At 45.7% G+C, this 57,671-nt stretch carries 53 protein-coding genes (1 of these 53 only partly in view); 20 read left to right on the top strand and 33 right to left on the bottom strand.

The window, feature by feature from the left end; all coding sequences use genetic code 11:
* The first annotated feature begins 144 nt into the window (after nt 1-144).
* The gene (locus ACRC53_RS07150; RefSeq protein ID WP_438642801.1) at nt 145-345 is read left to right on the top strand and encodes a YaeP family protein; all 201 of its coding nucleotides are present in this window, start codon (nt 145-147) and stop codon (nt 343-345) included.
* A gap of 164 nt (nt 346-509) precedes the next feature.
* Nucleotides 510-758 carry a Rho-binding antiterminator gene (locus tag ACRC53_RS07145; protein ID WP_438642800.1) on the top strand — a complete coding sequence of 83 codons (249 nt, stop codon included), beginning with the start codon at nt 510-512 and terminating at the stop codon, nt 756-758.
* 74 nt (nt 759-832) lie between these two features.
* Here ACRC53_RS07145 and ACRC53_RS07140 read toward each other — a convergent pair whose 3' ends face one another.
* The 23 genes from ACRC53_RS07140 to rpsB form a co-directional block, all read right to left on the bottom strand.
* Nucleotides 833-1,156 carry a c-type cytochrome gene (locus ACRC53_RS07140; RefSeq protein ID WP_438642799.1) on the bottom strand — a complete coding sequence of 108 codons (324 nt, stop codon included), beginning with the start codon at nt 1,154-1,156 and terminating at the stop codon, nt 833-835.
* A gap of 45 nt (nt 1,157-1,201) precedes the next feature.
* Entirely contained in the window at nt 1,202-2,521 is a 1,320-nt protein-coding gene (tilS, locus tag ACRC53_RS07135; RefSeq protein ID WP_438642798.1) for a tRNA lysidine(34) synthetase TilS, read from the bottom strand.
* A 163-nt stretch (nt 2,522-2,684) separates the two neighbouring features.
* A complete protein-coding gene (pdxY, locus tag ACRC53_RS07130) occupies nt 2,685-3,542 on the bottom strand; it encodes a pyridoxal kinase PdxY (RefSeq protein ID WP_438642797.1) in 858 nt (285 codons plus the stop codon).
* 140 nt (nt 3,543-3,682) lie between these two features.
* A complete protein-coding gene (gene cadA, locus ACRC53_RS07125; RefSeq protein ID WP_438642796.1) occupies nt 3,683-5,818 on the bottom strand; it encodes a lysine decarboxylase in 2,136 nt (711 codons plus the stop codon).
* A gap of 111 nt (nt 5,819-5,929) precedes the next feature.
* Complete coding sequence (gene cadB, locus ACRC53_RS07120; protein ID WP_438642795.1) at nt 5,930-7,243, bottom strand: cadaverine/lysine antiporter; 1,314 nt, start codon at nt 7,241-7,243, stop codon at nt 5,930-5,932.
* Between the two features lie 1,248 nt (nt 7,244-8,491).
* Complete coding sequence (gene cadC, locus ACRC53_RS07115) at nt 8,492-10,204, bottom strand: lysine decarboxylation/transport transcriptional activator CadC (RefSeq protein WP_438642794.1); 1,713 nt, start codon at nt 10,202-10,204, stop codon at nt 8,492-8,494.
* 265 nt (nt 10,205-10,469) lie between these two features.
* Nucleotides 10,470-11,429, bottom strand: a complete 960-nt coding sequence (gene accA / locus ACRC53_RS07110; RefSeq protein WP_438642793.1) for an acetyl-CoA carboxylase carboxyl transferase subunit alpha — start codon at nt 11,427-11,429, stop codon at nt 10,470-10,472.
* Between the two features lie 13 nt (nt 11,430-11,442).
* Complete coding sequence (gene dnaE / locus ACRC53_RS07105; RefSeq protein ID WP_438642792.1) at nt 11,443-14,922, bottom strand: DNA polymerase III subunit alpha; 3,480 nt, start codon at nt 14,920-14,922, stop codon at nt 11,443-11,445.
* A 148-nt stretch (nt 14,923-15,070) separates the two neighbouring features.
* A complete protein-coding gene (rnhB, locus tag ACRC53_RS07100; protein ID WP_438642791.1) occupies nt 15,071-15,664 on the bottom strand; it encodes a ribonuclease HII in 594 nt (197 codons plus the stop codon).
* A complete protein-coding gene (gene lpxB, locus ACRC53_RS07095) occupies nt 15,657-16,829 on the bottom strand; it encodes a lipid-A-disaccharide synthase (protein ID WP_438642790.1) in 1,173 nt (390 codons plus the stop codon). Before lpxB ends, rnhB begins: the two co-directional genes overlap by 8 nt.
* Before the next feature lie 6 nt (nt 16,830-16,835).
* Nucleotides 16,836-17,624 carry an acyl-ACP--UDP-N-acetylglucosamine O-acyltransferase gene (gene lpxA / locus ACRC53_RS07090; RefSeq protein ID WP_438642789.1) on the bottom strand — a complete coding sequence of 263 codons (789 nt, stop codon included), beginning with the start codon at nt 17,622-17,624 and terminating at the stop codon, nt 16,836-16,838.
* Between the two features lie 4 nt (nt 17,625-17,628).
* Nucleotides 17,629-18,081, bottom strand: coding sequence for a 3-hydroxyacyl-ACP dehydratase FabZ (gene fabZ, locus ACRC53_RS07085; protein ID WP_438642788.1), 453 nt, complete (start codon nt 18,079-18,081; stop codon nt 17,629-17,631).
* Nucleotides 18,082-18,244: 163 nt separating this feature from the next.
* Nucleotides 18,245-19,273 (bottom strand): UDP-3-O-(3-hydroxymyristoyl)glucosamine N-acyltransferase, encoded by a 1,029-nt coding sequence (lpxD, locus tag ACRC53_RS07080; RefSeq protein ID WP_438642787.1) that lies wholly within the window; start codon nt 19,271-19,273, stop codon nt 18,245-18,247.
* Entirely contained in the window at nt 19,273-19,782 is a 510-nt protein-coding gene (locus tag ACRC53_RS07075) for an OmpH family outer membrane protein (RefSeq protein ID WP_438642786.1), read from the bottom strand. The genes lpxD and ACRC53_RS07075 overlap by 1 nt, the downstream gene beginning before the upstream one ends.
* A gap of 37 nt (nt 19,783-19,819) precedes the next feature.
* The gene (bamA, locus tag ACRC53_RS07070; protein ID WP_438642785.1) at nt 19,820-22,252 is read right to left on the bottom strand and encodes an outer membrane protein assembly factor BamA; all 2,433 of its coding nucleotides are present in this window, start codon (nt 22,250-22,252) and stop codon (nt 19,820-19,822) included.
* A gap of 31 nt (nt 22,253-22,283) precedes the next feature.
* Nucleotides 22,284-23,639 carry a sigma E protease regulator RseP gene (gene rseP / locus ACRC53_RS07065; RefSeq protein WP_438642784.1) on the bottom strand — a complete coding sequence of 452 codons (1,356 nt, stop codon included), beginning with the start codon at nt 23,637-23,639 and terminating at the stop codon, nt 22,284-22,286.
* Between the two features lie 35 nt (nt 23,640-23,674).
* Nucleotides 23,675-24,529, bottom strand: a complete 855-nt coding sequence (cdsA, locus tag ACRC53_RS07060) for a phosphatidate cytidylyltransferase (protein ID WP_438642783.1) — start codon at nt 24,527-24,529, stop codon at nt 23,675-23,677.
* A 34-nt stretch (nt 24,530-24,563) separates the two neighbouring features.
* Nucleotides 24,564-25,310 carry a polyprenyl diphosphate synthase gene (uppS, locus tag ACRC53_RS07055; RefSeq protein WP_438642782.1) on the bottom strand — a complete coding sequence of 249 codons (747 nt, stop codon included), beginning with the start codon at nt 25,308-25,310 and terminating at the stop codon, nt 24,564-24,566.
* A 264-nt stretch (nt 25,311-25,574) separates the two neighbouring features.
* Nucleotides 25,575-26,768, bottom strand: a complete 1,194-nt coding sequence (gene ispC / locus ACRC53_RS07050) for a 1-deoxy-D-xylulose-5-phosphate reductoisomerase (protein ID WP_438642781.1) — start codon at nt 26,766-26,768, stop codon at nt 25,575-25,577.
* 131 nt (nt 26,769-26,899) lie between these two features.
* Nucleotides 26,900-27,457, bottom strand: coding sequence for a ribosome recycling factor (gene frr, locus ACRC53_RS07045; RefSeq protein WP_438622747.1), 558 nt, complete (start codon nt 27,455-27,457; stop codon nt 26,900-26,902).
* Between the two features lie 110 nt (nt 27,458-27,567).
* The gene (gene pyrH / locus ACRC53_RS07040) at nt 27,568-28,293 is read right to left on the bottom strand and encodes a UMP kinase (RefSeq protein ID WP_438622746.1); all 726 of its coding nucleotides are present in this window, start codon (nt 28,291-28,293) and stop codon (nt 27,568-27,570) included.
* 156 nt (nt 28,294-28,449) lie between these two features.
* Complete coding sequence (gene tsf, locus ACRC53_RS07035) at nt 28,450-29,307, bottom strand: translation elongation factor Ts (protein ID WP_438642780.1); 858 nt, start codon at nt 29,305-29,307, stop codon at nt 28,450-28,452.
* Nucleotides 29,308-29,436: 129 nt separating this feature from the next.
* The gene (gene rpsB, locus ACRC53_RS07030; protein WP_438642779.1) at nt 29,437-30,162 is read right to left on the bottom strand and encodes a 30S ribosomal protein S2; all 726 of its coding nucleotides are present in this window, start codon (nt 30,160-30,162) and stop codon (nt 29,437-29,439) included.
* Nucleotides 30,163-30,469: 307 nt separating this feature from the next.
* Here rpsB and map point away from each other — a divergent pair, with 307 nt between their 5' ends.
* From map to dapD, 3 genes are all read left to right on the top strand, one after another.
* A complete protein-coding gene (map, locus tag ACRC53_RS07025; protein ID WP_438642778.1) occupies nt 30,470-31,255 on the top strand; it encodes a type I methionyl aminopeptidase in 786 nt (261 codons plus the stop codon).
* A 117-nt stretch (nt 31,256-31,372) separates the two neighbouring features.
* Complete coding sequence (glnD, locus tag ACRC53_RS07020) at nt 31,373-33,991, top strand: bifunctional uridylyltransferase/uridylyl-removing protein GlnD (protein ID WP_438642777.1); 2,619 nt, start codon at nt 31,373-31,375, stop codon at nt 33,989-33,991.
* 60 nt (nt 33,992-34,051) lie between these two features.
* Nucleotides 34,052-34,879, top strand: coding sequence for a 2,3,4,5-tetrahydropyridine-2,6-dicarboxylate N-succinyltransferase (gene dapD / locus ACRC53_RS07015; protein ID WP_438642776.1), 828 nt, complete (start codon nt 34,052-34,054; stop codon nt 34,877-34,879).
* A gap of 243 nt (nt 34,880-35,122) precedes the next feature.
* On the opposite strand, the gene speB is transcribed toward dapD, so the two are convergent.
* Together speB and speA are read right to left on the bottom strand one after the other, a co-directional pair.
* Nucleotides 35,123-36,043, bottom strand: a complete 921-nt coding sequence (gene speB / locus ACRC53_RS07010; protein ID WP_438642832.1) for an agmatinase — start codon at nt 36,041-36,043, stop codon at nt 35,123-35,125.
* A 102-nt stretch (nt 36,044-36,145) separates the two neighbouring features.
* The gene (gene speA, locus ACRC53_RS07005) at nt 36,146-38,119 is read right to left on the bottom strand and encodes a biosynthetic arginine decarboxylase (protein WP_438642775.1); all 1,974 of its coding nucleotides are present in this window, start codon (nt 38,117-38,119) and stop codon (nt 36,146-36,148) included.
* An 853-nt stretch (nt 38,120-38,972) separates the two neighbouring features.
* Between speA and metK the strand changes: the two genes are divergently transcribed.
* The 3 genes from metK (at nt 38,973) to endA (ending at nt 41,593) form a co-directional block, all read left to right on the top strand.
* Complete coding sequence (gene metK, locus ACRC53_RS07000; protein ID WP_438642774.1) at nt 38,973-40,127, top strand: methionine adenosyltransferase; 1,155 nt, start codon at nt 38,973-38,975, stop codon at nt 40,125-40,127.
* A gap of 125 nt (nt 40,128-40,252) precedes the next feature.
* Nucleotides 40,253-40,810, top strand: coding sequence for a SprT family zinc-dependent metalloprotease (locus ACRC53_RS06995; protein ID WP_438642773.1), 558 nt, complete (start codon nt 40,253-40,255; stop codon nt 40,808-40,810).
* A 60-nt stretch (nt 40,811-40,870) separates the two neighbouring features.
* Nucleotides 40,871-41,593 (top strand): deoxyribonuclease I, encoded by a 723-nt coding sequence (gene endA / locus ACRC53_RS06990; protein WP_438642772.1) that lies wholly within the window; start codon nt 40,871-40,873, stop codon nt 41,591-41,593.
* 9 nt (nt 41,594-41,602) lie between these two features.
* Here the strand turns inward: endA and ACRC53_RS06985 are convergent, their stop codons facing one another.
* The 4 genes from ACRC53_RS06985 to ACRC53_RS06970 are packed head-to-tail and all read right to left on the bottom strand — an operon-like array spanning nt 41,603 to nt 45,046.
* Nucleotides 41,603-43,246 (bottom strand): FUSC family protein, encoded by a 1,644-nt coding sequence (locus ACRC53_RS06985; protein WP_438642771.1) that lies wholly within the window; start codon nt 43,244-43,246, stop codon nt 41,603-41,605.
* A gap of 6 nt (nt 43,247-43,252) precedes the next feature.
* Nucleotides 43,253-44,260 carry an HlyD family secretion protein gene (locus ACRC53_RS06980; RefSeq protein ID WP_438642770.1) on the bottom strand — a complete coding sequence of 336 codons (1,008 nt, stop codon included), beginning with the start codon at nt 44,258-44,260 and terminating at the stop codon, nt 43,253-43,255.
* Nucleotides 44,261-44,312: 52 nt separating this feature from the next.
* Nucleotides 44,313-44,537 (bottom strand): DUF1656 domain-containing protein, encoded by a 225-nt coding sequence (locus ACRC53_RS06975; RefSeq protein WP_438642769.1) that lies wholly within the window; start codon nt 44,535-44,537, stop codon nt 44,313-44,315.
* Nucleotides 44,534-45,046, bottom strand: a complete 513-nt coding sequence (locus ACRC53_RS06970; protein ID WP_438642768.1) for a MarR family winged helix-turn-helix transcriptional regulator — start codon at nt 45,044-45,046, stop codon at nt 44,534-44,536. The genes ACRC53_RS06975 and ACRC53_RS06970 overlap by 4 nt, the downstream gene beginning before the upstream one ends.
* Before the next feature lie 230 nt (nt 45,047-45,276).
* Here ACRC53_RS06970 and rsmE point away from each other — a divergent pair, with 230 nt between their 5' ends.
* The 4 genes from rsmE (at nt 45,277) to ruvX (ending at nt 48,141) form a co-directional block, all read left to right on the top strand.
* Entirely contained in the window at nt 45,277-46,011 is a 735-nt protein-coding gene (gene rsmE / locus ACRC53_RS06965) for a 16S rRNA (uracil(1498)-N(3))-methyltransferase (RefSeq protein WP_438642767.1), read from the top strand.
* A 15-nt stretch (nt 46,012-46,026) separates the two neighbouring features.
* Entirely contained in the window at nt 46,027-46,974 is a 948-nt protein-coding gene (gene gshB / locus ACRC53_RS06960; RefSeq protein ID WP_438642766.1) for a glutathione synthase, read from the top strand.
* A gap of 187 nt (nt 46,975-47,161) precedes the next feature.
* A complete protein-coding gene (locus ACRC53_RS06955) occupies nt 47,162-47,725 on the top strand; it encodes a YqgE/AlgH family protein (protein ID WP_438642765.1) in 564 nt (187 codons plus the stop codon).
* Nucleotides 47,722-48,141: a Holliday junction resolvase RuvX gene (gene ruvX, locus ACRC53_RS06950; RefSeq protein WP_438642764.1), complete on the top strand. Its 420-nt coding sequence runs from the start codon at nt 47,722-47,724 to the stop codon at nt 48,139-48,141. Before ACRC53_RS06955 ends, ruvX begins: the two co-directional genes overlap by 4 nt.
* 68 nt (nt 48,142-48,209) lie before the next feature.
* On the opposite strand, the gene ACRC53_RS06945 is transcribed toward ruvX, so the two are convergent.
* Nucleotides 48,210-49,319, bottom strand: coding sequence for a PilT/PilU family type 4a pilus ATPase (locus ACRC53_RS06945; protein ID WP_438630351.1), 1,110 nt, complete (start codon nt 49,317-49,319; stop codon nt 48,210-48,212).
* On the bottom strand, nt 49,303-50,406 hold the full coding sequence (locus ACRC53_RS06940; RefSeq protein ID WP_438642763.1) for a type IV pilus twitching motility protein PilT: 1,104 nt from the start codon (nt 50,404-50,406) through the stop codon (nt 49,303-49,305). The genes ACRC53_RS06945 and ACRC53_RS06940 overlap by 17 nt, the downstream gene beginning before the upstream one ends.
* 23 nt (nt 50,407-50,429) lie before the next feature.
* On the opposite strand from ACRC53_RS06940, the gene ACRC53_RS06935 reads away from it, so the two are divergent.
* The 7 genes from ACRC53_RS06935 (at nt 50,430) to hemW (ending at nt 55,419) form a co-directional block, all read left to right on the top strand.
* Nucleotides 50,430-51,134 (top strand): YggS family pyridoxal phosphate-dependent enzyme, encoded by a 705-nt coding sequence (locus tag ACRC53_RS06935; protein WP_438642762.1) that lies wholly within the window; start codon nt 50,430-50,432, stop codon nt 51,132-51,134.
* Nucleotides 51,135-51,247: 113 nt separating this feature from the next.
* Nucleotides 51,248-52,078: a pyrroline-5-carboxylate reductase gene (gene proC / locus ACRC53_RS06930; RefSeq protein ID WP_438642761.1), complete on the top strand. Its 831-nt coding sequence runs from the start codon at nt 51,248-51,250 to the stop codon at nt 52,076-52,078.
* A 24-nt stretch (nt 52,079-52,102) separates the two neighbouring features.
* On the top strand, nt 52,103-52,657 hold the full coding sequence (locus ACRC53_RS06925) for a YggT family protein (RefSeq protein ID WP_438622394.1): 555 nt from the start codon (nt 52,103-52,105) through the stop codon (nt 52,655-52,657).
* 32 nt (nt 52,658-52,689) lie between these two features.
* Nucleotides 52,690-52,971, top strand: coding sequence for a DUF167 family protein YggU (yggU, locus tag ACRC53_RS06920; RefSeq protein WP_438642831.1), 282 nt, complete (start codon nt 52,690-52,692; stop codon nt 52,969-52,971).
* Nucleotides 52,972-53,053: 82 nt separating this feature from the next.
* Nucleotides 53,054-53,596: a DUF4426 domain-containing protein gene (locus tag ACRC53_RS06915; RefSeq protein WP_438642760.1), complete on the top strand. Its 543-nt coding sequence runs from the start codon at nt 53,054-53,056 to the stop codon at nt 53,594-53,596.
* 91 nt (nt 53,597-53,687) lie between these two features.
* On the top strand, nt 53,688-54,281 hold the full coding sequence (locus ACRC53_RS06910; RefSeq protein ID WP_438642759.1) for an XTP/dITP diphosphatase: 594 nt from the start codon (nt 53,688-53,690) through the stop codon (nt 54,279-54,281).
* On the top strand, nt 54,274-55,419 hold the full coding sequence (gene hemW, locus ACRC53_RS06905; RefSeq protein WP_438642758.1) for a radical SAM family heme chaperone HemW: 1,146 nt from the start codon (nt 54,274-54,276) through the stop codon (nt 55,417-55,419). Before ACRC53_RS06910 ends, hemW begins: the two co-directional genes overlap by 8 nt.
* A 64-nt stretch (nt 55,420-55,483) precedes the next feature.
* On the opposite strand, the gene ACRC53_RS06900 is transcribed toward hemW, so the two are convergent.
* Both ACRC53_RS06900 and lpcA read right to left on the bottom strand, forming a co-directional pair.
* Nucleotides 55,484-56,287, bottom strand: coding sequence for a class II glutamine amidotransferase (locus ACRC53_RS06900; protein ID WP_438630973.1), 804 nt, complete (start codon nt 56,285-56,287; stop codon nt 55,484-55,486).
* Between the two features lie 27 nt (nt 56,288-56,314).
* Entirely contained in the window at nt 56,315-56,899 is a 585-nt protein-coding gene (gene lpcA / locus ACRC53_RS06895) for a D-sedoheptulose 7-phosphate isomerase (RefSeq protein ID WP_438642757.1), read from the bottom strand.
* Nucleotides 56,900-57,335: 436 nt separating this feature from the next.
* Between lpcA and fadE the strand changes: the two genes are divergently transcribed.
* Nucleotides 57,336-57,671, top strand: the start of a protein-coding gene (gene fadE / locus ACRC53_RS06890) for an acyl-CoA dehydrogenase FadE (RefSeq protein WP_438642756.1). Its footprint extends 2,109 nt past the window's final position; only the first 336 of its 2,445 coding nucleotides appear in the window; it begins with the start codon at nt 57,336-57,338; its stop codon lies beyond the right edge, outside the window.

Here is a 57,671-nt window from a genome sequence, read left to right as displayed (position 1 = left end):
AACACTGCACATAATGGCTAAACAACATACAATAACTGCAAAAAATGTCGCGATATGCGTTCAAAATCGTCTTTCTGTAATGGCTTGTAGTAAACTATAAAGAGATGTAATACACCTATTTTTATTTATTCCATGAGGTTTAAGATGTGGGAGTTCGGCGAACGTATCCGCCAAGTTTATGCACAAATTGGCAGTGGTGAGGTAGGCTATATTTCTGATGCTCTGCTTTGTGTATTAAAAACATTAGATAACATTGCACAAAACAGTGAGCTTCCTGAGAGTGTACGCCAAGAGGCAGCTTATGCAGCCGCTAATTTATTAATGAGTGATGTAGAACTAAAGTAGTATTACCTACAGTATAGCGTGCAAATACACGGTCTCTTTTATTTGCCAAGATATTTTTTAGATAATACTTATATTTCTATTGTTCTTATACTTCGCTCATACTCAGTCACTCTATTTTTGTATATCACTTTATCTATATATAAAGCGTACAAAGGAGCACGACAATGAAAGCGTATCAACCCATATCTTGCGCTATTTATGATCTGCTAGAACTCGCCTGCATGCACCATTATCGGCTACACATCACCCAAAAATCAGGGGATGTGATCGAAGGAAAAGCATTAGATATGCAGGTAAAAAATCAGCAAGAATTTATTGTGGTACAGCTTTCTGATGGGTATGAGATGACATTACGTTTGGACACCTTACACTCGGTTAGTCATGAGCGGTTTGGTGTCCAGTTTTTAGAGTAATGCCCCACAATATCAGGTTTACATGACGACACTACTCATGATGACATGAGTGTTATGTAGGCTATAGGTTGATATTACTTGCCCTTTAAACTGGCATAATAGGCAGCAAGATCAGCAAGTTGTTGATCAGTCATGCTCTCCATCAGTGGTGTCATCATGCTTGTCATTCCCCCTGTGCGATCGCCATCGCGATAAGCACGCATTGAAATATCCAGATATGCTTCATTTTGCCCTGCTAAACTTGGGTAAATAGGAATCGCTGCAATTCCCGCTTTTCCATGGCATGAGGCACAACTTGCCGAAAGTGTTTTACCTGCTTCAATATTTCCTTCCGCAGCCAATGCTGCTCCTGATGAGCTAACCGCCAGCAGCAGTGCAAAAAATACGCCTGATTTCATGTTTATCCCTTTTATTCTTCTGTATTGTTTTTATTGCAAATGCTATCAACAAAGCCATGGCCTTGCCCAATAAATTTGCCACTGTGGCTCTTTTTCAACAGCCTGCCCTTCATGGGTGACAAAGACACCTAATGCCGCAATTAAGGTTTCGCCATAAAACAGCAGTGGAATGCGATCACGCTGCCACGGTGGGATCTGGTTCTCTTGCCAAAGCTTTTTTAGCTGACGTGAGCCGTTACGCCCAACAATATGAAACTTCCCCTGAGCCCGAAAACGGATGCTGACAAACTCAGCCGGTAGCGGAGCGCGCACAGTAATTCCACCACTTTGCAGCCGCAATTCACCAAGATGATCTGGCAACGTTAATGCACTTAAACCGTTCCACATATATACAGTATCGTGCAGTGATTGCATTTGTGGTAGCAAGTATAAGCGTTGCTTAAAACGGCGAATTTGCCACTGCTGAATGCCTAAAATAGGGTCAGCATCAGCACGTGCCAACGCTACTTGCGCCCACAACCGTTGCAGTTGCTCGCGCGATGGCATTAATACCCCTAAGCAAGAGAACCAACGGCGCAGCACAGCTTGCCGTTTAAAGTCAGACATCGCTTTAAGGCCATCAATTTCAATGGATTCATCATCATCCAACAACGCTTGCAGTGATTCGAGTAGCAATTCATCGAGCAAAGCCTCTTGCTCACCACATAACGCAGCACTGCGAGCCATTGCATCGCCAATATGTGGCCAACGCTGGGTTAACGTGGGAAGAACGTGCAAACGCAGGAAATTACGGTCAAAACGCGGGTCGGCATTACTTTCATCCTCAATCCAGCGTAGTTGATTGTGCTGTGCATAGGCCTCTATTTCAGCACGGGTCACTTTCAACAACGGGCGTAATTGCTGCCCACGAGTAAATGGCATTCGATCGGTCATTGCGGCTAAACCGGCCGGGCCACTGCCGCGTTTTAGCGCCAACAGCACAGTCTCCATCTGGTCATCTAAATGTTGGGCGGTAACTACGCTCTCTCCGGCAACAAGTAAACTACTGATGGCCTGATAACGGGCATCACGAGCCGAGGCCTCTAGGCTAGTCTGCGTTTTTTGCACGTGTACGTGTACCACATCAAGCGGTACGCCCCACTGCGCACAAATTTGCGTACAGTGTTCAGCCCACAGATCTGCATTAGGGCTTAAGCCGTGATGAACATGCACTGCCCGCAATACCCGTGAAGGGTTAAGTGCGCGCAAACGCACCATAACATGCAGCAGAACTGTTGAGTCAACACCGCCACTGTACGCGACCAAGATACGAGTATCTTGCCCGAGGCACTCTGCAGCATGTGTCAGAATAAGATCGCTGTTCATAAGATTTTCAAGGTCATTAATCTGGATCAGCACAAAGAGGAGATAACAGCCTGTTATCGGTAAGCGCACCACAATAATTACACAGACTATTATAGCAATACGGGTAGCTAATATCTTAGCTACCCGTACGCACGTTATCGCTCAATAGGTTAGGATGCAAGGATCAAAGCACTTGTGCCCGATATTGACTGACAGGGTTCACAATATGCTCACGCGCAGCAACAATTTGGAGTTCATATTTTTGATTTTTTTGTGTACACGTCATCACATCATTAATGGCATTGGTAGTATGCTCAAAGGCATCTTGTTCGGTTTTACCATTGAGCAAATTGGCTAAAAACACGGCGCTAGTAAGATCACCAACCCCAACAGGTTGACGATCAAAATCATGCAGTGGCCGGCTAATATGCAGTATTTGCTGCTGGCTCACCAGTAGCATCTCAAATTGAGTTGAGTTTTTACCCGCGCGGCTAAGGTGTTTTACCAATACCATTTTAGGCCCACGCGTCAGTAAATGCTGTGCAGCAGCAACGGCTTGATCAAAATTATCAACCGCCATACCTGACAAAATTTGTAGCTCAATAAGGTTGGGAGCTAATACATCGGCACAAGGTACGGCATCACGAGCAAGGAACTCAGCTACGCCATCGGCTACAATACAGCCTTTTTCCGGATGCCCCATAACCGGATCACAAAAATAGAGTGCTTGAGGATTTTTTGCTTTTACCGCACGCACTGCTGCTAAAATAGATTGCCCCTGCTCTGCTGCACCGATATACCCAGATAACACAGCATCGCACTCATTGAGTACACCAATCTCATCCATTCCTTGGGTAAGCAAACCAATTTGCTCTTGTGGGAATACCATACCTTGCCATTTTTTATATTGGGTATGATTGGAAAATTGCACCGTATGCAATGGCCACACATCAACACCCAATAATTGCATCGGTAATACTGCGGCTTTATTCCCCGCATAGCCATAAACCACATGAGATTGGATAGACAGTACATTTTTCATCAATTACGTGCTCCGAACGCGCAGCAGGGCAATCAGCGTTTCATTGTAATAAGTAAAGTAGAATAGGTTAAGAATATAAGATTTTATGAACGTAAGGTAAAAAAAACGGCGCTTTATGCGCCGTTTTTTGTATATATAAATTACTGCTTGATGATTTTCACTGTGTAACGGCCATCATCTTGACGATATGCACCGTGGATATCAGTTTCAAAACCTGGGAAATGAGCCCCAATTTCGCACAGCATTTGCAAGAACTCTAGCACTGGGCGGCTCTCTTCGGTGATCATCTCACCTGGCATCACCAGTGGAACACCTGGTGGGTATGGAAGGATCATGTTGGCGTTGATCTTACCGACCATCTCTTCCAGATAGCACTCTTCTACGTGACCACGTAGCTCTTGTTGGAATGCTGCATGTGGTGTCATGATCTGCTTTGGCAGTACTTCAAATGCAGTATACATCAGCTCTGGCAGATTATGATGGCAAATCAGCTTGTGAATGCCTTGTGCCAATTCCTGAATACGCATTTCTGCATAGAACTCAGGATTAGAGGCATACACGCTTGGTAGAATGTTCTTCACCTTCATGTTCAGATCGTAGCAACGTTTGAACTCGGTTAGACCACGCAGCAGGCTCAGTGCCTTGGTCTTATCGATACCGATACTGAACAAGAATAACAAGTTATAAGGGCCTGTTTTCTCAACAATGATACCACGATCGTCTAGAAACTTAGCCACTAACGATGCTGGAATACCTTGCTCTTCGAGTGAACCGGTTTTGCTTAAACCTGGGGTCAGCAACGTCACTTTGATTGGGTCAAGGAACATATGATTTTCATCAATGTTCTTGAAGCCATGCCAGCTCTCTTTTGGATCTAAGTTCCAGCAAGCCACTTCATCAACACTTTCTGGCTGCCATACATCAAAGAACCAACCATCACACTCTGCGCGCAGTTGTTTGATCTCTTTACGGAAACGGATAGCACGATCGATAGAGCCTTGGATCAGGCGCTTACCGGCATTACCTTTCATCATTGCCGCTGCGGTTTCAGTGGAAGCCACAATACCGTAGTGCGGAGAAGTAGAGGTGTGCATCATGTACGCTTCGCTGAAGGTCTCTTCGTTGATATCACCTTTAACGTGAATCATCGAAGCCTGAGAGAACGCAGCCAGCAACTTGTGAGTAGACTGGGTTTCGTAGAATACTTTACCTGGTACACGATCACCGCTCATACCACACTTGCCCTGATAGATTGGGTGGAAGTTGGTATAAGGAACCCATGCAGAGTCAAAGTGGATAGACTTAACATCCAGAGTTTTCTTGATGGTATCAGTATTGTACAGCAAACCATCGTAAGTTGAGTTAGTTACTACGGCGTGAACTGGCCACTCTGCGTTAGGTGTTTCAGCAATTTTCTGCTCAATGGCTTTACGTGTAAATTCACTGTGTGGAATACCACCCAAAATACCGTAAGCGTTACGGGTTGGGCGGAAATACAACGGAGTCACATCACTCATCATCAACAGGTGCGTCAATGATTTATGGCAGTTACGGTCAATCATGATGGTGCTGCCCGCTGGCGCGGAGTACATACCAACAATTTTGTTTGCTGTTGATGTACCGTTAGTCACCATGTAGCTGCGTTCAGCGTTGAAAGTACGTGCAATATACTCTTCTGCTTCTTTGTGTGGACCTGAGTGGTCTAACAAAGAGCCAAGCTCACCGACAGAAATAGAGATGTCAGACTTCATGGTATTCTCACCAAAGAAGTCATAGAAAATGCTACCCACTGGAGATTTCTGGAACGCAGTACCACCCATGTGACCAGGAGTACAGAACGTGTACTTACCTTCATCTACATATTTGAACAGTGCTTTCGTTAGCGGAGGCAGAATATCATCAATATAAGCGGCAACAGCTTGCTCAATTTTCAGTGTAATGTCTGAAGCCATATCGAGTGCGTATTCAAAGAACGTTACATTTAGACGCAGATCACTTAGGCTAACATCCAAGCTAGAGTGAGTATTTGCAAACGCAAACAGAGGCAGTTTTTCGTTTAGCTCATTGATATCACGGCACAGATCTAGGCTATAGTTATCCCAGTCAAATACCACACCCGCAACGCGAGCATTGTTTTCCAGCAATTTTAAGAGATCTTCACGGTCATTTGGATAAACAACTTGAAAACCTTTATCTTCTAAAGATGCGTGCAGTTCACGGATTGGCTCTTCTTTAAAGAACGCACCCATGTGGTTCATGATAGCAATAATATTCATTATATAACCCTTACTTTATATCGTACTGCCACCTCTTCTGTCAGAGATAACATTGAGTGTGACAGTACGCTTTGAGGATATGGTTTAGCTATTTTTCAATCAGACTTATCATTACGCAGCTTTTGTTGCTGCGCTTTTACGACCAATTTTGTTGGCATAGAACATCAGAATAATCAGGCTGACAATGAAAGTGGCTGTCAACTGAACAGATGTTGCACCGGCCAAAGCAATGAAACAGAAGGCTGCGGCGATAATAGAAGCAACAATACTCAGTACACTGCGGGTTGTTGCGCCTTCAAAACGAATTAAGTTCACTGCTGAATAGAAATACGGCAGCATGGTCAGCAGTACTGCGATACCCGTTAGTTGACCAAACAGATCAGATGCATTTGCACCACTAGAGCTTGCGACTGTTAGCAAAACCATCAGCGCCGTCATTTTACAAGATGCTAAGATCAACCCTTTCTTTGGCACACCGTTCTTGTCCATTTCGCCGTATACCGCTGGGAAGTTACCATCTTGTGCTGCACGTGCACCGGCTTGACCAACTAGCATCATCCAAGAACCCAGAGAAGTCAGACAGGCAATAGCAGTAAATGCAGAGACCAGAGGTGCAGCCCAAGAGCCCACCATTTTAGATGTACTTACTGCAAACGGTGCACCAGAAGCAGCCATTTCAGCAGCAGGGAACATCCCTGACATCACTTGAGTTGCTAGGATGTAGATAATACCCGCCAGACCAGTACCCAGCATGGTAGCCATTGGTACGGTACGCTGTGGATTGTCTACCATACCGGTACTGACCGCAGCAGATTCCACACCCACAAACGCCCACAGGCATAGCAACACTGAACTGATAATCGCTTTTGTACTTGGCTCGCTAGTCGTATTCCAGTTAGCAACATATGTTGCAGAATCAAACCAAGCCCAACCAAAAATAGCGGTTGCAACAACAGGAATCAGTACCAAAATCAAACCGATACTGGTCAAACGGCTTACCCAAGAACCACCTAGCAGGTTAATAAAGGTAAAGAACCATACCGCTGCAATACACGCGATACCTGCCGCAACAGGTTGGTTTAAAATAGGGAAGAATGTAGATAAGTAAGCAACCGCCGTAATTGCGATAGCCAAATTACCAATCCAGTTAGCATGGTAATACAGAACACCGGTCTGAAAACCAAATACCGGAGCAATCTCACCGGCATAAGCAATAGGGCCACCTTCTTGCGGGTTTTTAGTTGCCAAGCGCGCATATACATAAGCTAATGACATTGCGCCAATCAGGGAAATAACCCAACCCCAAATAGAAATAGAACCAATACGTGCTAAGTTAGCAGGTAATAACGCAATACCGCTTCCCATCATATTACCGGCAACAACCCCCGTACAGGCAAGTAAACCGATTTTTTTCGTCGATGACATGGTGACTCCTGAACTTCATTTTTTTGAAATTTCACCATCACTGAACTGTATTTGATATATTTCCATCATATACAGAGTAATGACTACGTTACTGATATAGCATCATCGTGAACTACACCAGCCTGCTACATTCTTCTATAAAGTTAAATAAACGTAATATTTTACTGATTGGATTATTTATCAATGGCTCTACATATCGAGCAATAATACAATAACGTATTCACAGCAAAACTGACGCTTTAGCACCTTAACAAAACAGATCCCATCACCTGTTAGATAAACTCATACACCATGCTGATAAAACATACACACATGCATGTGTATTCTCAGGCTAACAAAAGATCCTTAGTGAAAATAAAATCACGCAATATCGTTTAATTACGACCAAGCTCTTTTGTGGGATAAATATAGCCATCGAAAAAATGAAAGTCCTAAACTAAAAATAAACTTCTTCGCCCATATCAAGAAATGACACAAATAGTACCTCTTTACCCTTGCGTCAAAATGTAACCATAAAACACAAAAAACACAAAAAACACAAAAAATACAAAAAATACAAACATAAACTAAATAAATCAATACGTTGATAGACATTTCATTATGTAAATAAACGCATGGTTTTCATGTTACATCACCCATAGTCAATATATTAAGATACAAACCGCACACCTGTTCTTTTCTTCTTATCAAGACCTAAAATAGGTATTTTGATAGCATTTATTTTATTTTAACCATTCTTGTTTAAAGATATTTAGCAAAGTAAAACATCGTATACAGAAAAAACATGAATTTCACACGCCATCTATAGCCACTTGAATGAATAATGCCAAACCCTCCATTTCTATTCACTTCTGCTCTGCTCTTTTTCCATATGAGAACAACATATTTACGGCCATTAAGTGCCTATTTATGAATATATTGTCTCGCGTCAACAATAGACCCCACACTCCCCCATCTTCTTTTACGCCTAAATTACGCTACACAGACATAACGGTATAAATACCGACTCAGACATGGCTCAATAAAAAAGGAGATATACAGCAAAGTGCCAATTTGAAAAGAATACAGAACATGCGATATAGCAAAGAAGAAAAAAGACGAGACGAGACGAGACGAGACGAGACGAGACGAGACGAGACGAGAATAATCTACACAAAGAACAACATTGCGTGGTCGAATAAAGTCGATTTAAAAGAAACTAAATAGCAAAAGAAAGTATGCAGTACAGTGATGCACTGTACTGCTTAATTACTCATACGACTCATTATTGAGATAAAACGCCACCGCATTTAAATCACTTTGGAAAATAGCGTATTTAATCCAATAATATGTGCCTGGGCCAGGTTGTTGACTATAAGCAGACAGATAAGCATCAGAGGCGTCACTAAACAACCCCTCTAACTCATACACTTTGCCTAAAATAACATAAGATAACCAGTTTTTTTCCAACCTCACTGCCTGTTCAGCATATGTCTGTGCCATGGCCAAATTACCGTTAATTAACTGAAATAGCGCCTGCAACTGCAATAAAATTGGATTCCCCTGTAGTGCAGGGTTATTGGTTAATGCCGTTAATTGCTGTTTAAAATCATGGCGAAGCTCAGTATAATTTTTCGCCGGTTGCAGCGTCATTAATACCATATTATTCAAGAGTAATTCTGCTTGGGCATATACAAAATTTGGATAACGTTTTAACAATGACTGCAATAACTCACGTGCGGATAAAAGCGAATTGATATCACCATTTTGCAACAACCGATGAGCATGGTAATACTGACGTAATGCCCCACCATCTTGTGGTGCAACTTGGCTTAAGCGGTCAAGTAATCCTACCGGAGGAGATAACCCTAAGACAGCAAAAACATGATTAATGACATCAATCTGCACCGTCAATAAATTTGTTTCGGTAATAATATACCGCTTGCTCATTAATGTTTTTTTAGTCGCATTATTGACTAACGAAATAGCTAAAAAGCACTGAGTTGCTGAATGATGCTGCAAATGCTCAAACTGTGCATAAATCGTTTTACCTGCAGTAGGTAAACCGTGGCCAATATAATTGGTCATATCATGTGCTGTATATACACTGTAGTTATTGAGTGCTTGCGATAGTAACCCATTGACACTCCCAATCGCCTCTTGGCTATCTGCACACGGAGTCTCTTTATTCGCAACCCATTGAATCTCAATATCATTTGGATTCATCAATAGCGGGGCATTTTGGCGAGTTGGCGATAAAAAATAGAGCGATATCCCTGCAAGAATAGCCAGAAATAGCGCAATAAATGCAGTTCGCCAACGAGTAGAAGAGTGAGCAGATGCAGTAACATCCTCTGTTTTTGTCAAGACAGCCATTGTTTGACTTTCTGACACACGATCTGCCCCATTTGTTGTCGCGAAGGTGGGCGCATAGTGCCCATGGGTAGCAAGTGTAGCATCGCCTGTTACAGACGGATTTTGTGTCTGCTCGGTATGCTCAGTTTTGTCATGCGGCAAACCGAACATCATCTCTGATGTCATGTTGACTGAAGAGAGTGGTATTGTCAGTAAATCACGGGTATCCAATATATTGGGAGCATGAGCTGCACTATTTGGCTCAACGCTGTGTTCAAAACGGCTATCAAGGCGATCATAAGGCATACACAGGGTGACAGGTGCAACAAGGCGATAACCACGCTTTGGCACCGTCATAATATATTCAGGTGCATCAGCTCGGCCATCTTTTAAACTTTTACGTAACTCTGAAATACACTGCGTAACCACATGTGGAGTAACGATATTACGCGTCCAGATATTATCAATTAGCTCATCACGGCTCAGTACTTCTCCCGGATGGGTAGAAAAATAACAAAGCATATCGACGAGTCGTGGTTCAACCACCAAAACCCGATCACCACGAACTAATTTATTATCGGCGGCAGAAACTAGCCACTCACCCACTCGGTAAGATTGATCTCGCATTATAAAGAATGTGGTTTCATGCTATCAGTGCAAAATTTTGAGGAGGCAAGGCTAACACGCTTTTGATATGAGAAAAACTTCCTATATCAAACAAAATTGATAAAAATGCACTTTCTTTGATATAAATATTTTTATTGTATGTTATCTGCACAATCTTAAGCGACAAACTTTACCTATAAAAATAGCGGCATATAGCCGCCATTTTTGTGATGACAAAATAGAATAAACATCATAGCCATCACTTGAATGTAAATTGCCTGCGTAATTAGCAATAACCGTAATTCATCAAACGATGATAACGGCGATCAAGCAACATATCTGTATCAAGCACATCAAGATCAGACAAATCTTGTGTCAACTGCGCACGCAGTGCATCTGCCATTGCTAACACATCACGGTGTGCAGCGCCAAGTGGTTCAGGGATCACACTGTCAACCAAACCCAGCTCGTGCAGACGCGGTGCAGTAATGCCCATCGCTTCTGCGGCCAAAGGAGCTTTATCGGCGCTTTTCCACAAAATTGAAGCACAGCCTTCCGGAGAGATCACAGAATAAGTACTGTATTGCAGCATATTCACTTTATCGCCAACGCCAATAGCCAGTGCACCACCCGAACCACCTTCGCCAATGACCGTACAGATAACCGGCACTTTCAGCGTCGACATCACTTTTAAATTGTGTGCAATCGCTTCTGACTGGCCACGCTCTTCTGCACCTACACCCGGATAAGCCCCTGGCGTATCAATAAAGGTGATAATCGGCAGATTAAAACGCTCGGCCATTTTCATTAAACGCAGAGCTTTTCGATACCCCTCAGGGGCTGGCATACCAAAATTTCGGCGAATTTTCTCTCGTGTTTCACGCCCTTTTTGGTGGCCAATAACCATCACAGGGCGATCATCTAAACGAGCGATTCCACCGACAATCGCTTTATCATCGGCAAAAGCACGATCTCCGGCTAATTCATCAAATTCAGTAAAAATATGCTCAATATAATCCAGCGTATAGGGGCGGCGAGGATGACGAGCCAGTTGCGCCACCTGCCATGCACCTAAATCAGCAAAAATCTTACGGGTTAGCTCAATGCTTTTTTCCTGTAAGCGGCGGATTTCATCATCAAGATCAAAATCCATTTTTTCATTTTGGCGATTTACCGAGCGAAGCGAATCAATTTTAGCTTCCAATTCGGCAATCGGCTGTTCGAAATCCAGAAAATTCAGACTCATAATTATGTTTGTCCTAGTCAAACTCTAGCTCGACCTGTTCAGACCCAACCAGCGTACGCAGGCTAAGTAACAGTTGATCGGATGGTGTTACACGCCATTCAGTGCCCAAACGTAAACGAACCTGTGCATCGTCTCGCTGGTAATAGATATTTACTAGCACACTTCCCGCACGATATGGCTCTAGTGCCTGTCGGAAACGGCTAAAAAACTGGTCATCAATTTGCCTGTCTGTTAACGAGATAGCAAGGCTACGAATGTATTTTTCCCGTGCCTCGCCAATGTCCAGTACTTCTCTGGCGGTCATTCTAAGTCCACCAGAGAAGTCATCAAAGCTGACCTGTCCGGTTACAATCAGAATTTTATCTTTTTCTATTAATTGTTGATACTTATCCAACGCATCAGAATAGAGCATTACCTCTAAGCGACCTGAACGATCATCTAGCGTTAATAGCCCTATCCGTGAACCCCGTTTAGTCGTCATCACGCGTGCTGCAACCACTAACCCTGCTGCAGAAGTTACCTGACCACGTGGTGAGGCGACCATGTCTTTTAAACGTGCGGGAACATATCGCTCAATCTCTTTCAAATATTGAGTAATAGGGTGTCCGGTTAAGTACAGCCCTAGTGTTTCACGCTCCCCCTCTAGCCAAACTTGATCTGGCCAGACAGGTACATTCGCATAGGCTTTTTCCACTTGTTCAGGCGCATCAGCCAACACGCCGAACATATCGGCCTGCCCTAGAGCCTCGGCTTTGGCATGTTGATCAGCCGCTTTTAACGCTTCAGCAAGCGTTGCCATTAACGCCGCACGGTGTGGGCCGAGTCTGTCCATTGCGCCAGATAAAATCAACTTTTCTAAAATGCGGCGGTTAATCCGTTTAACATCGACACGGGCACAAAAATCAAATAAATCTTTAAAATAACCACCTCGATTACGTGCCTCAATAATCGCCTCAATCGGGCCTTCACCTACCCCTTTTACCGCACCAATACCGTAAACAACCTCACCTTCTGGGTTAACATGAAAACGGTAATGTCCACTATTAACATCAGGTGATAAGATCTTCAGCCCCATCCGGCGGCACTCTTCGACTAAACCGACAATTTTATCGGTATTGTCCATATCGGCAGTCATTACCGCCGCCATAAACTCAGCCGGATAGTGCGTTTTTAACCACAATGTTTGGTACGATACCAGAGCATAAGCCGCAGAGTGTGATTTGTTAAATCCATAACCGGCAAACTTCTCTACCAGATCAAAGATCTTCATCGACAACTCGCCATCAACGTGATTATTCTCCGCTCCCTCTTTGAACGTGCCACGTTGCTTAGCCATCTCCTCTGGCTGTTTTTTACCCATCGCACGGCGCAACATATCTGCACCACCCAGTGTATAGCCAGAGAGGGTCTGCGCAATCTGCATCACTTGCTCTTGATACAGAATAATACCGTAAGTTGGGTCAAGAATCGGCTTGAGTGAAGCATGTTGCCACTCAACATCAGGGTAGGATATCGCTTCACGACCATGTTTACGGTCAATAAAGTTATCTACCATCCCCGACTGTAGCGGGCCTGGGCGGAACAGCGCCACCAGAGCAATCATATCCTCAAAACAGTCAGGCTTGAGGCGTTTAATCAGATCTTTCATCCCACGCGATTCAAGCTGGAATACGGCTGTGGTTTCTGAGCGTTGCAACAGGTCAAAAGAGGGCTGATCCGTTAACGGAATCGCCGTAATATCAACAGGGGGTAATCCCTCTTTTTCAAGGCGCGGATTAATCATCTCCAACGCCCAGTTAATAATGGTTAATGTGCGTAACCCCAGAAAGTCAAACTTAACTAAACCGGCATATTCCACATCATTTTTATCAAACTGAGTAACCGGATGATTTCCTTCCGAGTCACAATACAGTGGTGCAAAGTCAGTAATTTTAGTGGGTGCAATCACCACACCTCCGGCATGCTTACCGGCATTACGTGTTACCCCTTCGAGCTTACGCGCCATATCAATCAGCGCACGCACCTCTTCGTCGGCATCGTACACTTCTTGCAACTGTGGCTCTGCTTCAAAGGCTTTTTCCAGTGTCATACCCGGATCTGGCGGCACTAATTTTGAAATGCGATCAACAAAACCATACGGGTGGCCGAGTACTCGCCCTACATCACGAATAACCGCTTTAGCCGCCATCGTACCAAACGTAATGATTTGCGATACTGCTTCACGGCCATACATTTCAGCCACATGATCAATCACCTGATCACGCTTATCCATACAAAAATCGACATCAAAGTCGGGCATGGAAACACGCTCAGGGTTCAAAAAACGCTCGAACAGCAGATCAAATTCCAGCGGATCAAGATCAGTAATACTCAGTGCATACGCCACTAGTGAACCGGCTCCTGAACCTCGCCCTGGTCCAACCGGAATACCGTTATCTTTTGACCACTGGATAAACTCCATCACAATCAAAAAGTAACCCGGAAACCCCATCTGGTTGATAACATCTAGCTCAATTTGTAAACGCTCATCATACTCAGGCCGGCGCTCAGCGCGGATATGCGAGTCAGGGAATAAAAACGCTAATCGTTTCTCTAATCCTTCACGTGACTTTAGCACTAGAAAATCTTCTGTGCTCATGTCTCCCGTTGGAAATTGAGGCAAAAAATACTCACCTAAACGCACTGTTACATTACAGCGTTTAGCAATTTCCACTGTGTTTTCTAATGCTTGAGGAATATCAGCAAATAGAGCACACATCTCCTCTTCGCTGCGCAAATACTGTTGTGAACTGTATTTTTTAGGTCGTTTAGGATCATCAAGTGTATAGCCATCATGAATAGCAACACGGATTTCATGCGCATCAAAAAAATCAGGGCTAATGATCCGCACATCATTAGTTGCAACAACAGGCAACCCTCTGTTAGCTGCCAGCTCAACAGCAAAATGCAAGTAGCTCTCTTCATCAGGCCGACCAGTACGGATCAGCTCAAGATAATAACAGTCAGGGAAATAGGTTTGATAAAACGCAACACACTCATCAACCAATACCTGATTACCACGCAACAATGATTTCCCTACATCGCCTTGACGCGCACCTGATAATAAAATCAGCCCCTCATTTAAATCAGCTAACCACTCACGATCAATGACAGGGCTATTTTGTATATAACCGCGTTGATAGGCTCGTGAAATCAGTAATGTCAGGTTTTGATAACCTGTATTATTCGCAGCAAGTACCGTAATCTCACTAAGCTCATCCCCTAATAATGGGTTGAGCAGTAAAAAATCAGCACCAATAATTGGCTTTACACCTGCGCCATGCGCTGCACCATAAAATTTAACAAGGCCACACAGGTTGGTAAAGTCGGTAATACCCAGTGCTGGCATACCTAATGCAGCAGCTTTTTTCACTAATGGTACTGTTTTAGCCAGCCCATCAATCATGGAGTAATCACTGTGAACCCGTAAATGGACAAAGCGGGGTTGTGCCATCAGGAAACACTCCTTGCGGAAATATTGGAAAAAACAGAGGGGTCAACGCATACTGACGTGTACATATCATAGCCAGTTGTGCCTAGGCACTGCATTATTTTATGTATACCGGTTGGTGTATACAGCGTATACGGCTAAAAAGTAGAATTTACAGACTCAATACCCGCTTGACGGGTGCAAAACTGCGGCGATACTCATCAATTGCACCATATTCAGCCAATAAACGTAAATGCTCTGCGGTCGGATAGCCTTTATGTTTAGCAAAACCATACTGCGGATAACGAAGATCAAGAGCCTGCATTTCCCGATCACGAGTGACTTTAGCCAAAATAGAGGCCGCGCTAATCTCAGCAACCTTACTATCGCCTTTTACCACCGCATAAGCTGGCATTAGCAAATGCGGGCAACGATTACCATCAATCAGTACACAATCGGGCTGAAGTGGTAATCCGTCCACTGCGCGCTGCATTGCTAACATCGTCGCATGCAAAATGTTGAGCTCATCAATCTCATGCGGTTCAGCACGCCCTAAACTCCATGATAATGCTTTCTCAATAATTTCATCGTACAGCGCCAAGCGTTTTTTCTCAGAGAGCTTTTTTGAGTCAGCCAAACCTACAATCGGTTTTTGGGGATCAAGAATAACCGCGGCAGTCACTACCGCGCCCACTAAAGGGCCACGCCCAACTTCATCAACACCGGCAATAAAATCCGCATTGGGATACACAAAAATATCAGTCATGTTTATTCACTAACGCTAACACGGCATTGGCAGCCTGTTGATCAGCATCGCAACGGATAGTCTGATGAAACTCACGGAACATCCGCTTTAGACAGCGATTATCTTGCGATAACAACATACCCAACTTGGCAGTTAAACGCTCAACCGTACACTCTTCTTGAATCAGCTCAGGCACAATTTTTTTACCTGCCAATAAGTTTGGCAATGAGACAAACTCTGTTTTTACCATTTTTTTAGCTAACCAATATGTCAGTGGTTTTACTCGATAAGCCACGACCATCGGTGATTTTGCCAGCATACATTCGAGTGCAGCAGTGCCTGATGCTAATAATGTTGCATCTGCTGCAGTCATCGCATCCCGAGCTTGTCCGTCAAGCAGAGTCAGTATTAAATCAGGTGCTATTTCAGCTTTGAGTGCTAAAAATTGCTCACGCCTTTTATGATTCACCAGTGGAACAACAATCTGCAGATCAGGCCGTAACGTTTGTAAGCGTTGTGCTGTTTGTAAAAATGGCTCGGCTAGCATCTCAATTTCACTGCCCCGACTCCCCGGCAACACCGCTAAAACAGATGTAGCAGGATCAATACCTAATACCGCACGAGCAGCATTTTTATCGGGATCAAGCGGCATAGCATCGGCCATAGTATGGCCAATGAATTGACAAGGAACATGAAAGCGATCGTAAAAGGCCTTTTCAAACGGTAAAAATGCCAATACCAAATCAGTAGCTTTTGCAATTTTAAAGATCCGCTTTTGTCGCCATGCCCAGACCGATGGGCTCACATAATGCACAGTTTTAATACCATGCTGCTTGAGCTTTAACTCAAGACCAATATTAAAATCAGGTGCATCAATACCCACAAAAACATCAGGCTGTAACTGGGTAAATCGCTCAATTAAATGGTGACGAATTTTCAATAATCGTGGCAAATGTTTGAGCACTTCAACCAGCCCCATGATGGCCAGCTCTTCCATATCGAACCAGCTTTCACAGCCTTCAGCTTGCATACGTGGGCCAGCAATACCGACAAAACGCGCCTCAGGATATTGCGCACGCAATGCCCTGATTAATCCAGCACCCAAAATATCGCCTGAGGTCTCCCCCGCAACAATACCAATGACCAAAGGTTGGGCGCTTGAGAACGATCTCTGCTCTAAATCCATAACAACTTATCGGATAATTCCACGGGTAGAGTTGGCTAAAAAGGCCACAAAAATCTGTACTTCAGGATGAGTATCTGCCAATACCGCTAACTCCGGACGCACTTCATCCATTGTTTTACCGCTGCGGAACACCAGCTTATAAGCGTTGCGAATAGCGTGTAGCACCGGTTTTTCAAATCCGCGACGTTTTAGCCCTTCAATATTCACCCCAAACGGCGAGGCATGATTTCCCTGCGCCATCACAAATGGCGGAACATCTTGTACCACGATCGAACCACCGCCAAGCATCACATGCGGCCCAATACGGCAGAACTGATGTATCGCTGACATTCCCCCCACAATAGCAAAATCACCCACCTCAACATGGCCCGCTAAAGTGGCATTGTTCGCAAAAATACAGCTATTGCCTACAACACAATCGTGCGCAATATGTGCATTAATCATTAAGAGGTTATCATTACCAATACGTGTCACACCCGTATCTTGTACTGTGCCACGGTGAATTGTCACACTCTCTCGGATCACGTTACGATCACCAATTTCAGTGCGTGTTGGCTCACCGTGGTATTTTTTATCCTGATTAGCCTCGCCAATCGATGCAAACTGGTAAATCTGGTTATCACGCCCAATACGCGTATGTCCATTAACCACAACATGAGACTTGAGTACAGTCCCTTCGCCTATCTCAACGTTTGCCCCTACGCAGCAAAACGGGCCAATATGAACGCCCGCACCAATGATGGCACTAACATCAACAAGTGATGATGGGTGAATGAAGGCAGTTTCATGGATCATGTGTTTACACCTCGCGACGAGCACACATTAAATCAGCTTCACAAACGACATCGCCATCGACTTTGACAACACCTGTGAAACGTGCAATACCACGACGTTCTTTAATAAATTTAACCTCAAAGATCATCTGATCACCTGGCGACACAGGACGCTTAAAGCGCGCACGATCAATCGCGGCAAAATAGTACAACTCGTTTCCATTTGGCTTACCAAAGGTTTTAAATGCCAAAATGCCTGTTGCCTGCGCCATCGCTTCAAGGATAAGAACACCTGGAAATACTGGTTTTTGTGGGAAATGGCCCTGGAAAAAAGGCTCATTAAATGACACGTTTTTTAACGCATGCAGATAATCTCCCTCTTTATAGTCCAGCACACGATCTATCAATAAAAAAGGATAGCGGTGTGGCAATAGATCAATAATTTCTTCAATGGATAACGAGTTAGCTTGAGTCGTCAAGGTGTTGTTCCTGTTTCTTGTCAGTCTTGAGCGGGTATGTCTACACGCGGGAAAAATACGTGCTTGTCATATGAATAATACGGCCTGCAACAAGGCAGGCCGTCTATTAATGACGCAAAACCGCGAGTAAAAGCAGTTTTAGGGAAGTCACGAAATCAAATCGCTATTCGTTATCTTTTCCTAATTTCCGCTCTACTATTTTGAGACGTTTGTGCATCTCATCAATGTTCATCAATAAGGTTGCTGTTTTACGCCATGCCTTATTCGTTTGTAGAGGAACACCAGACGAGTACATACCTGGTTCACTGATGGGGCGCATCACCATACCCATACCGGTAACGGTGACTTTATCGCAAATCTCCATGTGACCATTAATCACGCTGGCACCACCAATCATACAATGACGGCCAATTTTTAAACTGCCCGCCATAATAACACCCCCGGCAACGGCAGTGTTTTCACCAATTACTACATTATGAGCAATTTGGCATAAATTATCTATAATCGCACCGTCTTCAATAATGGTATCTTCTAGTGCACCACGATCGATACATGTACATGCACCAATCTCAACACGATTACCAATACAAACTCGACCAAGTTGTGGAATTTTAATCCAACGGCCACAATCATTAGCATAACCAAACCCGTCAGCTCCAATCACAGTTCCTGACTGGATAAGACAATGTTCACCAATTGTCACACTATGGTAAACCGAGACGTTAGCCCACAACCGGCTACCGGCTCCAATCTGTGTCTCTTCACCAATAAAGCAACCTGCACCAATCACGACACCGTCACCGAGCACCACGCCAGACTCTATCACGGCATTCGCACCAACAGAGACATTTTTCCCTAACTGTACATTCGCCGCAATCACCGCACTTGGCGCAATATCTTGTGCAGGCAGTGGAGTGGTATCCATATATTGTGCTAACAGTGCATAAGCCAAATACGGATTTGCCACAATGAGCGCGTTAGTGTTGCAAAATGGTACATCGTCTGCGGTTAAAACAACAGCACTCGCCGCGCACTGCTCTAAGCGTGGGCGGAATTTACTGTTTGATAGAAACGTGATTTGACCTGATTGAGCACGCTCAAGACTGGCAATACTGGAGATGACAGTATTGCCATCTCCATGTACTGTTGCACCTACGTGTTCAGCCAGCTCCGTAAGACGGTATCCTGACATTACTTCTTGCCTACGATTTTGACAACTTGAGAAGAGATATCCATGTCTGGACGTGCAAAGACAACCGCATTGGTATCAATCACTGCACTATAACCTTCTCTATTTGCAATAGTTTTTACTGCATCTTGTACTTGACGCAGAATCTTATTGCGCTCTTCAGCCTGACGACGACGGCTATCTTCTTCTAAAGCACGGCCTTTCAAATTGAAATCAGCTTGCATCTGCGCTAAATCGCGCTCTGCTTTCGTGCGATCACTGTTTGACATGGTGCTGCCATCACGCTGGAGTTTTTCCATACGATCACGGATACGCTTTTCCAGTGATTGCAGTTCAGAAGCACGCCCTTTGAACTCAGACTCAAGTTGGCGAGCTACTTTTTCGCGCTGTGGTAATTGCTGAAAAACACCCGCAACGTCAACAACCGCGATTTTCTGTTCTGCTGCATTTACAGCGGTACTTGATGCAATCAGTGCCAGACCTACGCCAGCTGCTTTTAACCACTTTTTCAACGTTGTCCCCTTACTTCTTTATTTTGATAATATGCTATCAGAATGTTCTACCGATATTGAACTGGAATTGCTCAATTCGGTCACCTTCATATTTCTTATACGGTTGTGCGTATGAGAATACAAGCGGGCCTAGCGGTGACATCCATTGAAGCGCGATGCCCGCTGACATGCGAATACGGCTTGGATCACCATAGTCGCCAAGATATTCAGAATCGACCACGTCTTGACCATTCAAAATAGCTGAACTGTCTTTCCAGTGGGTATCCCAAACCGTACCCGCATCCATAAAGACAGAGGTACGAATTGAGTTTCGATATTTATCACTGATAAACGGTGTTGGTACAATCAACTCAACGCTGGCTGTTGCCATCGCGTTACCGCCCACGGAGTTATCTGAACCAGTAAACTGACACTTTTCGGTACGAGGATCGCAACGCTCTTCCGTTCCAGGTTTATATAAGTACACCGCTTTTGGACCAATTGAGTTGGTACGGAAACCACGTACTGAGGTAAAACCACCACTGTAGAAGTTTTCGTAAAATGGCAATGATTTATCACCATACCCATCAGCAAAGCCTAAACGTGAACGGCCAAGCAAGACCCAGTTACGATCTTGATCGAGCGGATAGTAACCGGCAATATCAAAGTTCAATTTATAGAACTGGTTATCTGATCCTGGCGTGGTAACTTTACCGTTAAAATTGATTCGCATCCCTTTTGTTGGGAAGTAACCACGGTCTAAGCTGTTGTAGCTCCAGCCTGCTTTAAACTGAAAATCATTGGTTGAAAGCGTAGTACCTTCGAAATCATCCATTGAACTCAAATACGATTGCATGTTGACCGTACGAGTAATATTGGAGATATCGTTGTGTACAAAACCTATTCCTGTTTGTAGGCTGTTATATTCATTAATTGGAAAGCCTAATGACCCATCAACGCCATAACTACGATTGTTATACTGAGACAAGCTATAACTTTGGTTTGCTTTGAAATCATTATAGAAAATACGCCCACCTAAACTCACACCATCTTTGGTGAAGTAGGGGTTGGTATATTCAAATGCAGCATTCGTTTCGTAACCATTACGTACTGCGTTAATACCAACGCTATTACCTGTACCTAAGAAGTTATCTTGCTGAACACCAACTTGGAAGCTCACACCGCTCCCAGTACCGTAACCTACACCCAAGTTAAGGTTGCCGGTATTGCGTTCTTTAACTTTGTACACAATATCAACTTGGTCTGGGCTACCAGGTACGCGTACCGTTTCAGTATCAACCGTTTCAAAGTACCCTAAACGGTTAAGACGGTCCTTTCCGGTTTCAACTTGGTTACTGGCTAACCATGAACCTTCCATTTGGCGCATTTCACGGCGTAATACAGAATCTTTAGTGATATCATTACCTTCAAAGCGAATACGACGTACGTAAAAACGCTCACCTGGGTCAATATTCATCACCAGTTTGACTGTTTGGTTCTTATCATCTACCTCAGGCACGGTAATCACTTTAGGATACGCATAACCATAACGGCCCAGCAGAGCTTTGATATCCTCTTCCATACGAGTCACTTTAGTGCCGTTATACAGATCACCGGGCTCAATTTTGACTAACTGCTCTAGTGCTGCTGCATGGCCAGCCATATTCCCCATTAAACGCACGCTTTCTAGCTTGTATTGCTCGCCTTCATTCACGTTAATGGTGATATAGATACCTTTTTTATCCGGGCTTAAACTGACTTGTGTTGAGTCAATTTTAAATTTGGTGTAACCATGATCACGGTAATAGGTCTGTAATGTCTCAAGATCGCCCGCAAGCTTTTGCTTTTGGTATTTACGATCCCCCATTAAATTCCACCACGGCACTTCATCACGCAATGAGAATTGTGATAACAAGGTCTCAGTAGTAAAGGCTTTATTCCCTACAATATTAATCTGCTGAATGTGCGAAGACACACCTTCAGTAAATACTAATTTCAAGTCAACTCGGTTGCGTGGTAGTGGTGTAACTACCGCTTTAACATTTGCGCTGTATTTCCCGACGCTGTAGTAAAAATCCTCTAGACCTTTTTCGATAGAGGATAAGGTAGTACGGTCAAGCGCCTCACCAACACGAATGCCTGATGACTCAAGGTTTTGCTTAAGCGCATCTTCTTTGATCGCTTTATTACCAGAGAAAGTGACACTCGCAATGGTAGGCCGCTCTTTCACTTGTACCAAGAGCGTATTGCCATCTCGTAGTACTTTGACATCTTCAAAGTTACCGGTAGCAAATAGCGCACGAATGACTTGTGAGACTTCATTGTCGTCAACTTCATCACCTACTCGAATCGGCATACTAAGCAGTGCCGCACCTTTTGCTACACGCTGTAACCCTTCGAATTGAATGTCTTTAACAACAAATTGGTCAGCACCGTAAGCGGTGGCGCTGCTGAAAAGCAGCGACGCAAGAAGCAGTTTTTTCATCGCCATCTTTATTATGCGTTCTTCCTAATTACCCCGCTTACAGGCGGGAAAAATCGTTGAATAGCGCAACGCCCATCAACAACACCAATAGTACCGTACCGAATCGGAAACTGTACTCCTGTACTTTTTCCGATAGCGGTTTTCCTGTCAACCCTTCAACGGCAAGGAACAATAAATGTCCACCATCAAGAACGGGCAGTGGGAATAGATTAATAATCCCTAAGTTCACGCTGATTAACGCTAAGAACCCTAGATAAAAAACAAAGCCAAAATCAGCAGTCATTCCAGCGCCTTTCGCAATAGAAATCGGACCACTTAAGCTCTTTATCCCTACATCACCGGTAAATAACTTACCTAGCATATCAAGAGTGAGTGTAGATAACTGCATGGTTTTTTGTGCTGCTTTTACCATGCTGTCTATAATACCGAATTGCCGTACAAAACTGTACTCTGCAGGTAAAGGTAATGCTTTGGGTGCAATACCTGCATACCCAACTAACTGACCATTTGGTGCAGTATGCACTTGCGGTATTAACGCAATAGTCAAGATTTGACCGGCTCTCTCTACTGTGAGTGATAATGCTTTTTCAGGATTATCTTGTACAGCGTTAACAAAGGCCGACCACTGTTTTAAGGGTTGACCATTAATGGCTGTTATATGATCACCCAACTTTAAGCCAGCATGTTCGGCTGCTGAACCTGTACCTATAGATGTCACAATAGGCAGTATATCAGGCCCTTTCGGGGTAATACCGAGAGCGCCAAAGGCCGTCTCTTTATCGGGCTCAAAATGCCAGCCATTGAGCTGTAGCATTTTATTTTGTACCGTTTGTGAGCCAAACTGACTCACTTCTATCTGTGCATGGTCTTCGCCAATGAGCGAGACTAGTGCAAGATTGACTGACTCCCAATCAGGTGTTTCGATACCCGCAACAGATTTTAGTTCCATTCCAGTGGTAATACCGGAGTGAGCTGCAATCGAGTTAGGTGCAACTTGCCCAACAACAGGGTGAACACTCGGTATGCCCACTAAAAAAACAATCCAGTAAGCAAAAATGGCAAACAAAAAGTTAGCCATCGGCCCTGCTGCAACCACAGCGGCACGCTGCCATACGGGTTTCGTGTTAAAAGCTTCGTGGCGTAATGCCTCAGGTACTGGCGCAACACGCTCATCCAACATTTTGACATACCCGCCAAGCGGAACGAGTGAGAGTGAAAACTCTGTGCCGTGTTTATCTACGGTTTGCCATAAGACCTTACCAAAACCGAGTGAGAATCGTTCAACTTTAATCCCACAACGACGAGCAACCCAAAAGTGCCCGAACTCGTGCACTGAAATTAAAATACCAATCGCCAGTAAAAACGCCAGTAAATTCCAAAGAGCGCCAGTCATGTATCTATCCTTGTTATGATACGGTTTGGTAATAATTAAAAGACTAACAGTAGCAGACACGCAAAAACAGGTATTGCGGCTGTCAGGCTATCAATTCTATCCAGTACTCCGCCATGCCCTGGCATAATTTGCCCACTGTCTTTTACACCGGCTTCTCGTTTAAACATGCTCTCAGTCAGATCACCTAATACGGAAACAGCAACAGCAATAATTGAGCTTATAATTAGGCTGTGTGTACTGGCCTGTAACGGTGAGTAGTGATCAAAAATAATGGCGATTAAGGCAGAGGTTACCAAACCACCGATCACCCCTTCCCACGTTTTTCCCGGTGAAACTTTAGGTGCAAGTTTATGTTTACCGAATGTTTTCCCTGAGAAATAGGCTCCTGAATCAGCGCCCCAAATAAGGAACAATACGTATAAGATCCAGACTGCACCAAAATTGCTATCAATGCTATACGCGTACATCCGTAATACAATCAGCCCCCAAAAAAATGGGACTAATGTCAGCAAACCAAATAAGACTTTCACGCGTTTTGCGTTGTGCCACCAACGCGCCGATGCGGGATAACTCAATACCATACCGAGTGCTAATAACCACCATACCGGGGCGATCATCAGCACTGATTTAACAAAGAGATTATCCAGTAACAATGAAGCATCTTGTACAGGTATTGCACATAGCGATCCCCCTAAGCCTACTCCGCAAATAACAGCAATAGCAACCCGTATCGGTTTACTTTCAAACCCCGCTAACAGTGCCCATTCCCATGCCGCTAACATACATAATGCTAACGCCAAAATCGCAAAATAATCTGGCGATAATTTAAATAAACCAGCAATGACCAAGGGAACTAAGATCAGTGCGGTAATAATGCGTTGTTTGAGCAATGAAACCTCCTAAGTTTTACTTATCCGCCGTTGCTCAACGGCTGTCGTCGCCAGTGCCACCAAAGCGTCTATCACGACAAACAAAGGATAAAACAGCACGATCAAACTCTTGTTCATCAAAGTCTGGCCACAATACTTCAGAGAAATAGAACTCTGCATAGGCTATTTGCCATAACAAAAAGTTACTAATTCTGTGTTCACCACTGGTTCTAATGACCAAGTCGACAGGGGGTTGATCCCCCATGCACATCTTTTCGCCTAACAAGGTTTCATCGATCTTGTTGACTTCAATTGTCCCTTCTTGCACAAGCGTCGCGACATGGCGAGCTGCTTGTACGATATCCCAGCGGCCACCATAATTTGCCGCAATATTAAGCACTAACCCAGTATTATCCGCTGTTAATGCCTCGACATGGGTAATACGTTCTTGTAAGCGTGCGCTAAAACGTGAAATATCGCCAATGATACGCAGCCGGATATTATTCTTATGTAAACTTTTGGCTTCATTATTGAGTGCGCGCATAAATAATTCCATGAGCGCAGAAACCTCTTGTTCAGGACGACTCCAGTTTTCACTGCTAAATGCGTACAAGGTCAAAGATTTTATTTTCTGGCGTGCAGCATAACTGACCGAACGGCGTACCGCTTTCACTCCCGCTTTATGCCCAAAAACGCGCATTTTACCTTGTTGTTTGGCCCAACGACCGTTGCCATCCATAATAATGGCCACATGTTGCGGCATCAAATCGGCCGGAAACTGATGAGGTTGTTGATCTGCCATAACGGTCTGTTTTATTCCTATCAAGATAGTCAGATACAGTTAGTGTGTTATTGATGCCATATCTGACACTTGCAATTAAATCAGGCTAGATCGTAAAAAAGCCGTGTTAAGACACGGCCTTACATAACCTGTTGCATTTATTTGCCTGTACTTACACACTATTTCGCGTATATGCAAAGGTGTAATAAATAGCACAAAAATACGGTATAAAAGCCGGCGTACTATACCACTTCACTGATCACTGAACAAACTTGCTACGCATGCTCACGCTTTATGGGCGATTATTTGTGATGCACATACTCTTGCTAACTGATCAATGTTTAATACTTCATCAACAGAGCAAGGTTCAGGCATTGAAAGTTGCTCGACAACCTGGCGATTAACCTGAGCAATCGCAGTAAAAGGAAGCTGTCGCTGTAAGAAGGCTTCAACACTGATCTCATTGGCTGCATTTAGAGCTGTCGTTGCCATTTGCCCAGCTTCACATGCTTCAATGGCTAACTGTAAACAGGGGTAACGTTGCATATCGGGTTGTTCAAAATCCAGTGATGAAAGCGCAAAAAAATCGAGAGGAACAACACCTGTAGAGATTCGTTCAGGATAAGCCATACAGTGGCCAATCGGGGTGCGCATATCGGGATTCCCCATTTGGGCAACCACGCTGCCATCAGCAAAGCGAACCATAGAGTGGATAATCGACTGCGGATGTACGATCACTTCCATCTGTGCAGCACTGGCATTGAACAACCATCGCGCTTCGATGTATTCAAGGCCTTTATTCATCATGGTGGCAGAGTCTACCGAGATTTTTCGCCCCATAGACCAGTTCGGGTGTGCGCAGGCTTGTTCTGGTGTGATGTGGGCAAAATCTGCCAACGCAAGAGTCCGAAATGGGCCGCCAGACCCCGTCAAAATAATATTTTCAACACCGGCCGCCTGTAAATCACAGTGACCAATATTTTGCTGAACGGTCTGCGGTAAGCACTGGAAAATGGCATTGTGCTCACTGTCTACTGGCAGCAATTCCGCACCACAGCGTTGAACCTCTTGCAAGAATAAGCGCCCACACGTTACCAGTGACTCTTTATTCGCCAGCAAAATACGCTTTCCAGCACGAATGGCAGACAGCGTTGGCAATAAACCAGAAGCGCCGACAATCGCGGCCATCACCTGATCGGCCTCCGGCATACCGGCCAGTGTGCACACGCCTTCATCGCCAGCGAGGACTTCCGTATGACTCCCATGTTCTTGCAATAGCTGACGCAAACGCTGTGCAGCGACCAAATCAGACATTGCAGCAAAACGGGGGTGAAACTTTAGGCATTGCGCAGCCATTAGCTCAACATTACGACCAGCAGCCAGTGCAAAGACATCAAATTTTTCAGGATTTTGTGCCACGACAGCCAGTGTATTCACACCGATAGAGCCTGTTGAACCAAGTATGGTCAGTTTTATCATGATATTTTACTCATAGGTAACACTGAAGGCTGTCATATTATCTGGATAAATGGGAGGTAAAATGTACAGCAGAGTTTATGATATAAAATATAAAAAGCGTCGCAAAAGCGACGCTTTTTATCGCTACGGAATTAAAAATCCATCAGCTCTTTTTCTTTTTCAGCCAGTGCTTCATCGACTTTCTTCACCATCACATCGGTGATTTTTTGAATATCGTCTTGCGAGCGGCGCTCGTCATCTTCGCTGATCTCTTTATCTTTGAGCAACGCTTTTGCTTTTTCGTTGGCATCACGGCGCACGTTACGTACTGATACGCGGCCCTGCTCGGCTTCACCGCGCACAACTTTGATCAGGTCTTTACGACGCTCTTCAGTCAGTGCCGGTAGCGGAACACGGATAGTTGCGCCAGCAGAGCTTGGGTTCAGACCCAAATCTGATGTCAGGATAGCTTTTTCAACGGCTGCGCTGATAGAGCGATCAAAGACGGTAATAGCCAGAGTACGTGAGTCTTCTGCAACCACGTTGGCCAGTTGACGCAGCGGCGTTGCTGCACCGTAGTAATCAACGGTGATCCCGTCCAGCAGATTTGGATGTGCACGACCGGTACGGATTTTAGAAATATGACTTTTGAATGCTTCTACGCACTTTTCCATACGGATTTGTGCATCTTGCTTGATGGCGTTAATCACGATGTAACCCTTCAATTCGATTTGATGAATATGCGTTAAGATACCGCGCTTTGCCCTTGTGAGGCAAAAATTACCGCAAATATTACTGGGTAATGATTACTGGGCAGTGATTATTGACTAATGATAGTACCTTCGCGTTCACCCATCACCACTCGGCGCAATGCACCCGGTTTATTCATGTTAAACACACGAATTGGCATGTTGTGATCACGGGCCAGTGTAAAGGCGGCTAAATCCATCACTTTCAGTTCACTTTCCAGTACTTCCTGATACGTCAAGGTATCATACAAAACGGCATCTGGATTTTTTGCCGGATCATCGTTAAATACGCCGTCAACTTTAGTGGCTTTCAGTACCACATCCGCTTCAATTTCGATCCCGCGCAAACAGGCAGCAGAGTCGGTAGTAAAGAACGGATTGCCAGTACCTGCAGAAAAGATGACAACACGGCCATTACGCAGCAAACTGATGGCCTCTGCCCAACTGTAGTTATCACACACACCGTTGAGTGGAATAGCAGACATCAAACGCGTATTCACATAGGCACGGTGCAATGCATCACGCATTGCCAAGCCGTTCATGACAGTTGCCAGCATGCCCATATGATCACCCACCACACGGTTCATGCCTGCTTTTGCAAGCCCTGCACCACGGAATAAGTTACCCCCACCGATAACCACGCCAACCTGTACACCCAGCTCTACCAGTTCTTTAATCTCTTGAGCCATACGATCAAGAACACTTGGGTCAATACCAAACCCTTCAGAACCTTGGAGTGCTTCACCACTTAGTTTCAAAAGAATACGTTGATATGCGGGTTTTGCATTGGTAGTCATGGTTTTCCTTCCTGGCGCGCAGTGAGTGAATAGCCGGACTGATGATAGGGTAATAAGTATACTATTAACATCAGCCTGTAGGGCATTATAAGTAGGTTATTAAAACTGAACCGCAGATTTCTGCGGTTCAGTGGGTCTTTCATGTAAAGCAGAAAATTAAGATTGCTTGGTCATTGCTGCAACTTCTGCAGCAAAGTCAGCTTCAACTTTCTCGATACCTTCACCTACTTCAAAACGTACAAAGCTAGTCACGCTTGCACCTTTCTCTTTCAGCAGATCAGCAACAGATTTTGCAGGATCCATGACAAACGCTTGGCCGTATAGAGAAACTTCGCCGGTGAATTTCTTCATACGGCCTTCAACCATTTTCTCAACGATTTCACGTGGCTTGCCAGATTGCATGCCGATATCAACCTGAATTTCACGCTCATGCGCAACTACGTCAGCAGGTACGTCTTCTGGCTTCACATAATCAGGCTTGCTGGCTGCAATGTGCATTGCAACATGCTTAACTAGCTCTTCATCAGCGCCTGTTGCAGAAACAACAACACCGATCTTAGCACCGTGCAGGTAAGTACCTACAACATCGCCTTCAATGATAGTCACACGACGAATGTTCATGTTTTCGCCGATTTTAGCAACTAAGTTTGCACGCGCTTCTTCAAATTTAGCCTGCAGAGCAGCCAGATCAGAGATACGGTCCGCCAGTGCTGCAGTCACAATCTCTTCGCCCAGAGCTTTAAAGCCAGCATCTTTAGCAACGAAGTCTGTTTCGCAGTTTAGCTCAACAATAGCAGCAACTTTGTTATCAGCATTGACTTTAGCCAGAATGATACCTTCAGCAGCAACACGGCCAGCTTTCTTAGCCGCTTTCGCTTGGCCAGATTTACGCATGTTGTCAATTGCCAGTTCGATATCACCGTTAGCTTCAACCAGTGCTTTCTTACATTCCATCATGCCTGCTGCGGTGCGGTCACGCAGTTCTTTGACCAGAGCGGCGGTAATTTCTGCCATCGTATTATCCTCGGTTATCTCAGGGGAGATCATAAAAAACAGGGGCCATAAGGCCCCTGCTAACCATATCAGTGTAATATCTGATTTTTACTGTCTGGTTAAATAAGGGCTCGATACGAGCGGGCCTTATTATTCAGCTTCTACGAAGCTTTCTTCTGCTTGAGCAACCAGATCCTGACCGCGACCTTCGCGAACAGATGCAGCAACAGCAGTCAGGTACAGACTCACAGCGCGGATTGCGTCGTCGTTACCTGGGATGATGAAGTCAACGCCATCTGGATCAGAGTTGGTATCAACGATAGAGAATACTGGGATACCCAGGTTATTCGCTTCTTTGATAGCGATGTGCTCGTGATCAGCATCGATAACGAAAATAGCATCAGGCAAACCGCCCATGTCTTTGATACCACCCAAGCTCTTCTCAAGCTTTTCCAGCTCGCGAGTACGCATTAGGGCTTCTCTTTTGGTCAGCTTGTCAAAAGTACCGTCTTGAGACTGAATTTCCAGCTCTTTCAGACGCTTGATAGATTGACGAACAGTTTTCCAGTTAGTCAGCATACCACCTAACCAACGGTGATTTACATAGAACTGGTCACAGCTATTTGCTGCTTCTTTAACCGCTTCGCTTGCTGCGCGCTTAGTACCAACAAACAGAACCTTACCTTTACGGGAAGCGATCTTGCTCAGTTCAGCCAATGCTTCGTTGAACATTGGTACTGTTTTCTCAAGGTTGATGATGTGTACTTTGTTACGCGCACCGAAGATGAATGGCTTCATCTTTGGGTTCCAGTAACGGGTTTGGTGACCAAAGTGTGCACCAGCCTTGAGCATGTCGCGCATTGAAACAGTTGCCATGAATCTTTCCTCAGAAATGATTGGGGTTAAGCCTCCACGTATCCCATACAACCGACTCCAGACTCGAAGGCCAGAGCACCCCGGTGTACGGTGCTGATACGTGTGTGATATTTCACATGAGTTCTTGTGGACTTCGCAATTGAGTTTTTCAATCGTCGAATTTCCGGCGCGTTTTATACCATAATTTAAGCCATAATTCCAGATTGAATTGCTTTATGTTGAGATTGGTTTTCTCTCTGCCACAGGGCTGTTACCATATGTAAAGACACTGACTGCCGTGCAAAGCGGCTAATCCCAGGAAAATTTTATGGCTATTACGATTAAAACTGCTGATGAAATTGAAAAAATGCGCATTGCCGGCAAGCTCGCCGCAGATGTACTTGAGATGATTGAGCCGCACGTCAAAGCCGGTATCACTACCGGTGAGCTAGATCAAATCTGTCATGACTATATTGTCAATGTGCAGCAGGCTATTCCTGCCCCACTGAACTATCACGGTTTTCCAAAATCAATTTGTATCTCTATCAATGAGGTAGTTTGCCACGGTATTCCCGGCGATAAAGTCTTAAAAGATGGCGATATTGTGAATTTTGATATTACCGTGATCAAAGACGGTTATCATGGCGATACCTCTAAAATGATCAATGTGGGCAAGCCGAGTATTCTGGGTGAACGCTTGTGCCGTATCACACAAGAGAGCTTGTATTTATCGCTAAAACTGGTCAAGCCAGGCATTCGTTTACGTGAAATTGGCAAGGCTATTCAGAAATTTGCCGAAGCAGAAGGCTTCTCAATTGTACGTGAATATTGTGGCCACGGTATCGGTGCACAATTCCATGAAGAGCCTCAGGTTTTGCATTATGACTCTGACGACAGTGGTGTGATTTTGCGTGAAGGCATGACATTCACTATTGAACCTATGGTCAATGCTGGTAAGCGTCAGGTTCGCCTGATGGGTGATGGCTGGACAGTGAAAACCAAAGATCGCAGTTTGTCTGCTCAGTATGAGCACACCATTTTGGTTACTGCTAATGGCTGTGAGATTCTAACTCTGCGTAGCGATGAAACGCTGCCACGCATCCTGCATAACTGATTTTTGTCTACTGACAACACTGTTTGTCGAAATAACCAAAATTAGACTTTACAAAGCCGGTGAATTCCGGCTTTTTTTATATCTGCCCGTATCACCTCAAAGTCTAAGGAAAGCCTGATGCAGCCCTGTTTGCTTGATTTACCGGACGCTGAACTGAGTTTACCTGCACTAAAAGTGCATTTAGAGCAACAAAAGCAACAGATGGAGGCTGATTTTACGGCTGGAGTCTCGGTTGAACAGTTGGTCAAGAACCGGACGTTGTATATTGATCAGTTGCTTGAACGTTTGTGGATTTTCTTTGGCTTCCCTACAGATAAGTACTTAGCTCTGGTTGCTGTGGGGGGATACGGGCGTGGAGAGTTGCACCCCCTGTCGGATATTGATTTGCTAATCCTCAGTGAATTACCGGTTGATGAGGTACTCGCCGCACAAATTGGCCAGTTTATTACCCTATTGTGGGACCTACGGTTATCAATTGGTCACAGCGTGCGCACGCTGGATGAGTGCATCAGTGAGGGGTTAAATGATCTCACGGTTGCGACTAACTTGCTTGAATCACGCCGATTATGCGGCGATATGCCGCTATTTTCAGGGTTACAACAGCGTATTTTTGCGGATGACTTTTGGCCTTCACCCGATTTTTTTCGTGCCAAGCAAGCCGAGCAGCGTCAGCGGCACGAACGTTACCACGGCACCAGTTACAACCTTGAGCCCGATATCAAAACCAGCCCCGGTGGGTTGCGTGATATTCACACTTTAGGCTGGGTTGCCAGACGACACTTTGGCGCCAGTAATCTTGATGAGATGACCCGCTTTGGTTTTCTGACTCAAGCAGAATACAACGAGTTACAAGAGTGTCAGGATTTTCTCTGGCGGGTGCGTTTTGCGCTGCACCTGAGCTTGACGCGTTACGATAACCGGTTGCTGTTTGAGAGCCAGTTTACTGTGGCACAAATGCTGGGGTATCAAGGAGTGCGTAATCAACCCGTTGAGCGGATGATGAAAGATTTCTACCGCACGCTGCACCGAGTGCTTGAACTCAATGAGATGTTGTTGCAACTGTTTGATGAAGCTATTTTATCACTCAGCGCCAATGAAAAGCCGCAACCGCTAGATCAATACTTCCAACTGCGCGGCAGCCGAATTGATCTGCAAGATCCTAACCTGTTTCAACAACAACCTGAATCGATTCTCGACCTCTTTTTGCACCTCGCCCGGAATCGTCAAATTAATGGGATCTACTCAACCACACTACGACAATTACGCTTTGCAAGGCGCAATATTGACGGTTTTTTGTGTGATAATCCTGCGGCACGCGCTCGGTTTGTGGCGCTTTTAGCACAACCTGACGCAATACAACGGGCCTTTTTACCGATGCACCAACACGGTGTTCTTGCGGCCTATTTTCCGCAATGGAGTCAGATTGTTGGCCAAATGCAATTTGATCTGTTTCATGCTTACACCGTTGATGAGCATACTATTCGGGTGCTGCTGAAATTAGAGAGTTTTGCGGATGAAGCACAACGCCAACGCCATCCGCTGTGCGTTGATGTTTTTCCTCGTTTAGCCTCGCGCGAAGTGATTTTACTGAGCGCACTGTTTCACGATATCGCTAAAGGGCGTGGTGGCGATCACTCACTGATCGGAGCCGATGATGCCTATGATTTTTGTCGCCTGCACGGATACGGTGAGGCTGATTCGCGTTTAGTGTCGTGGCTCGTTAAACAACATTTATTGATGTCGGTAACAGCCCAGCGCCGTGATATTCACGACCCTGATGTCATTCGTACTTTTGCCAGTGAAGTTAAACACGAAGAGTATCTCAACTATCTATTATGCCTGACTGTTGCCGATATCTGTGCAACCAATGAAACGCTCTGGAATAGCTGGAAACAAACGCTGCTACGTGAGCTCTATTTTGCAACGGATCGGCAATTACGGTTAGGGTTAGAAAGCTCGCTAGATATTCGGTTGCGGATTCGCCATCACCGTGAGCAAGCCTTAGCACTATTGCGTATTGATCAAGTTGATGAGCTGGCACTTCAAGCATTATGGCAACGTTGTCGTATTGACTACTTTTTACGCCATACCCCTCGCCAAATTGCATGGCATGCTAAAGAGCTATTACAGCATCCGAAAGGGCAACCGTTAGTGCTCGTTAGTCGTCATGCTACCCGTGGTGGAACAGAAATTTTTATCTATTGCCCTGATCAACCTTATCTATTTGCAACGGTTGCCGCAGAACTTGATCGTAAAAATTTAAGTATTCATGATGCTCAAATCATTACCAGTCGCGATGGTTATGCACTCGATACCTTTGTAGTGCTAGAGCCTGATGGTTCACCATTAGCACCTGATCGTCATAATAGTTTGAAAACTGCGCTTGAAAAAGCACTGAGCCATACGAATACTCCCCCCCAACGTATACGGCGAGCCTCACCTAAGCTGCGTCATTTTAGTGTGCCGACTGAGGTCACTTTTATTCATACGCGTGGAAGTAAACGTACGTTAATGGAGCTCGTGGCACTGGATATGCCAGGATTACTCGCACAAGTAGGGGCTATTTTTGCCGATGTAGGTATTTCACTACGTGGAGCAAAAATCACCACCATTGGTGAGCGTGTTGAAGATCTCTTTATTCTCAGTGATCATGAACGCAAAGCTCTGCTTCCTGAAACATGTAATTATTTACACGATCGTTTAATCGCAGAACTCAACCAGACTGAAAAAATGTGATACAAGTATGTGATATATATACATCGTATATTCCACTGACTCAATCTGATAGGACGAGTAATGACTCACTTGCAATCGATTATCGAAGAGGCGTTTGAACGCCGCGCAGAAATTACACCGGCCAATGCCCAACCTGAATTGCGTAGCGCAGTAGACCAAGTCATTGCGTTGCTTGACAGCGGTGAAAAACGGGTTGCCGAAAAAGTCAACGGTGAGTGGATCACTCATCAATGGTTGAAAAAAGCAGTGCTACTCTCTTTCCGTATCAATGAAAATAAAGTTATTGATGGCGCGGAAACCCGCTATTTCGATAAAGCACCACTGAAGTTTGCCGAGTATGATCAAGCCCGTTTTGAAAAAGAGGGCATGCGTGTCGTGCCTTCGGCTACGGTACGTAAAGGTGCACACATTGCATCAAATACTGTATTAATGCCTTCTTATGTCAATATCGGTGCGTTTGTTGATGAAGGGACAATGGTTGACACATGGGCAACGGTTGGCTCTTGTGCACAAATTGGTAAAAACGTACATCTGTCTGGTGGTGTGGGTATCGGCGGTGTACTTGAACCGCTGCAAGCGAACCCAACCATCATCGAAGATAACTGCTTTATCGGCGCACGCTCAGAAGTGGTAGAAGGCGTGATTGTTGAGGAAGGATCAGTGATCTCCATGGGCGTATTCATCGGCCAAAGTACCCGTATTTATGACCGTGAAACCGGTGAAATCCACTATGGCCGTGTACCAGCAGGTTCAGTGGTCGTCTCAGGTAGCCTGCCATCAAAATGTGGCACATATAGCTTGTATTGTGCAGTCATTGTGAAAAAAGTCGATGCAAAAACCCGCGGCAAAGTGGGTATTAATGCTCTGCTGCGTTCAATTGACGAGTAATACAGTCAAATTAATAGATTAATAAACAACAGACCCGTGTTCGATTTTTATCAACACGGGTCTGTTGTTATTTTGCTATTCCACACACAAATTTTTCATCGGTAAATTGCATTAATTTACGATGTACTATCATGTGATATTGGCAATAAAAAAGCCTCGTAAATGACGAGGCTTTTTGTTTTATCTTACTGAGTATCACTTAGCAAGAAATGTACTCTTATCTACATAAGTAGATAATCTGTATTACTCGCCTTTGTTAGCGGCTTGTACGTACAGCATTTCCAGTGCCAGCGTTGCTGCTGCCAGTGAAGTCATTTCAGCGTGGTCGTATGCTGGAGAAACTTCAACTACGTCCATACCAACAATGTTCAGACCTTGCAGGCCACGAACGATTTTCAGTGCGCGGTCAGAAGTAATACCACCGATAACTGGAGTACCAGTACCTGGTGCGTGTGCTGGGTCTAGGCAGTCGATATCAAATGTCAGGTAAACAGGCATGTCACCTACAATTGATTTAACTTGAGCAACGATATCTTCAACAGTACGATCGTTAACTTGTGCTGCATCAAGAACAGTAAAGCCATTGTCACGATCAAACTCAGTACGGATACCGATCTGTACAGATTTAGTTGGATCGATCAGACCTTCTTTTGGTGCAGTGTGGAACATAGTGCCGTGGTCAAACTCTGCACCCCAAGCATAGGTGTCAGTGTGCGCATCAAAGTGGATCAGCGCCATTTTACCGAAGTGTTTAGCGTGAGCGCGCAGCAGTGGCAGAGTTACAAAGTGGTCACCACCGAAAGTCAGGCAACGCTTACCAGCAGCCAGCAACTTCTCTGTGTGTGCTTGTAACGTTTCGCTCATATCACGTGCGTTACCAAAATCGAATACTACATCACCACAGTCAACAACTTTCAAACGATCGCGGAAGTCGAAGCTCCATGGGAAACGGTTATGTTCCCATGCCAGGTTAGTAGACACTTGGCGCATAGCACCAGCACCGTGACGTGCACCAGCACGGCCAGATGTTGCCATGTCAAATGGGACACCGGTAATTACCCAATCAGCATCGCTGTCATATGGCATGAAGTTTAATGGTAAACGCAAGAAACCGAATGCGTTAGAAACCAAAGACATGTCTGATTTATTACCTAAGGTGCTCATAGTGCTCATAGATACCTCAACAACTTTAAAAAACAGTGCGCCACGATTTCTACGCGGCTGGCAGGAGAGATTCTAATCCGAATGAAAGCCTCGCTTCCAGTACTAAATCCCTTCTAAATATGTATAACCGTAAAGACCTGCTTCAAGCTCTGACAAGCATTGCTGCTGCAACATTTCAGACAAACCTGAGGCCTGCACTTGCTCACGATAACGCCCTAACAAGGTTTCAGGATCAAGACGAACATACTCAAGCATAGTAGCAACCGTATCACCATCACTCGATGAATAGACCTCTACATCACCATTTTCGAAAACTTGCACATCAATACTGGCTGTATCACCAAACAAGTTATGCATATTGCCAAGGATCTCTTGATACGCTCCCACCATGAAAAAACCCAGCAGTGGCGGATGCTCTGGATCATATTCTGGCATCGGCATCGTGGTCTCTACACCATCACCATCAATATACTGGTCAATTTCACCGTCTGAGTCACAGGTGATATCCAGCAATACAGCGCGGCGAGTGGGTGCTTCATTTAAGTGTTCTAGTGGTAGCACAGGGAAGAGTTGATCAATACCCCATGAGTCAGGCATTGACTGGAACAGTGAAAAGTTCACGTACAGTTTATCAGCCAGCCGCTCTTGTAACTCATCAATCACTGGGCGATGAGCTCGGTTAGTTGTACTTAATAAGCTATTTATTTTAATGCACAGTGCCAGGTGGAGTTGTTCTGCATAAGCACGCTGCGAAAGATTTAACACGCCAACAGAGTATTGGGTGTGTACATCTGAAAGATCAAACTGACTTTCATGCAACCATGCCCGTAGTGAACGCTTATCTAATGATTGGCATAGCTCTTGCCATGTTTCCCACATACTGTGTAGTACTCGTGGTGCATCAGCCACGGGCGCTACGGGCTCTGATGGCTCATGCCGCTCAAGGCCAATCACATTCGAGACCAAAACAGCATGGTGTGCGGTTGTTGCACGGCCAGATTCGGTAATAATCAGCGGGTGTGGCAGATTATTTTGTCGGCACGCTTCACCAATACCCCAAACAACAGTACTGGCATACTCATTCAAGCCATAGTTTACCGAGCAATCTGACTGAGTACGGGTACCTTCATAATCAACACCTAGACCGCCACCAACATCAAAGCACTCAATGTTTACGCCCAGCTTGTGCAACTCAACATAGAAGCGCGCACTTTCGCGTACACCCGTGGCAACATCACGAATATTGCCAAGCTGTGATCCTAAGTGGAAGTGCAAAAGCTGTAAGCTTTCAATACTGTTTGCTGCACGCAGCATCTCAACCAAACGCAATACCTGTTCGGCTGACAGGCCAAATTTCGATTTCTCGCCGCCCGATGACTGCCACTTGCCTGAGCCTTGTGAAGCCAGACGCGCACGCACGCCCAAACGCGGGATCACATCCAGCTTTTTCGCCTCTTCCAGCACCAACTGAATTTCAGAGAGCTTCTCTATCACTAGATAGACTTTATGTCCGAGTTTTTCACCGATAAGGGCGGTACGCACATACTCCCGATCTTTATAACCATTACAGACAATAATGCTACGGGTTAACCCCGCATGGCCTAAAACAGCCATCAACTCTGCTTTTGAGCCTGCCTCTAATCCTAATGGTTCACCTGCGCTAACCAGTGACTCAATGACTCGGCGATGCTGGTTTACCTTAATCGGGTAAACCAGCATATAGTTATTTTCATAGCCAAAATCACTGCGCGCTTGCATAAAGGCGGCATTGATAGAGCGCAAACGGTGCTGCAATATTTGTGGAAAACAGAACAGCGTTGGCATTTGCTGTCCTTCATGTTGCAGATCACGAACCAAATCAGCCAAATCAACCCGTGCATCAGGCACATCTGGATTTGGACACACAGTAACATGCCCCAGTTCATTGACATCAAAATACCCACCGCCCCAATGAGCAACGTTATACGTGCGTAGAGCTTTAACGGCTGTACGGTTCGGCATCGTATTTTCCTTTATTTGATGTGAAGTAACATTGTGGCACACTGATATAGCGTGCTCGACTAAGAGATCTGTCATTGCTTTTTAGCCCTTGCATGACAGTTTAACGGCATCCAGCACATACTGCTGAAAACTCAGACAGCGCCGGGTTGGAATCACGGGGAGCTCCCCGCAAGGTATAAAATCATCACCCATATCGAGATGCTGCATGCAATACACCACACAGCAGTATCAACTGCATATGTAGCGTTAATGACAATCAATGCAGATCAAATGAAAAAAGATCACTGCGCTGTGTATTGCTTTTGTGGTTGGGTCAGTAGGTATAAAAGAAGCCACTGTGCGCACAGGATTAATGCAATAAAAGAAGAGGCATACCTTTGCAAAGAGATAAAAGTGCTAATACGCACTAGAGGTAATAAAAAGAAGAGTAAAGCAGTGCAGAGCAAAAACCGTACACACGGCATAAAACACGTAATGAAATATGATACATCAGGCAGTAACCAAGATAGGTGCATGTTTGCTATCTCCATTCATCCTTGAGTGCTTTTATATTATGGCATTATGGCAAGTCTCAAGGGGTAAAATCCCCTCTTGCTGACGCATTGAGTTAATAAAATAAAAGCGGGGATAATTCACCATGAAAGCCCCTTTTGCCCTACACCATGCCATATCTGTATACACAATAACATCGGTTGGCCTGTGCCGCGTTTTATACCGAGATCTCTACCTAAATGCAAAGCGAAATTTTGCTGAAAATGTCGCGATAGTCACAAGAAACGATTTGCAAAAAATTTACTAGCAATACTGTCAGGGGGAATTTAGAATAGCCATCCAGATGTGGATACATCCACAAGAAACTGCTTGTGGATATGTCTATACATAACACAGACAATTTTTTATTTTTTGATTTTTTGGAGCTTGGCATCCTATGACAAGACACCTGTTTACCTCGGAATCGGTTTCCGAAGGGCATCCTGATAAAATCGCTGACCAGATTTCTGATGCCGTACTGGACGCTATTCTGAAGCAAGATCCTAAAGCACGCGTGGCTTGTGAAACCTACGTTAAAACCGGCATGGTACTGATTGGCGGTGAGATCACCACCACCGCATGGGTTGATGTGGAAGAGCTGGCACGTAAAACAGTATGTGATATCGGTTATACCAGCTCACAAATGGGTTTTGATGCAAACTCTTGTGCTGTGTTAAGTGCAATCGGTAAGCAATCTCCTGATATTAATCAAGGGGTTGACCGTTTAGATCCGCTAGAGCAAGGCGCAGGCGACCAAGGTCTGATGTTTGGTTATGCCAGCAATGAAACGGATGTGCTGATGCCAGCACCTATTACTTACGCACACCGCCTTGTTGAGCGTCAAGCTCAGGTGCGTAAAGACGGTACTCTGCCGTGGCTGCGCCCTGATGCAAAGAGCCAAGTGACCTTCAAGTATGAAGATAACAAGGTTGTCGGCATTGATGCGGTGGTATTGTCAACACAGCACAGCGAATCTATCGGCCACAAAGAGCTGCAAGAAGCGGTGATGGAAACTATCATCAAGCCCGTACTGCCTGCTGAATGGTTGTCGAAAGAGACCAAGTATTTCATCAACCCGACTGGCCGTTTTGTTATCGGCGGACCAATGGGCGATTGTGGTCTGACTGGCCGTAAAATTATTGTTGATACCTACGGTGGTGCGGCACGTCACGGTGGCGGCGCATTCTCAGGTAAAGACCCATCTAAAGTTGACCGTTCTGCTGCTTATGCTGCACGCTATGTTGCTAAAAACATCGTTGCTGCGGGCTTGGCTGATCGCTGTGAAATTCAGGTCTCTTATGCTATCGGTGTGGCTGAACCCACTTCCATCATGGTGGAAACGTTCGGTACAGCAAAAGTAGCTGAAGAGCTGTTGATTACGCTGGTCCGTGAGTTCTTTGATCTGCGCCCATATGGTCTGATCAAGATGCTGGATCTGATCCAGCCAATCTACCAGAAAACAGCAGCATACGGCCACTTTGGTCGTGAAGAGTTCCCGTGGGAAGCAACAGACAAAGCCGATGCGCTGCGCGAAGCGGCAGGTCTGAAATAAGTCAGACAGTGGTCATTCCTACAGTGCTGTGATAGGCTTTTTACTGTTACCGTGCTAACACTCTTAAAACCGGGTTATAAACCCGGTTTTTTATTATCTGTCTGATTTGATATGTAGCCACGACCATGACTGCCTGCGCGTCTGCTATTCCTATTGCTCTACAAGAATATGCGCTACAACGTTTACAAAACTGTATTGCACAAGCCCAACAGCGGTTGAACTGCCCTATTTTTATGCCGACGATCAATTACTGCCAACGGGGAATGACTGCCGGCAGTGCGCATCTACAGCGATGGGAAATTCGGCTTAACCCTGTGTTATTACTCGAAAATGGGCAAGTATTTCTTGATGAAGTGATCCCGCATGAGGTTGCACATTTACTGGTACATTTGTATTTTGTTCAGCGTAATACTCGGCAGGAGAGTCTTTTTTTACCGCCTCAGTGTTACAACAAAGTCGCTCCGCACGGGCAAGAGTGGCGCTGGATGATGCAAACTATTTTAGAGCAACCGGCAAAACGAACTCACAATTTCAATGTGAGCTCGCTACGCAAAGCGACATTTCCCTATCAATGCGCTTGCCAGGCACATATGCTGACAGTGCGTCGCCATAACCGCATTTTACGGCAACAGGCACAATATCGTTGTGTACACTGCGGTGAAATATTAACACCACGAATCTAACCATCAACTACGATCAATATCAGATACCCTTCAAAAACAATAATACACAGGTTAATTATTATGCTGCGCCACATTCTAGGTTATTCACTGTTTGTACTTCCTGTACTTATCTCTCCTGCCCATGCTACAACCACTGCGCCACAGACCTTTCGTCAGGCAAAAGTGGTTGCTGCACAAATTGTACGTGAACATCCGTATACCTTTTACTGCAATGCACCTATTCATTGGCAAGGCAAAAAAATGCTTCCCGATTTGCAGGCTATCGGTTATCAGGTGCGTAAAAATGAGAACCGAGCCAACCGCATTGAATGGGAGCACGTTGTCCCTGCTTGGGAATTTGGTCATCAGTTGCAATGCTGGCAAGATGGTGGGCGTAAAGCCTGTGCAACGGATGCACGTTTTAGAAAAATGGAATCAGACCTGCACAACTTACAGCCCTCTATTGGTGAGCTAAATGGTGATCGCAGTAACTTCCAGTATTCGCAATGGAATGGGGGTGAAGGTCAATATGGTCAGTGTGAGATGAAAGTGGACTTTAAAGCTAAACAAGCGGAACCGCCGATTCGTGCCAGAGGTGCAATTGCACGTACCTATTTCTATATGCGAGATCAGTACGATCTGCGTTTATCTCGCCAGCAAACCCAATTGATGACCGCATGGGATAAAACGTATCCGGTGACCGATTGGGAGTGCAAACGCGATAATTTAATTGCCCAAAAGCAGGGCAATCATAATGAGTATGTACAAAAAGCATGTTTAAAAGCAGGGAAAACACCAAACTAAAAAATAGCATTACACGGTTATAATTTTGGCACTCCACTGCTGGCCACTGGCCATTAGTAATGGCAGTTGTGCCAATTTTTCCTGCCATTGTGGCTGTTTATCTAACGGTAAACGGCCATAAAGTGCCAAAATAATATCAATTCGGCGCTCAAGTTTTGCAATTTGTCGAGTAATGTCTTGGGCATTAGGTTGTAATAACCAAGACCGCCACTCTTTATGCCACGCAAAAAAATGCTTTTTCAAGCGTGTTTCAGTATCATCGGGCAGCAGAATATGCTGAACGAGTGGGAACAGTATCGATAATCCTAAACATCCCCAGCACATAACAAAGAAACGCTGAACATAAAGTTCACTCGGAATATAATTATTACTGCCTGAGTTGATCATTACAGCCATTAATGAGCCAACAACCGCTAACACACGATTCGTTCCATGTAAGAGCCACGCTAACGGTAAATAGACGACAGCCAGTAAAACAATCAGACCAATATCACTATTAATACGTGGCATGATCACCACGAAAATAGGAAAGAGTACGATACTCCCAATAAACAGAGGCAATAAAAAAACTCGTGCAGGAACTTTCTCAGCGTACTGCGACATAAGCAATGATATACAGCCAAGTAATACCATTAAATTGCCCCCTGGCCAACCGGTGTAACGCCAGATAATCAAGCTCAAGGCACACACTAATCCAACCGCAAAAGCACTTAATAATGGTGAGTCGACCCCCGCTTTTAATAGCCGATTTTGCCATTGCCAACGCAGTAAACTTTTTGAGCAACTTTGGCCAGAAACTAACTGTTTAGCATCTTGTTGCATGAGTGCGAGCAATGAACCAACCCGAAATAAGTAAGGCGCAGCAGGTAATGGCTGTTCATCATGCAATGCGTGAAGCAGTGCTGAAACCCAAGCAAGTTCATCTGTTGTGGGTACAGGGTATTTTACTCGCCACGCATACAGATGGCGGGCAAGTTGTTCAACACCATATAACATACCAATAGCGCGTTTTTGTGGATCATGCAGCACACGGTAGTCACCATAATTACGGGCTAACCGAAAACGTAAAGCACGTAAATCCCCCAACAGTACAAAAAAGGATTTTGAGACTTGCTCTGAAGGCTCATTAAGCCACTGTTGTAACGAGTATAATAGGGCTTTTTGCTGCGCTTTATGGCTACTGCCAACCTCTAATGGCCACAAGATATGAAGCACATAAATCGTTGTTGCACCAATAAATACGCAACCAATACGATCCATCATCACGCTAAAAGAGCCCTCTGGGTCTAAGATGGCAGAGCTCAGAATAACCAGAAAACCAACCATCACCCAGCGCCAGAAATCTTGCCACGCAAAATGCACCAAACTAGCATAGGCCAACAAAATAATACTAAAGCTACATACAGCAATGAGCAGTATAGGTTCTTGAACAAAATTCCAAACGGTAAAAAAGGCCCATACTACGCCTAATGTCGTTCCTGTAATACGCTGCCACCAGCGCATACGTGCCTCACCAACGGTGCTCGCCTCGACCATAAAGACGCTGGTTGATGCCCATAACGGATTATGCATACCAAGCCCCATCGCAAGAAACAGACTGACGATAAGGGCTAAGGTTAGGCGCAGTGATCGCCAAAAACGATATTGATTCATCGCTGATTACTCTGCTTTTAAACTCACCGTCGCGGTTAGACCAGGTAAGATTTGCAGATCGCTAGGCCGCTTATCAAAAACCACTTTTATTGGGATGTTTTGTGCCAAACGTACCCAGTCAAATACTTTTGGTAAATTAGGTACAAGGCTATTTGCATTGCCCATATCTTGCGGATCAACGGCACTACCAATGCTGTCGACATGCCCTGGAATGGCCTGATTACCATAAGCCATCAGGGTAATATCGGCTTTCATTCCTGGCTTTATCTTTGCTAAATCAGTTTCAGAGAATGCCCCTTCTACCCACATATGTTCGGCATCCACTTGTGCAATCACAGGCTTACCCACTTGTGCAAAATCACCTGCATGATTATTAACAGCAGAGACAAAGCCATCTGCTGCGGCATATAAGCACGTACGATCTAAATCAAGTTGTGCTTTTGCCAACGTAACTCTAGCGGCCTGTAATAAGATATTATTTTTGCCCATAATACCCAGTTGTGCTTGTGCTTGTGCCTGTTTACTACGAGCTGCTTGTAAATCAGACAGTGTAATATTGACATCACGCTGGGCTTGATCGTAACTGCTTTGTGGCATTGTTTTTTGTTGCCATAAACGCTGTATACGCGATAAGTCTTTCAATGCATATTGATAACGCGCTTGGGCTGCCTCAACACTGGCACGTGCATTATTTACGCCCTCTTCTAACTGTTGGACTTGTTGTTGTGCATTTGCCAAGTCAACTTGGGCTTTATCTACCGCTAATTGATAGGGGCGTGGATCAATACGCAGCAGCAATTGCCCTTTTTTTATTGGCTGATTATCAGTCACAGCCATCTCTACAATCGTACCGCTAACTTCAGGTGCGAGTGATATAATATGAGCACGAACAACTGCATGGCGAGTCTGCGGTGAACTGGTATGATACTCATATGCGCCTACAATCATGAGCAGTGCAACGGCAATAATCCCCAGCGATACAAAAACCTTACGGCGACGGATATCTACGGACATAATCACTTCTTAAATAGTATTCGTTAAATTGAGATTCACCTGTGAAGCAGGCTTATTGATATAGCAAACTAAATAGCGCCAATAACGCACAACCACTAATCCAGAGTACTAAACGGGGATGCCATAGATGACGTAACCATTGGCGACGAGAAATAAAGTGAATCAATAACGACATCGTGATAAATGCCAATAAACCTAACATCACTAAACGTGGAATATAGATGTCAAAAAACACCACATCATGAGCAAGAAATGTATCAGAAAGAGACAGACTCATAGGGGATCACTTGTACTCATTAACTCATGTTCAATACCGGTTAATACTTGCCGTAACTGCTTTACGACTGCACTAAAATGTGCTGTTTCAAAACCCGTTAAGCCGCGATCAACCCGTTGCAAATATAATGGTAATTCAGTAGCCATAAAGGCATGTCCGGCTGCAGTTAAGTGCACATAAACCGAACGACGATCATCAGGATTTACCTGCCGTTCAACCATTCCTTGCCCTTCTAAAATCCCCAACTGTTTGGTAATAGAAGCACGTGCAACCCCTAATATTTGTGCTAAATCACTGGGTAAAAGTGCATGTCCCGGTGTCACAAAAAGTACGCGCAAAATATAAAAACGCCCCGCTTGTAGGCCAGATAGTTCGGCTATCTGCACTAAGCCTAGACGTAATTTATCCATTTCATCAAAAAAATCTATTGATAAGCGAATGCGTTCAAGATCAAGTTCTGGAAGATGTTTCTCACAATAATCTAATGTTAAACGATGTTGTATCGACACCGGTTTACCTCATCATAAATCCTCTGTTGAATGCCAGAACATATACTGCTTATCAATCTGATAATATTGAGGGCAACCATGCTCATATAGCTGGCTTCAAGTATAGTTAGCCAGCTAACTAACAGCAAGATCTAGATCACATAAAAACAAGTTTTGATACAAAGCAGCAGCGTCCTGAGAGGCATGTTAAAATGACCAGATCATTGACTACTACATAGCACTCGTGACCTATGCGCATACCCCGTATTTATCACCCTAATCCCATAGAACTTGGGCAAACTGTTGCACTCTCAGACGATGCGGCAAACCATGTCGGGCGCGTACTGCGCATGCGAGTAGGCGATCCGCTCGCACTGTTTGATGGCAGCAATCAGGTGTTCAGTGCCAGCATCACCGAAAACAGCAAAAAACAGGTACAGGTGAATATCACTGCCCAGCATATAGATGATCGTGAGTCACCTTTACAACTGCATCTTGGGCAGGTGATCTCACGCGGTGAAAAAATGGAGTTCACCATTCAAAAATCTGTTGAGTTAGGTGTGAACGTGATCACGCCGCTGATTTCTGAACGTTGTGGCGTTAAACTCGATGCTGAACGAATGGAGAAAAAAATCCAGCAATGGCAGAAAATTGCTATTGCAGCTTGCGAGCAGTGCGGCCGTAATACCGTGCCACTAATTCGCCCATTAATGAAACTTGAACAGTGGTGTGCAGAAGAAGATGGTAGCTTAAAACTAAATTTACACCCGCGCGCACGCTATAGCATTAATACGCTACCTACACTGCCACCAGCAGGTATACGTTTACTGATTGGCCCTGAAGGTGGGTTATCGGCAGAAGAGATAGAGATGACTGAAACTTATCATTTTACCGAAACGCTGCTCGGCCCACGGGTATTACGCACAGAAACTGCGGCGCTTACCGCGATTACTGCACTACAAGTTCGCTTTGGCGACCTCGGTTAAGTTTAAGGAGTACATATGATTAAGTTGGGTATCGTGATGGACCCGATTGCGGGTATCAACATCAAAAAAGACTCTAGCTTTGCGATGCTGCAAGAAGCACAAACACGCGGCTATCAATTGCACTATATGGAAATGGCCGATCTCTATTTAGAGCGTGGTGAAGCCAAAGCGCGTACCCGTATACTCACGGTGCAAAACGATAAACAGCACTGGTATGATTTTGGTACTGAGCAACATATCTCTCTGGGTGATCTTGATGTTATTTTAATGCGTAAAGACCCGCCGTTTGATACTGAATACATCTACGCAACCTATATTCTTGAGCGTGCCGAAGAGACAGGTACACTGATTGTCAATAAACCACAAAGCTTGCGCGATTGTAACGAAAAGCTGTTTACCGCCTGGTTTCCAGAACTTACACCAACAACGCTGGTTAGCCGCAGTGCTGACATGATCCGCACCTTCCATCAAAAGCATGGCGATATTATTCTCAAGCCGCTTGATGGTATGGGGGGAACATCTATTTTTCGTGTGAAAGAGAACGATCCTAATCTGTCAGTGATTATCGAAACCCTGACTCACTATGAGCAAAACTACTGCATGGCACAGACCTTTGTGCCGGCCATTACTGACGGTGACAAGCGAATTTTAGTGGTAGATGGTGAGCCAGTTCCGTACTGCTTGGCCCGTATCCCTAAACAGGGTGAAACACGCGGAAATCTGGCAGCCGGTGGCCGTGGCGAAGCACGCCCGCTGACCGAATCAGACTGGCATATCGCCCGCACTGTGGCTCCGATTTTAAAGCAAAAAGGGCTAATTTTTGTCGGTATTGACGTTATCGGCGATAAACTCACCGAAATCAACGTCACCAGCCCAACCTGTATCCGCGAAATTGAAGCGGCATTTCCGGTCTCGATTACCGCAATGTTGATGGATGCCATCGAAGCCCGCATCGCGCAATAATCTGCATAACCATGGCAAACAACCTGCGTAATAACCGCAAAAATGCCACTTAAACGCAGAGAGCATCAGGCGAAATCGGTTAAACCCTTCGCCTGATCTCAATGATAAATCATCACTGATAGGTGACTTACTCACCACAGCGCGGCATACTGCTTGCTGTATTGACAACGAGTGAACCCGACAAACAATGAACTTGCAAAACCATTTTCTTGTTGCCATGCCGGGCATGCAAGATCCGTTTTTCAAAAAATCCGTTATTTATATCTGTGAGCATTCATCCACTGATGGCGCAATGGGTATAGCTTTAACCCGTACCGCAGAGATGACCATTGAAGAGATGCTAACCCAAGTTGAGATCACACCTGAACCACGTGATATAAACAAGCGCCTTGACAAACAAGTGCTCGCCGGTGGGCCGATAGCGCCAGATCGTGGATTTATCCTGCATACGCCGTGTGATAAATTTGACTCTAGTATACAACTCTCTTCTGACGTGATGATCACCACATCAGGTGATATCTTGCGGGCACTAGGTACTGCCGAACAACCCGAGAATATATTGGTTGCTGTGGGTTATGCTGGCTGGGATAAAGATCAGCTCGAAGCTGAGATTAAAGAGAATGCATGGCTGATTGTCGAGGCTGATGCTGATATTTTATTCCATACTCCCATCAGTGAACGTTGGCAAACTACGGCTAAAAAGTTAGGCATTGATATTCGCCAAATCGCACTACAAGCAGGCCACGCATGAGCCGGACCATGATGGCATTTGATTTCGGTACCAAAAGTATCGGTGTTGCAATTGGGCAAGAGATTACGGCTACCGCAAGGCCGATAGCTTCACTTAAAGCCCGTGATGGTATTCCAGATTGGGCTCAAATAGAAAAGTTGCTCAACGAATGGAAACCTGATTTGGTGGTCGTCGGCTTACCTCTGAATATGGATGGCACAGAACAACCTGTAACGGCACTGGCCCGCAAATTTGCTAACCGGATCCATGGTCGATTTGGGCAGGCTATCGCATTGCATGATGAACGGCTATCTACCGTCGAGGCTCGCTCACACCTGTTTTCACACGGCGGTTATCGTGCACTTGATAAAGGCCGCGTTGATGCCACCTCCGCCAGCGTCATTTTAGAGAGCTGGTTTGAGCAAAATTTGGGGTAATCCCCACCCAACGGCGTTCCCTCCCGATAAGCCACTGACCTTATTCAGTGGCTTAAAACCCAATCCAGTTATCCCAAATCAACGGTAACGTTATCAAAGGTATTTTGCGAAAAATCTTCATCACCGTTACTGCGGATCTGCAAGCGTAAATCATTGGCTGACTCAGCATAGTGAATGGCATCGGTATAACTGATAAGCCCGCGGCGATACAGCTCATACAGTGATTGATCAAACGTACACATTCCTATTTCACTGTTGCGCGCCATGACCTCTCGCAGCTCAAACAGCTGATTTTTGCGCAGCAAGTCGGTCACCCGTGGTGTATTGATCAAAATCTCATGCACCAGCAAGCGTTTTCCCTGCACAATTCCTGGTACTAACTGCTGGCCAATAATTGCCCGCAGGTTATTGGATAAATCAAACAAAAATGCTTCACGGCTACTTTCGGGGATCATATGTACCATTCGCTCTAATGCTTGACTAGCATTGTTTGCGTGTAGTGTAGCGATACACAAATGGCCTGTTTCAGAAAATGAGACCGCATGTTGTAGAGTATCGCGCGCCCGAATCTCCCCCACTTGAATAACATCGGGTGCTTGACGCAACGCGTTTTTCAGCGCAATTTCATAGCTCTCGGTATCCATCCCCACTTCACGTTGCGTAATCAAACAACGCTTATTCGGGTGGATAAACTCTATCGGGTCTTCAACTGTTAGAATATGCGCCTGATCATACTGATTGCGGTATCCCAGCATCGCCGCCAGTGTGGTTGTTTTACCGCTACCGGTTGCCCCTACGACTAAAATTAACCCTTTACGGGTCATCGCCAGCTCACCGACTAATGGCGGTAAACCTAACTCATCAATCGTCGGAATATCGGTGCGGATATGACGAATCACCATACCCGGCAACTCACGCTGCCAAAACCCTGAAACACGAAAACGGCCAAATGGCCGAACCAGCGCCATATTGCCCTCTTTCAAGCGGCAATATTCCAAAAATCGGTCGGGCCCCATTGCTGCCCCCACCAGCTCGGTCACCGTATTAATATCCAACGGATCACCGTAAGCATTCAACTCATGGTTGATACGCAATTGCGCGGCAACATCAACGGAAATGTACAGATCTGATGCCCCACAGCGCAGCATCTCTTGCAGTAAATCATCCAGCGAAACCATGCCCCATCACTCCCGCGCTGCTGTTGTTATAACTGCCGCTGTTGCCGTTATTGATGCCATCCATCATGGAGTTCATCTTGCGCTGTGCTTCTTCCTGACGAATAACACCTTGATTAACTAGCGTGGTTAACGCCTGCTCTAACGTTTGCATGCCTTGCCGTGAACTGGTTTGCAAAATCGAGTAAATCTGATGGATTTTATCTTCACGGATCAGGTTACGAATGGCTGGAGTACCTAGCATGATTTCATGCGCTGCAACTCGACCACCGCCCTCTTTGCGCAGCAATACCTGTGAAATCACCGCTTTTAGTGATTCAGATAACATCGCCCGCACCATATCTTTTTCCGTGCCGGGGAATACATCCACAATACGGTCAATGGTTTTAGCGGCGGAACTGGTATGCAGCGTACCAAACACCAGATGTCCGGTTTCAGCCGCAGTTAAGGCTAAACGGATGGTTTCCAGATCACGCAACTCCCCCACTAAAATAACATCAGGGTCTTCACGCAGCGCCGAGCGCAATGCGGCACTGAAACTGTGGGTGTGCCGATGCACCTCACGCTGATTAACCAAACATTTATTACTGGTATGAATAAACTCTATCGGGTCTTCAATGGTCAGCACATGGTGGTGTTGGTGCTGATTCACATAGTTGACCATCGCCGCCAGTGTGGTTGACTTACCTGAACCGGTAGGGCCGGTGACCAATACCAAGCCACGCGGCTGCATGGCAATATTCCGAAACACTTCAGGCGCGTTTAATTGGTCTAATGTTGGTATATCTGTGGGAATAGTGCGAAGAGCGGCCGCAATGCCGCGCTGCTGCTGGTAGGCATTGACCCGAAAACGGCCAATACCGGCCAGTTCAAATGAGAAATCAAGCTCCATCTCGGTTTCGAAATCTCGGCGCTGCACATCATTCATAATGTCATACACCAGACGACGCACTTCGCGCCCGTCGAGAGAAGGCATATTAACGCGACGCACTTCACCATCAACACGAATCAACGGCGGATTACCCGCAGAAAGGTGCAGATCCGAGGCATTATGCTTTACACTAAAAGCCAACAGTTCTGTGATATCCATTTCATTTCCTTGAAAACAATAGCATGCGAAATATTAAAGAAAACCTAGACGCGATGAATCAACAAATTGCCGCTACCGCTGTAAAATGCGAGCGGTCTCCAGAATCTGTCACGCTGCTGGCGGTGAGTAAAACCAAACCAGTGAGTGCGGTACAAGAAGCTATTGCCGCTGGACAACGGGCATTTGGTGAAAATTATGTGCAAGAGGGGGTGGATAAAATCACTTTCTTTGCCACCGAACCTGAGGGAGCAGAGCTTGTCTGGCACTTTATCGGCCCACTACAAAGTAACAAAAGCCGTTTGGTGGCCGAAAATTTTGACTGGATGCACACCGTTGATCGCGCCAAAATCGCTCAACGCCTGAACGAACAGCGGCCAGCCGACAAAGCACCGTTAAATGTGCTAATTCAGGTCAATGTGAGTCAGCAAGCCAGTAAATCAGGGGTCGATTTCGCCCAAATTCAGCCATTAGCTGATCTGATCGCCACATTGCCGCACTTACAACTGCGTGGACTGATGACTATTCCTGAAGAAACGGCCACCTATGATGAGCAATATGCTGAATTTGCCCGTTTACAGGCAGCATTTGAACAGCTAAAGCTAACTCATCCAGAGGTCGATACACTCTCTATGGGAATGAGCAGTGATCTTGATGCGGCCATTGCCGCAGGCAGTACGCTAGTTCGTATTGGTACGGCTATTTTTGGTGCAAGAGCGTATTCGGTATAAGCTCAGTATAGGTGAATTGGTATACATTATTCGGTATAAACACGAAAATCAGTTGTGCGCTATGATACCGTTACCACGCCATACAAAAGCATAAAAAACAAGGAGTCATCAAGATGACAACGGAACAGGACTCTCCACACATTGCATTTTTAGGTGCAGGCAATATGGCGCAAGCCATTATTGCTGGGCTATGTAAAGCCGGTTATCCACCCCAAGCTATTTGCGCCACCAATCGAACCGCACAAACGCGCCACCAGTTAGGTGAGCGTTATGGTATTCGAACCGATACTTCAAACCTTGATGCAGCCAGCAATGCACAGGTGGTGGTGTTAGGTGTAAAACCGCAAAATATGGCCGAAGCGTTAATCACTTTGCATGATATGGATATGCGCGGAAAACTGGTCATTTCACTGGCTGCAGGTGTCTCTATCGCGCGCCTGCAACAACTGCTTCCTAGCGCGCAACGCATTATTCGGGTGATGCCGAACACGCCGGCACTGCTCGGTGCGGGCATGAGTGGTTTATATGCAGGAGCGGCCGTTACCGCTGCCGACCGCACATATGCCGAACAACTGCTGGGCGCGGTTGGAAAAATTTGCTGGCTAGCGGCTGAGAGCGACATTAACAGTGTGATTGCTGCATCAGGCAGTGCTCCTGCGTACTTTTTCTTATTTATGCAGGCGATGCAGGCCGAAGCACAGCAAATGGGATGCTCACCTGAAATAGCACGCTTACTGGTACAGCAGGCAGCACTGGGGGCGGCACGTATGGTTGATGAAAATCCTCAGCTATCACTTGAAGCCTTGCGAGCACAAGTCACCTCCAAAGGCGGCACAACGGCTGAGGCAATTCGGGTATTTAACGAAGAACATTTGGCAGAAACTGTTGCCAAAGCTATGCAAGCCGCGGTAAAACGCGCACAGGAAATGGAAAAACTATTTTAATTATCTTAACTGCAAGGCGTAGCGATGCAATCTTTAACTTTTTTGCTCAGTACCTTTATTGATTTGTACGTGTTTATTCTGCTGCTGCGCGTCTGGATGCAGGCGGCACGCGTTGATTTTTATAACCCGTTTTCACAGTTTGTTGTCAAAGCAACTCAACCCGTTGTTGCACCACTACGACGCCTCATTCCGGGTATCGGTGGCTGGGATATCGCGACTCTGCTACTGGTAGTGGTTATTCAGATCATCAAATTCCCGCTGATTGCAGTTGTGCAAACCGGTGCGGCATTCTGGAGTTCAGGCTATCTGCTGCTTGGTCTGCTGGCAACGGTAAAAGCCATCGGTAAGATGATCTTCTGGGTGTTGCTGATCCGAGCACTGCTGAGCTGGGTAAGCCAAGGCCGCAGCCCGATGGACTACGTGCTGTTCCAGCTCACTGAGCCTCTGCTTGCCCCACTGCGCCGAATTTTACCACCAATGGGTGGGCTGGATCTGTCGGTCATGCTGCTGTCAATTATCCTGATTGCACTGAACTATCTGGGCACTGACCTGTTCGGCTTCATCTGGCTGCAACTGTGAGTACAGCACCACACGCTGCGGTACAGCAGGATATCCACAATGAGGCGCTGATTTTGCGCCTCTATATTCAGCCGAAATCCAGCCGTGACCAGATAGTCGGGCTGCACGGTGAAGAGCTAAAAATTGCGATCACCGCCCCGCCCGTTGATGGAAAAGCCAATGCGCATCTCACCAAGTTTTTATCGAAACAGTTTCGCGTAGCCAAAGGGCAAATTTGTATCGAAAAAGGCGAACTTGGCCGGCATAAGCAGGTCAGAATAGCGCAGCCGCAGCAGATCCCCCCAGAGATAGAAAAACTGCTACTCTCTGACTGAGTATTTGCTGATGGTTGACTAAAACTATCGGTGACTAAAACTGCCGACTACTCATAATGCACGTGTTTCACGGAGGAAACAGATGCTGATTTCACCCAAACTCACCACTGACTGCCGCATACATCACAACAGCGCAAGTACTGGCGTATTACAAAGAGTACGCCAAGTTATCAGTCGACTCCTGTACGTTGTGTTTGCTGGTACGCTGCTGTTCGTTGGGCCGATTGCCCATGCCGAGCAACAACAACAGGTTGGCGGCCTTGAAGTGCATTACAGCGCCTTTCCCTCAACATTGCTTAGTCCAGCGATTGCCACCCAATACGGTCTAACCCGCAGCGCCTACCGTATTATTCTCAATGTGACGGCACTTGATCCCAATAAAGCGGGAAAACCGGCGCAAGCCATTGCGCTAACCGGTACGGCACAAAATCTGATCGGTAATACCCGTGAACTGAATTTTCGCAGCGTCCAAGAAGGTGAAGCACACTACTATCTGGCAGAAATTCCGGTCGTCAACGAAGAGACTTACCGCTTCTCACTGCAAATCAACCGTCCAAAAAACAGCCAAGAAACATTCAGCGGCGGTACATTACAATTCCAGCAGACCTTCTATACTGATCAATAACCGTTTTCTTCACCAACAATAGCTGACAGTCGGCCTGCGGCACGTTACCCTTTCTGAAATCAATTTTTCAGTCAGAATACAGGATTTTGTGATGCAAAAAGTGGTATTAGCAACCGGTAATCAGGGCAAAGTACGTGAAATGGCCGATCTACTGGCCAGCTTCGGTTTAGATGTCATCGCACAAAGCGAGTTTGGCATAGAGTCTGCTGATGAAACGGGCCTAACATTTATCGAAAATGCCATTTTAAAAGCACGCCACGCCAGTCGCCTGACCGGATTACCGGCGATTGCCGATGACTCCGGCCTTGCCGTGGATGTACTCGGCGGTGCTCCGGGGCTGTATTCAGCACGTTATGCCGGTGAACATGCCAGTGATACTGACAACCTAAACAAGCTGCTGACAGTGATAGCCGATGTTCCAGACGCTGAACGACGCGCTCGTTTTCACTGCGTGCTGGTCTATTTGCGCCATGCAGAAGACCCAACACCGCTGGTGTGCCATGGTCAGTGGGAAGGCGTTATTACCCAGCAAGCTGCCGGACAGGGTGGTTTTGGTTACGATCCGATCTTCTTTATCCCAGAATTAGGTTGTACGTCTGCTGAACTGCCTGCTGAACAGAAAAAAGCGGTTTCGCACCGTGCAAAGGCACTGCAAAAACTACGGGAAGCCATGGCTCATGCTTGAGTTACCTCCGCTCAGTTTGTATATCCATATTCCGTGGTGCGTGCAGAAATGCCCGTACTGTGATTTTAACTCACACGCTCTCAAAGAGGGGTTGCCAGAAGCTGAATACATTGAGCACCTGCTCAATGATCTGCGCGCAGATTTACCGCTGGCAGGCGGGCGCACAGTGAGCACTATTTTTATCGGTGGTGGTACTCCAAGCCTGCTGTCAGCCGAAGCGATGCAACAACTGCTCGACGGTGTGCGAGCCCTGATTCCGGTCGCCCCTGATGCCGAAATTACCATGGAAGCCAATCCCGGAACGGTAGAAGCAGATCGTTTCACCGGTTATCAGCAGGCTGGCATCAACCGTATCTCTATCGGTGTACAAAGCTTTTCCAGTGAAAAGCTGCAACGTCTTGGGCGGATACACGGGCCGGAAGAGGCAGTGCGAGCGGCAACACTGGCTACCCAACTGGGGCTGCGCAGCTTTAACCTTGATCTGATGCATGGCCTGCCCGACCAGACCCTTGAAGAGGCCTTGAGTGATCTGCAACGCGCTATCAGTCTCGCTCCACCACATATTTCGTGGTATCAATTGACCATTGAGCCTAACACGCTGTTTAACTCACGCCCGCCAACGCTGCCGGATGAGGACATGCTGTGGATGATTTTCGAACAGGGCCATGCTTTACTGACGGCTGCAGGTTACGAGCAGTACGAGATCTCTGCCTATGCCAAACCGGGGTACCAGTGTCAGCACAACCTGAACTACTGGCGTTTTGGTGACTACATTGGCATTGGCTGTGGCGCGCACGGAAAGTTTACCTTTGATGATGGCCGTATTTTGCGCACAGTAAAAACACGGCATCCACGCGGTTACATGCAAGGCCGTTATGTTGATAACCACAGCCCAGTACCGGAAAATGATCGGCTATTTGAGTTTTTCATGAACCGTTTCCGGTTGCTTGAGCCTGCACCACGCGCTGATTTCCCACTGTTCACGGGTCTGAGTGAACAGAGTGTACGTCCGGCACTTGATCAGGCGATCCGCTCAGGTTATATCATTGAAACTGACAGTACATGGCAGCTCACCGAGCACGGTAAGTTGTTTTTAAACTCACTGTTAGAGCTGTTTTTGATGCCTGATGAAATTTAGTTTATCAATCAATGGCCAAGTAATAAGCCTGATACGCACGTCAAGTGCCGTATCAGGCTTGCCCTCACACCCTAGCAATTAACTCTCCCATCCGAAACAGGCAATAATCCCCTTCCGGAATTGGCTGCCACACCTCATCGTGGGTAAGCGGCAGTGTTGCTATTAGGGTGACAACATCGTTCGCCGTTGTCTCTTGCTGAAAGTCGATCACCACATCTTCATCGAGCAGTGTAGCTCGGCCAAATGGCGCGCGACGGGTCAGCCAGTGTAATCGGGTAGAGCAAAAGGCCATCACAAACTCGCCGTCAGAGAGCAGCATATTAAACACGCCGAGACCTTTTAACTGCTCGCATAACGTCGCGATATATGCAAACAACGCAGGCCACTGGTTAAATGCCGGATCTGCCGGTGAATCAGCACCCACAGCCGAGGCATAGCGCAATTCAAGCTGATTAAGCAGCCAGCAAAATGCATACTCGCTATCCGTATCACCAACCGGTCGGTGGCGGCCGGTCGGCAATTGCGTAAAATCGGTCAACTGCCCGTTGTGGGCATAAGTCCAATAACGCCCCCATAACTCACGGGTAAACGGATGAGTATTTTCCAGTGAAACCGGCCCGCTGTTAGCCTGACGAATGTGTGCCACTACCGCGCAAGATTTAATCGGGTAATCTTGCACCAATTGCGCAATACGCGATTGTGCGCTGGGCAGCGGATCTTTAAACGTGCGAAAGCCACGCCCTTCGTAAAAGGTGATCCCCCAACCATCTTTATGCGGGCCAGTTTGCCCACCGCGCTTGGCTAGCCCTGTGAAGCTAAAGCAAATATCGGTCGGTACATTGGCGCTCATCCCGAGCAATTCACACATCAGCCACTCCTTTTATACCGCCGGTGTTTATTCCGCGGCGGCCATTTCCTTCTCAATCAACTGAATCATAATATGGATCACCTTAATATGGATCTCCTGAATACGATCGGCATAACCAAAATGAGCAACCCGCACCTCTACATCCGCACTACCTGCCATTTTGCCGCCATCTTTACCGGTTAATGTCAGAACTTTCATGCCTTTAGCTCGTGCAGCCGCAATTGCTTTAATGATATTGGCCGAATTCCCTGATGTTGAGATCCCGAGCAATACGTCACCCTCACGTCCAACCGCCTCGACATAGCGCGAAAAAACATGATCATAACCAAAATCATTTCCCACACAGGATAAATGGCTCGGATCAGAGATAGCAATGGCCGGATAACCTGGGCGATTTTCACGATAACGGCCGGTCAGCTCTTCGGCAAAGTGCATAGCATCACAATGTGATCCCCCATTACCGCATGACAAGACTTTACCGCCCGCACGAAACGCATCAGCAATCAGCGTGGCTGCGGCTTCAATACTGGCAATATTAGCTTCATTGGCCAGAAAATCATTCAGAACCGTGTGCGCTTCATTAAGTTCATTGCGGATCAAATCATGGTACATCGGAAAACCTCTCTCATTCTTTGTTGGCATACATTGTTTTTATGACCAACATGCAGGGCTTACCGTGACCTTCTGTCAATAGAGGCTCGGTAAGTTAAGCAAGGTAACACTGCAAACAATACGCAATAACACGAATCATCCGCATCCTACTGGCAGTGTACCGAATCTGTAAAAAAGGGAGAAGAAAACTCAGCCCTCGGTATCATAAACTTGCTCAGCGCACAGTTTATGTAATCAAAATGTAAACAACTTGATGAATGTCATCATTTGGTCTAAAACAGATCATAAGAGTCAGGTCAGACCTCTGACCTAATCGAACCTGATGAGCTTTACCGGATGTTGGCTCACTTCCTGTCTCTCAAGCCGTTGTAGCAGACAATACGGTCTCTGCTACCACCGTTTCAGACATCATAGCCCCTGACTTCAAGGAGCGATCATGGCATTGCTACTCACATTTGTGTTTTTTATCGGTATTTTCGGTCTGCTGGCCTATCACCGAATCAAGCTTTATCAATCTGCACTGATTTTAGTCGGTTGTGCGCTGCTGACGGTTCCTTTGCAGCTAATTTCACTCTGGGTATGGCTACTGGTCTTACTGGTTATCGGATCGATAAACATCGCCCCTTTGCGCCGCCGAATGTTCAGCTTGCCGGCACTGAAAGCATTTCAGCGTATCATGCCAAGCATGTCAAAAACCGAGCAAGAGGCGCTCGAAGCAGGAACAACATGGTGGGAAGGTGAACTGTTCCGTGGGAAACCTGACTGGTCAGTA

Origin of the sequence: Plesiomonas sp. (genome assembly GCF_051652165.1) — a bacterium.
Classification (GTDB): Bacteria; Pseudomonadota; Gammaproteobacteria; order Enterobacterales; family CAMTGL01; genus Plesiomonas.
This window is presented reverse-complemented; position numbering and strand designations above follow the sequence as displayed.

What these genes read in the sequence shown, in the direction of transcription:
- ruvX (WP_438642764.1), top strand. Translation starts at nt 47,722, where the DNA reads ATGAGCCGGACCATGATGGCATTTGATTTCGGTACCAAAAGTATCGGT.
- ACRC53_RS06945 (WP_438630351.1), bottom strand. Translation starts at nt 49,319, where the DNA reads ATGGTTTCGCTGGATGATTTACTGCAAGAGATGCTGCGCTGTGGGGCA.
- tilS (WP_438642798.1), bottom strand. Translation starts at nt 2,521, where the DNA reads ATGAACAGCGATCTTATTCTGACACATGCTGCAGAGTGCCTCGGGCAA.
- dapD (WP_438642776.1), top strand. Translation starts at nt 34,052, where the DNA reads ATGACTCACTTGCAATCGATTATCGAAGAGGCGTTTGAACGCCGCGCA.
- ACRC53_RS06925 (WP_438622394.1), top strand. Translation starts at nt 52,103, where the DNA reads ATGCAATCTTTAACTTTTTTGCTCAGTACCTTTATTGATTTGTACGTG.
- ACRC53_RS06900 (WP_438630973.1), bottom strand. Translation starts at nt 56,287, where the DNA reads ATGTGTGAATTGCTCGGGATGAGCGCCAATGTACCGACCGATATTTGC.
- uppS (WP_438642782.1), bottom strand. Translation starts at nt 25,310, where the DNA reads ATGGCAGATCAACAACCTCATCAGTTTCCGGCCGATTTGATGCCGCAA.
- speB (WP_438642832.1), bottom strand. Translation starts at nt 36,043, where the DNA reads ATGAGCACCTTAGGTAATAAATCAGACATGTCTTTGGTTTCTAACGCA.
- endA (WP_438642772.1), top strand. Translation starts at nt 40,871, where the DNA reads ATGCTGCGCCACATTCTAGGTTATTCACTGTTTGTACTTCCTGTACTT.
- rseP (WP_438642784.1), bottom strand. Translation starts at nt 23,639, where the DNA reads ATGACTGGCGCTCTTTGGAATTTACTGGCGTTTTTACTGGCGATTGGT.
- lpxD (WP_438642787.1), bottom strand. Translation starts at nt 19,273, where the DNA reads ATGTCAGGATACCGTCTTACGGAGCTGGCTGAACACGTAGGTGCAACA.
- tsf (WP_438642780.1), bottom strand. Translation starts at nt 29,307, where the DNA reads ATGGCAGAAATTACCGCCGCTCTGGTCAAAGAACTGCGTGACCGCACC.
- cadA (WP_438642796.1), bottom strand. Translation starts at nt 5,818, where the DNA reads ATGAATATTATTGCTATCATGAACCACATGGGTGCGTTCTTTAAAGAA.
- gshB (WP_438642766.1), top strand. Translation starts at nt 46,027, where the DNA reads ATGATTAAGTTGGGTATCGTGATGGACCCGATTGCGGGTATCAACATC.
- ACRC53_RS06915 (WP_438642760.1), top strand. Translation starts at nt 53,054, where the DNA reads ATGCTGATTTCACCCAAACTCACCACTGACTGCCGCATACATCACAAC.
- map (WP_438642778.1), top strand. Translation starts at nt 30,470, where the DNA reads ATGGCTATTACGATTAAAACTGCTGATGAAATTGAAAAAATGCGCATT.
- rnhB (WP_438642791.1), bottom strand. Translation starts at nt 15,664, where the DNA reads ATGACTGATATTTTTGTGTATCCCAATGCGGATTTTATTGCCGGTGTT.
- lpxB (WP_438642790.1), bottom strand. Translation starts at nt 16,829, where the DNA reads ATGGATTTAGAGCAGAGATCGTTCTCAAGCGCCCAACCTTTGGTCATT.
- ACRC53_RS06980 (WP_438642770.1), bottom strand. Translation starts at nt 44,260, where the DNA reads ATGTCCGTAGATATCCGTCGCCGTAAGGTTTTTGTATCGCTGGGGATT.
- metK (WP_438642774.1), top strand. Translation starts at nt 38,973, where the DNA reads ATGACAAGACACCTGTTTACCTCGGAATCGGTTTCCGAAGGGCATCCT.
- ACRC53_RS06975 (WP_438642769.1), bottom strand. Translation starts at nt 44,537, where the DNA reads ATGAGTCTGTCTCTTTCTGATACATTTCTTGCTCATGATGTGGTGTTT.
- hemW (WP_438642758.1), top strand. Translation starts at nt 54,274, where the DNA reads ATGCTTGAGTTACCTCCGCTCAGTTTGTATATCCATATTCCGTGGTGC.
- cadC (WP_438642794.1), bottom strand. Translation starts at nt 10,204, where the DNA reads ATGCGAGATCAATCTTACCGAGTGGGTGAGTGGCTAGTTTCTGCCGCC.
- ACRC53_RS06940 (WP_438642763.1), bottom strand. Translation starts at nt 50,406, where the DNA reads ATGGATATCACAGAACTGTTGGCTTTTAGTGTAAAGCATAATGCCTCG.
- glnD (WP_438642777.1), top strand. Translation starts at nt 31,373, where the DNA reads ATGCAGCCCTGTTTGCTTGATTTACCGGACGCTGAACTGAGTTTACCT.
- ispC (WP_438642781.1), bottom strand. Translation starts at nt 26,768, where the DNA reads ATGATAAAACTGACCATACTTGGTTCAACAGGCTCTATCGGTGTGAAT.
- accA (WP_438642793.1), bottom strand. Translation starts at nt 11,429, where the DNA reads ATGAGTCTGAATTTTCTGGATTTCGAACAGCCGATTGCCGAATTGGAA.
- cadB (WP_438642795.1), bottom strand. Translation starts at nt 7,243, where the DNA reads ATGTCATCGACGAAAAAAATCGGTTTACTTGCCTGTACGGGGGTTGTT.
- ACRC53_RS07140 (WP_438642799.1), bottom strand. Translation starts at nt 1,156, where the DNA reads ATGAAATCAGGCGTATTTTTTGCACTGCTGCTGGCGGTTAGCTCATCA.
- ACRC53_RS07145 (WP_438642800.1), top strand. Translation starts at nt 510, where the DNA reads ATGAAAGCGTATCAACCCATATCTTGCGCTATTTATGATCTGCTAGAA.
- ACRC53_RS06910 (WP_438642759.1), top strand. Translation starts at nt 53,688, where the DNA reads ATGCAAAAAGTGGTATTAGCAACCGGTAATCAGGGCAAAGTACGTGAA.
- ACRC53_RS06955 (WP_438642765.1), top strand. Translation starts at nt 47,162, where the DNA reads ATGAACTTGCAAAACCATTTTCTTGTTGCCATGCCGGGCATGCAAGAT.
- proC (WP_438642761.1), top strand. Translation starts at nt 51,248, where the DNA reads ATGACAACGGAACAGGACTCTCCACACATTGCATTTTTAGGTGCAGGC.
- rsmE (WP_438642767.1), top strand. Translation starts at nt 45,277, where the DNA reads ATGCGCATACCCCGTATTTATCACCCTAATCCCATAGAACTTGGGCAA.
- ACRC53_RS07150 (WP_438642801.1), top strand. Translation starts at nt 145, where the DNA reads ATGTGGGAGTTCGGCGAACGTATCCGCCAAGTTTATGCACAAATTGGC.
- lpxA (WP_438642789.1), bottom strand. Translation starts at nt 17,624, where the DNA reads ATGATCCATGAAACTGCCTTCATTCACCCATCATCACTTGTTGATGTT.
- pdxY (WP_438642797.1), bottom strand. Translation starts at nt 3,542, where the DNA reads ATGAAAAATGTACTGTCTATCCAATCTCATGTGGTTTATGGCTATGCG.
- lpcA (WP_438642757.1), bottom strand. Translation starts at nt 56,899, where the DNA reads ATGTACCATGATTTGATCCGCAATGAACTTAATGAAGCGCACACGGTT.
- ACRC53_RS06935 (WP_438642762.1), top strand. Translation starts at nt 50,430, where the DNA reads ATGCGAAATATTAAAGAAAACCTAGACGCGATGAATCAACAAATTGCC.
- dnaE (WP_438642792.1), bottom strand. Translation starts at nt 14,922, where the DNA reads ATGGCACAACCCCGCTTTGTCCATTTACGGGTTCACAGTGATTACTCC.
- bamA (WP_438642785.1), bottom strand. Translation starts at nt 22,252, where the DNA reads ATGGCGATGAAAAAACTGCTTCTTGCGTCGCTGCTTTTCAGCAGCGCC.
- ACRC53_RS06995 (WP_438642773.1), top strand. Translation starts at nt 40,253, where the DNA reads ATGACTGCCTGCGCGTCTGCTATTCCTATTGCTCTACAAGAATATGCG.
- ACRC53_RS06985 (WP_438642771.1), bottom strand. Translation starts at nt 43,246, where the DNA reads ATGAATCAATATCGTTTTTGGCGATCACTGCGCCTAACCTTAGCCCTT.
- rpsB (WP_438642779.1), bottom strand. Translation starts at nt 30,162, where the DNA reads ATGGCAACTGTTTCAATGCGCGACATGCTCAAGGCTGGTGCACACTTT.
- speA (WP_438642775.1), bottom strand. Translation starts at nt 38,119, where the DNA reads ATGACAGATCTCTTAGTCGAGCACGCTATATCAGTGTGCCACAATGTT.
- pyrH (WP_438622746.1), bottom strand. Translation starts at nt 28,293, where the DNA reads ATGACTACCAATGCAAAACCCGCATATCAACGTATTCTTTTGAAACTA.